This window comes from Paenibacillus bovis (assembly GCF_001421015.2).
GTDB classification, from domain to species: domain Bacteria; phylum Bacillota; class Bacilli; order Paenibacillales; family Paenibacillaceae; genus Saccharibacillus; species Saccharibacillus bovis.
In genome coordinates this window covers 5115001-5171265 of sequence record NZ_CP013023.1, presented here as the reverse complement: position 1 = coordinate 5171265, position 56265 = coordinate 5115001, and the positions used below count along the sequence as shown (strand labels likewise).

The 56265-nt window shown below is 46.4% G+C and carries 68 protein-coding genes and 2 other annotated features (1 of these 70 only partly in view); all 68 genes read left to right on the top strand.

Annotated features, from left to right (window positions below; translation table 11 throughout):
- Positions 1-946, top strand: partial view of a protein arginine kinase gene (locus AR543_RS22275; protein WP_060536454.1) — the 3' portion only. The gene continues 128 nt to the left of window position 1, outside the view; only the last 946 of its 1074 coding nucleotides appear in the window; the start codon falls outside the window, past its left edge; it ends in the stop codon at positions 944-946.
- A 19-nt stretch (positions 947-965) separates the two neighbouring features.
- Positions 966-3437, top strand: coding sequence for an ATP-dependent protease ATP-binding subunit ClpC (gene clpC / locus AR543_RS22270; protein ID WP_060536453.1), 2472 nt, complete (start codon positions 966-968; stop codon positions 3435-3437).
- 209 nt (positions 3438-3646) lie between these two features.
- Positions 3647-5017, top strand: a complete 1371-nt coding sequence (radA, locus tag AR543_RS22265; RefSeq protein ID WP_060536452.1) for a DNA repair protein RadA — start codon at positions 3647-3649, stop codon at positions 5015-5017.
- 12 nt (positions 5018-5029) lie between these two features.
- Positions 5030-6106 (top strand): DNA integrity scanning diadenylate cyclase DisA, encoded by a 1077-nt coding sequence (disA, locus tag AR543_RS22260; protein ID WP_060536451.1) that lies wholly within the window; start codon positions 5030-5032, stop codon positions 6104-6106.
- A 55-nt stretch (positions 6107-6161) separates the two neighbouring features.
- Positions 6162-6887 (top strand): CDP-diacylglycerol--serine O-phosphatidyltransferase, encoded by a 726-nt coding sequence (gene pssA / locus AR543_RS22255; protein WP_060536450.1) that lies wholly within the window; start codon positions 6162-6164, stop codon positions 6885-6887.
- A gap of 112 nt (positions 6888-6999) precedes the next feature.
- Positions 7000-8031, top strand: a complete 1032-nt coding sequence (locus tag AR543_RS22250) for a PIN/TRAM domain-containing protein (RefSeq protein WP_060536449.1) — start codon at positions 7000-7002, stop codon at positions 8029-8031.
- A 164-nt stretch (positions 8032-8195) separates the two neighbouring features.
- Positions 8196-8894: a 2-C-methyl-D-erythritol 4-phosphate cytidylyltransferase gene (ispD, locus tag AR543_RS22245; RefSeq protein ID WP_060536448.1), complete on the top strand. Its 699-nt coding sequence runs from the start codon at positions 8196-8198 to the stop codon at positions 8892-8894.
- Positions 8891-9367, top strand: a complete 477-nt coding sequence (gene ispF / locus AR543_RS22240) for a 2-C-methyl-D-erythritol 2,4-cyclodiphosphate synthase (protein WP_060536447.1) — start codon at positions 8891-8893, stop codon at positions 9365-9367. The genes ispD and ispF overlap by 4 nt, the downstream gene beginning before the upstream one ends.
- 25 nt (positions 9368-9392) lie before the next feature.
- Positions 9393-10856, top strand: a complete 1464-nt coding sequence (gene gltX / locus AR543_RS22235; RefSeq protein ID WP_060536446.1) for a glutamate--tRNA ligase — start codon at positions 9393-9395, stop codon at positions 10854-10856.
- A 150-nt stretch (positions 10857-11006) separates the two neighbouring features.
- Positions 11007-11324 (top strand) — a binding site (T-box leader).
- Positions 11325-11384: 60 nt separating this feature from the next.
- Positions 11385-12044: a serine O-acetyltransferase gene (cysE, locus tag AR543_RS22230; protein WP_060536445.1), complete on the top strand. Its 660-nt coding sequence runs from the start codon at positions 11385-11387 to the stop codon at positions 12042-12044.
- Between the two features lie 39 nt (positions 12045-12083).
- Positions 12084-13481, top strand: a complete 1398-nt coding sequence (cysS, locus tag AR543_RS22225; RefSeq protein WP_060536444.1) for a cysteine--tRNA ligase — start codon at positions 12084-12086, stop codon at positions 13479-13481.
- A 16-nt stretch (positions 13482-13497) separates the two neighbouring features.
- Positions 13498-13935 carry a Mini-ribonuclease 3 gene (locus AR543_RS22220; protein ID WP_060536443.1) on the top strand — a complete coding sequence of 146 codons (438 nt, stop codon included), beginning with the start codon at positions 13498-13500 and terminating at the stop codon, positions 13933-13935.
- A 106-nt stretch (positions 13936-14041) separates the two neighbouring features.
- Positions 14042-14788 carry a 23S rRNA (guanosine(2251)-2'-O)-methyltransferase RlmB gene (gene rlmB / locus AR543_RS22215; RefSeq protein ID WP_060536442.1) on the top strand — a complete coding sequence of 249 codons (747 nt, stop codon included), beginning with the start codon at positions 14042-14044 and terminating at the stop codon, positions 14786-14788.
- 5 nt (positions 14789-14793) lie between these two features.
- Complete coding sequence (locus AR543_RS22210; protein WP_060536441.1) at positions 14794-15318, top strand: NYN domain-containing protein; 525 nt, start codon at positions 14794-14796, stop codon at positions 15316-15318.
- A gap of 186 nt (positions 15319-15504) precedes the next feature.
- The gene (gene sigH / locus AR543_RS22205) at positions 15505-16149 is read left to right on the top strand and encodes an RNA polymerase sporulation sigma factor SigH (RefSeq protein WP_017815347.1); all 645 of its coding nucleotides are present in this window, start codon (positions 15505-15507) and stop codon (positions 16147-16149) included.
- A gap of 373 nt (positions 16150-16522) precedes the next feature.
- Positions 16523-16714, top strand: a complete 192-nt coding sequence (gene secE, locus AR543_RS22200) for a preprotein translocase subunit SecE (RefSeq protein WP_046213630.1) — start codon at positions 16523-16525, stop codon at positions 16712-16714.
- A 22-nt stretch (positions 16715-16736) separates the two neighbouring features.
- Positions 16737-17270: a transcription termination/antitermination protein NusG gene (nusG, locus tag AR543_RS22195; RefSeq protein WP_017815349.1), complete on the top strand. Its 534-nt coding sequence runs from the start codon at positions 16737-16739 to the stop codon at positions 17268-17270.
- A 170-nt stretch (positions 17271-17440) separates the two neighbouring features.
- The gene (gene rplK, locus AR543_RS22190) at positions 17441-17866 is read left to right on the top strand and encodes a 50S ribosomal protein L11 (protein ID WP_026136396.1); all 426 of its coding nucleotides are present in this window, start codon (positions 17441-17443) and stop codon (positions 17864-17866) included.
- Between the two features lie 108 nt (positions 17867-17974).
- Positions 17975-18667 carry a 50S ribosomal protein L1 gene (gene rplA / locus AR543_RS22185; RefSeq protein ID WP_060536440.1) on the top strand — a complete coding sequence of 231 codons (693 nt, stop codon included), beginning with the start codon at positions 17975-17977 and terminating at the stop codon, positions 18665-18667.
- 76 nt (positions 18668-18743) lie between these two features.
- Positions 18744-18907 (top strand) — a sequence feature (ribosomal protein L10 leader region).
- 66 nt (positions 18908-18973) lie between these two features.
- The gene (gene rplJ, locus AR543_RS22180; RefSeq protein ID WP_017815352.1) at positions 18974-19477 is read left to right on the top strand and encodes a 50S ribosomal protein L10; all 504 of its coding nucleotides are present in this window, start codon (positions 18974-18976) and stop codon (positions 19475-19477) included.
- Positions 19478-19570: 93 nt separating this feature from the next.
- Positions 19571-19933, top strand: a complete 363-nt coding sequence (gene rplL / locus AR543_RS22175) for a 50S ribosomal protein L7/L12 (RefSeq protein ID WP_046213354.1) — start codon at positions 19571-19573, stop codon at positions 19931-19933.
- Positions 19934-20038: 105 nt separating this feature from the next.
- Positions 20039-20635: a class I SAM-dependent methyltransferase gene (locus AR543_RS22170; protein ID WP_060536439.1), complete on the top strand. Its 597-nt coding sequence runs from the start codon at positions 20039-20041 to the stop codon at positions 20633-20635.
- 422 nt (positions 20636-21057) lie between these two features.
- The gene (rpoB, locus tag AR543_RS22165) at positions 21058-24603 is read left to right on the top strand and encodes a DNA-directed RNA polymerase subunit beta (RefSeq protein ID WP_060536438.1); all 3546 of its coding nucleotides are present in this window, start codon (positions 21058-21060) and stop codon (positions 24601-24603) included.
- Between the two features lie 148 nt (positions 24604-24751).
- The gene (gene rpoC / locus AR543_RS22160) at positions 24752-28366 is read left to right on the top strand and encodes a DNA-directed RNA polymerase subunit beta' (RefSeq protein ID WP_060536437.1); all 3615 of its coding nucleotides are present in this window, start codon (positions 24752-24754) and stop codon (positions 28364-28366) included.
- 239 nt (positions 28367-28605) lie between these two features.
- Positions 28606-28854, top strand: coding sequence for a ribosomal L7Ae/L30e/S12e/Gadd45 family protein (locus AR543_RS22155; RefSeq protein WP_017815357.1), 249 nt, complete (start codon positions 28606-28608; stop codon positions 28852-28854).
- A 137-nt stretch (positions 28855-28991) separates the two neighbouring features.
- Positions 28992-29411: a 30S ribosomal protein S12 gene (rpsL, locus tag AR543_RS22150; protein WP_017815358.1), complete on the top strand. Its 420-nt coding sequence runs from the start codon at positions 28992-28994 to the stop codon at positions 29409-29411.
- Between the two features lie 49 nt (positions 29412-29460).
- The gene (gene rpsG / locus AR543_RS22145) at positions 29461-29931 is read left to right on the top strand and encodes a 30S ribosomal protein S7 (RefSeq protein ID WP_017815359.1); all 471 of its coding nucleotides are present in this window, start codon (positions 29461-29463) and stop codon (positions 29929-29931) included.
- 50 nt (positions 29932-29981) lie between these two features.
- On the top strand, positions 29982-32054 hold the full coding sequence (gene fusA, locus AR543_RS22140; protein WP_060536436.1) for an elongation factor G: 2073 nt from the start codon (positions 29982-29984) through the stop codon (positions 32052-32054).
- 112 nt (positions 32055-32166) lie between these two features.
- On the top strand, positions 32167-33357 hold the full coding sequence (gene tuf / locus AR543_RS22135) for an elongation factor Tu (RefSeq protein ID WP_046213348.1): 1191 nt from the start codon (positions 32167-32169) through the stop codon (positions 33355-33357).
- A 328-nt stretch (positions 33358-33685) separates the two neighbouring features.
- Positions 33686-33994, top strand: coding sequence for a 30S ribosomal protein S10 (gene rpsJ, locus AR543_RS22130; RefSeq protein WP_017692074.1), 309 nt, complete (start codon positions 33686-33688; stop codon positions 33992-33994).
- Positions 33995-34039: 45 nt separating this feature from the next.
- On the top strand, positions 34040-34663 hold the full coding sequence (rplC, locus tag AR543_RS22125) for a 50S ribosomal protein L3 (protein ID WP_060536435.1): 624 nt from the start codon (positions 34040-34042) through the stop codon (positions 34661-34663).
- A 25-nt stretch (positions 34664-34688) separates the two neighbouring features.
- A complete protein-coding gene (rplD, locus tag AR543_RS22120; RefSeq protein WP_060536434.1) occupies positions 34689-35312 on the top strand; it encodes a 50S ribosomal protein L4 in 624 nt (207 codons plus the stop codon).
- The gene (gene rplW, locus AR543_RS22115; RefSeq protein WP_017815364.1) at positions 35312-35605 is read left to right on the top strand and encodes a 50S ribosomal protein L23; all 294 of its coding nucleotides are present in this window, start codon (positions 35312-35314) and stop codon (positions 35603-35605) included. The genes rplD and rplW overlap by 1 nt, the downstream gene beginning before the upstream one ends.
- Positions 35606-35617: 12 nt before the next feature.
- Complete coding sequence (gene rplB / locus AR543_RS22110) at positions 35618-36448, top strand: 50S ribosomal protein L2 (protein WP_017815365.1); 831 nt, start codon at positions 35618-35620, stop codon at positions 36446-36448.
- Positions 36449-36510: 62 nt separating this feature from the next.
- The gene (gene rpsS, locus AR543_RS22105; protein WP_017815366.1) at positions 36511-36789 is read left to right on the top strand and encodes a 30S ribosomal protein S19; all 279 of its coding nucleotides are present in this window, start codon (positions 36511-36513) and stop codon (positions 36787-36789) included.
- 35 nt (positions 36790-36824) lie between these two features.
- Positions 36825-37172 (top strand): 50S ribosomal protein L22, encoded by a 348-nt coding sequence (gene rplV, locus AR543_RS22100; RefSeq protein WP_017815367.1) that lies wholly within the window; start codon positions 36825-36827, stop codon positions 37170-37172.
- A gap of 15 nt (positions 37173-37187) precedes the next feature.
- On the top strand, positions 37188-37853 hold the full coding sequence (gene rpsC / locus AR543_RS22095) for a 30S ribosomal protein S3 (protein ID WP_017815368.1): 666 nt from the start codon (positions 37188-37190) through the stop codon (positions 37851-37853).
- A gap of 2 nt (positions 37854-37855) precedes the next feature.
- A complete protein-coding gene (gene rplP / locus AR543_RS22090; RefSeq protein ID WP_017815369.1) occupies positions 37856-38290 on the top strand; it encodes a 50S ribosomal protein L16 in 435 nt (144 codons plus the stop codon).
- Positions 38280-38480 carry a 50S ribosomal protein L29 gene (gene rpmC, locus AR543_RS22085; RefSeq protein ID WP_017815370.1) on the top strand — a complete coding sequence of 67 codons (201 nt, stop codon included), beginning with the start codon at positions 38280-38282 and terminating at the stop codon, positions 38478-38480. The genes rplP and rpmC overlap by 11 nt, the downstream gene beginning before the upstream one ends.
- Positions 38481-38532: 52 nt before the next feature.
- Positions 38533-38796 carry a 30S ribosomal protein S17 gene (gene rpsQ, locus AR543_RS22080; RefSeq protein ID WP_017815371.1) on the top strand — a complete coding sequence of 88 codons (264 nt, stop codon included), beginning with the start codon at positions 38533-38535 and terminating at the stop codon, positions 38794-38796.
- A gap of 37 nt (positions 38797-38833) precedes the next feature.
- Positions 38834-39202: a 50S ribosomal protein L14 gene (rplN, locus tag AR543_RS22075; RefSeq protein ID WP_017815372.1), complete on the top strand. Its 369-nt coding sequence runs from the start codon at positions 38834-38836 to the stop codon at positions 39200-39202.
- 53 nt (positions 39203-39255) lie between these two features.
- Positions 39256-39612: a 50S ribosomal protein L24 gene (gene rplX / locus AR543_RS22070; protein WP_082472306.1), complete on the top strand. Its 357-nt coding sequence runs from the start codon at positions 39256-39258 to the stop codon at positions 39610-39612.
- Between the two features lie 33 nt (positions 39613-39645).
- A complete protein-coding gene (gene rplE / locus AR543_RS22065; RefSeq protein ID WP_017815374.1) occupies positions 39646-40188 on the top strand; it encodes a 50S ribosomal protein L5 in 543 nt (180 codons plus the stop codon).
- A 69-nt stretch (positions 40189-40257) separates the two neighbouring features.
- Positions 40258-40443 (top strand): type Z 30S ribosomal protein S14, encoded by a 186-nt coding sequence (locus tag AR543_RS22060; RefSeq protein ID WP_013312154.1) that lies wholly within the window; start codon positions 40258-40260, stop codon positions 40441-40443.
- 32 nt (positions 40444-40475) lie between these two features.
- Positions 40476-40874 (top strand): 30S ribosomal protein S8, encoded by a 399-nt coding sequence (gene rpsH / locus AR543_RS22055; protein WP_017815375.1) that lies wholly within the window; start codon positions 40476-40478, stop codon positions 40872-40874.
- Positions 40875-40905: 31 nt separating this feature from the next.
- Entirely contained in the window at positions 40906-41448 is a 543-nt protein-coding gene (gene rplF / locus AR543_RS22050; protein ID WP_017815376.1) for a 50S ribosomal protein L6, read from the top strand.
- 82 nt (positions 41449-41530) lie between these two features.
- A complete protein-coding gene (gene rplR, locus AR543_RS22045; protein ID WP_060536433.1) occupies positions 41531-41896 on the top strand; it encodes a 50S ribosomal protein L18 in 366 nt (121 codons plus the stop codon).
- Between the two features lie 27 nt (positions 41897-41923).
- On the top strand, positions 41924-42421 hold the full coding sequence (gene rpsE / locus AR543_RS22040; protein WP_017815378.1) for a 30S ribosomal protein S5: 498 nt from the start codon (positions 41924-41926) through the stop codon (positions 42419-42421).
- A 12-nt stretch (positions 42422-42433) separates the two neighbouring features.
- Entirely contained in the window at positions 42434-42619 is a 186-nt protein-coding gene (gene rpmD / locus AR543_RS22035) for a 50S ribosomal protein L30 (RefSeq protein WP_060536432.1), read from the top strand.
- Between the two features lie 46 nt (positions 42620-42665).
- Positions 42666-43106, top strand: a complete 441-nt coding sequence (rplO, locus tag AR543_RS22030) for a 50S ribosomal protein L15 (protein WP_017815380.1) — start codon at positions 42666-42668, stop codon at positions 43104-43106.
- The gene (gene secY, locus AR543_RS22025; protein ID WP_060536431.1) at positions 43106-44404 is read left to right on the top strand and encodes a preprotein translocase subunit SecY; all 1299 of its coding nucleotides are present in this window, start codon (positions 43106-43108) and stop codon (positions 44402-44404) included. Before rplO ends, secY begins: the two co-directional genes overlap by 1 nt.
- 92 nt (positions 44405-44496) lie before the next feature.
- A complete protein-coding gene (locus AR543_RS22020; RefSeq protein ID WP_060536430.1) occupies positions 44497-45141 on the top strand; it encodes an adenylate kinase in 645 nt (214 codons plus the stop codon).
- A gap of 5 nt (positions 45142-45146) precedes the next feature.
- Positions 45147-45899, top strand: coding sequence for a type I methionyl aminopeptidase (gene map, locus AR543_RS22015; protein ID WP_060536429.1), 753 nt, complete (start codon positions 45147-45149; stop codon positions 45897-45899).
- A 9-nt stretch (positions 45900-45908) separates the two neighbouring features.
- Positions 45909-46205, top strand: a complete 297-nt coding sequence (locus AR543_RS22010) for a KOW domain-containing RNA-binding protein (RefSeq protein ID WP_174703758.1) — start codon at positions 45909-45911, stop codon at positions 46203-46205.
- 13 nt (positions 46206-46218) lie between these two features.
- Positions 46219-46434 carry a translation initiation factor IF-1 gene (gene infA / locus AR543_RS22005; protein WP_017815385.1) on the top strand — a complete coding sequence of 72 codons (216 nt, stop codon included), beginning with the start codon at positions 46219-46221 and terminating at the stop codon, positions 46432-46434.
- A 116-nt stretch (positions 46435-46550) separates the two neighbouring features.
- Complete coding sequence (gene rpmJ / locus AR543_RS22000; RefSeq protein ID WP_003333770.1) at positions 46551-46664, top strand: 50S ribosomal protein L36; 114 nt, start codon at positions 46551-46553, stop codon at positions 46662-46664.
- A gap of 22 nt (positions 46665-46686) precedes the next feature.
- Positions 46687-47052, top strand: coding sequence for a 30S ribosomal protein S13 (rpsM, locus tag AR543_RS21995; protein ID WP_017815386.1), 366 nt, complete (start codon positions 46687-46689; stop codon positions 47050-47052).
- A gap of 16 nt (positions 47053-47068) precedes the next feature.
- A complete protein-coding gene (rpsK, locus tag AR543_RS21990) occupies positions 47069-47464 on the top strand; it encodes a 30S ribosomal protein S11 (protein WP_017815387.1) in 396 nt (131 codons plus the stop codon).
- Between the two features lie 133 nt (positions 47465-47597).
- The gene (locus tag AR543_RS21985; RefSeq protein ID WP_060536428.1) at positions 47598-48542 is read left to right on the top strand and encodes a DNA-directed RNA polymerase subunit alpha; all 945 of its coding nucleotides are present in this window, start codon (positions 47598-47600) and stop codon (positions 48540-48542) included.
- Positions 48543-48576: 34 nt separating this feature from the next.
- A complete protein-coding gene (gene rplQ, locus AR543_RS21980) occupies positions 48577-48942 on the top strand; it encodes a 50S ribosomal protein L17 (RefSeq protein WP_017815389.1) in 366 nt (121 codons plus the stop codon).
- Positions 48943-49091: 149 nt separating this feature from the next.
- Positions 49092-49880, top strand: coding sequence for a tRNA pseudouridine(38-40) synthase TruA (truA, locus tag AR543_RS21975; RefSeq protein WP_060536427.1), 789 nt, complete (start codon positions 49092-49094; stop codon positions 49878-49880).
- A 235-nt stretch (positions 49881-50115) separates the two neighbouring features.
- A complete protein-coding gene (gene rplM / locus AR543_RS21970; protein ID WP_060536426.1) occupies positions 50116-50553 on the top strand; it encodes a 50S ribosomal protein L13 in 438 nt (145 codons plus the stop codon).
- Between the two features lie 19 nt (positions 50554-50572).
- Positions 50573-50965 (top strand): 30S ribosomal protein S9, encoded by a 393-nt coding sequence (rpsI, locus tag AR543_RS21965; protein WP_017815392.1) that lies wholly within the window; start codon positions 50573-50575, stop codon positions 50963-50965.
- A gap of 559 nt (positions 50966-51524) precedes the next feature.
- Complete coding sequence (locus AR543_RS21960) at positions 51525-52217, top strand: phosphoadenylyl-sulfate reductase (protein WP_060536425.1); 693 nt, start codon at positions 51525-51527, stop codon at positions 52215-52217.
- A 245-nt stretch (positions 52218-52462) separates the two neighbouring features.
- Positions 52463-53632 carry a sulfate adenylyltransferase gene (gene sat / locus AR543_RS21955; protein WP_060536424.1) on the top strand — a complete coding sequence of 390 codons (1170 nt, stop codon included), beginning with the start codon at positions 52463-52465 and terminating at the stop codon, positions 53630-53632.
- Between the two features lie 207 nt (positions 53633-53839).
- Complete coding sequence (locus AR543_RS21950; RefSeq protein ID WP_060536423.1) at positions 53840-54952, top strand: Mrp/NBP35 family ATP-binding protein; 1113 nt, start codon at positions 53840-53842, stop codon at positions 54950-54952.
- Between the two features lie 139 nt (positions 54953-55091).
- Positions 55092-55709: a stage II sporulation protein M gene (locus AR543_RS21945; protein WP_060536422.1), complete on the top strand. Its 618-nt coding sequence runs from the start codon at positions 55092-55094 to the stop codon at positions 55707-55709.
- 160 nt (positions 55710-55869) lie between these two features.
- Positions 55870-56100, top strand: coding sequence for a hypothetical protein (locus AR543_RS21940; RefSeq protein ID WP_060536421.1), 231 nt, complete (start codon positions 55870-55872; stop codon positions 56098-56100).
- The last annotated feature ends 165 nt before the right edge of the window (positions 56101-56265 follow it).

Genomic DNA, 56265 nt, shown 5'->3' with positions numbered 1-56265 from the left:
CGTTGCTTCTGCCGAGCAGGCAGAACAAGTACAGGGACAGCTGATTGAAGCGCTGGAAAGTGAATCGGTGCAGAGCATAGGTACTTTTGAGCCGATCATTCTGAGTGAACTGGATGATGTGGATAAGGAAGTGCTGATGGAGAAGCATCTGATCAGTCCGAGCCTTATTAATGAATCCAGAGCGGGAGCGGTGCTGCTGGCCGAGGACGAGTCGGTAAGTATTATGCTAAATGAAGAAGATCATCTGCGGATTCAGTGTCTGTATCCGGGATTTCAGCTTCAGGAGGCTTGGGAGCGCGCATCGGGCATTGACGATGCTTTTGAAAAGGCCGTCAATTATGCGTTCGATGATCACCGCGGCTATATGACCAGCTGTCCTACCAATATGGGAACAGGATTGCGAGCTTCGGTAATGCTTCATCTGCCGGCGCTGGCTATCATGAACCAGGTGGGACGCATACTGTCGGCAGTCTCGCAGGTCGGACTGGCGGTACGGGGCCTGTATGGCGAAGGCAGCGAGGCGATCGGTAATATCTTTCAAATTTCCAACCAGATTACACTGGGACTGTCTGAGGAAGAAATTATCGATAATCTGCGTAGCGTGGTGCTGCAGATTATTGAATATGAGCAGCATGCCCGCAATCGTCTGCTAACCGAATCCCGTCTGCGGATCACAGATCGGATTATGCGTTCTTACGGAATCCTGTGTTATGCCACCATGATGGATTCCAAAGAAGCTTTTCAGCGTATCTCCGATGTCCGCCTTGGTGTGGATCTCGGACTGATCGACAAGACGACGGTTACGCAGATGAACGAGTTAATGATTATGACACAATCGGGTTTCCTTCAGAAAACCTTCGGTGTTAAAATGGGATCAGGAGAACGCGATATGTACCGGGCGCAGCTGATCCGCGATAAATTGGGTAATGTACACGTAGAAGACTAAACCGTGGAGGTGCTTGAATATGATGTTTGGTAGATTTACGGAGCGAGCTCAAAAAGTTCTGGCTTTGGCTCAGGAAGAAGCAGTTCGTCTCGGTCACAACAACATCGGTACAGAGCATATTTTGCTTGGATTGATTCGTGAAGGTGAAGGCATCGCAGCCAAAGCGCTGATCGGTCTGGGTCTTGGACTTGAGAAAATTCAGGATGAAGTGGAATCCCTGATTGGCAGAGGTCAGGAACAGCCTACAAATATTGCATATACTCCGCGTGCCAAAAAAGTGATTGAGCTGTCCATGGATGAAGCGCGCAAGCTTGGTCATACTTATGTAGGTACAGAGCACATTCTGCTCGGTCTGATCCGTGAAGGTGAAGGCGTAGCAGCCAGAGTGCTGAATAACCTGGGCATCAGCCTGAACAAGGCACGTCAGCAGGTACTGCAGCTGCTCGGCAGCAACGAAGCAGTATCCAGTCACCATGGTACTCCGGCTAACGTGAGTACGCCTACATTGGACAGTCTGGCACGCGATCTGACGGCTATTGCCAAAGATAGCAACCTGGACCCTGTAATCGGTCGTAGCAAAGAGATCGAACGTGTTATTCAGGTACTGAGCCGCCGTACCAAAAACAATCCGGTACTGATTGGTGAACCGGGTGTTGGTAAAACAGCGATTGCTGAAGGTCTGGCCCAGAAAATCATCAATAATGAAATTCCCGAGACACTCCGTGACAAGCGTGTAATGACGCTGGATATGGGTTCTGTCGTAGCCGGAACCAAATATCGCGGTGAGTTCGAGGATCGTCTAAAAAAAATCATGGACGAGATTCGCCAGGCAGGTAACATTGTACTGTTCATTGATGAGCTGCATACGTTGATTGGTGCGGGTGGAGCAGAAGGCGCGATTGATGCTTCCAATATCCTTAAACCGGCTCTGGCACGTGGTGAGCTGCAATGTATCGGTGCAACTACACTGGACGAGTATCGTAAATATATCGAAAAAGATGCGGCTCTGGAACGTCGTTTCCAACCGATCACCGTTGATCAGCCATCTCCGGATGAAGCGGTTCAGATCCTGATGGGTCTGCGTGATCGTTATGAAGCCCATCACCGCGTGAAAATTACAGATGAAGCGATCGAACAGGCTGTTAAATTGTCTGACCGTTATATTACTGATCGCTTCCTGCCAGACAAAGCGATTGACCTGATTGATGAAGCGGGTTCCAAAGTAAGGCTGAACTCTTACACGGTACCGCCTAATCTGAAGCAGCTCGAAAGCCGTCTGGAAGATATCCGCAAGGAAAAAGACGCGGCTGTACAAAGTCAGGAATTCGAAAAAGCAGCTGCTCTGCGTGATACCGAGCAAAAAATCCGTGAAGAGCTCGATACGACCAAGAACCAATGGAAAGAAAAACAGGGTCGTACCGATTCCGAAGTTACTCCGGAAGATATCGCAGATATCGTAGCCAACTGGACAGGTATCCCGGTAACCAAGCTCAAAGAAGAAGAAACGGATCGCTTGCTCAATATGGAAAGCCTGCTGCATGAGCGCGTTATCGGTCAGGATGAAGCTGTCGTTGCTGTCAGCCGTGCCATTCGCCGTGCCCGTGCCGGTCTGAAAGATCCGAAGCGTCCAATGGGCTCCTTTATCTTCCTCGGTCCTACCGGTGTTGGTAAAACCGAGCTGGCACGTGCATTGGCCGAGTCCATGTTTGGCGACGAAAATGCCATTATCCGGATCGATATGTCCGAGTATATGGAGAAACATTCGACGTCCCGTCTGGTCGGAGCGCCTCCAGGATATGTGGGTTATGAAGAAGGCGGTCAGCTGACCGAAAAAGTTCGCCGTAAACCATATTCGGTTGTCTTGCTGGATGAGATCGAGAAAGCTCACCCGGAAGTATTCAACATCCTGCTGCAGGTACTGGAAGATGGTCGTCTGACCGATTCCAAAGGTCGTGTAGTCGATTTCCGGAATACGCTGATCATCCTGACGTCCAACGTTGGTGCCGATGCGATCCGCCGAAACAGTACGCTGGGCTTTACAGCAGCTGTAGATTCGGGTGCAGAGTACAACAACATGAAGGGCAAAGTGACAGACGAGCTGAAACGTCACTTCCGTCCAGAGTTCCTGAACCGTATTGACGATGTGATCGTATTCCACTCGCTGGAAGAAAAACACATCGCCGAGATCGTAACCCTGATGTCCGAGGAACTGCGCAAGCGTCTGCGTGAGTACGCGGTAGACTTTACCCTTACTGCCAGCGCCAAAGCTTTCCTGGCCAAAGAAGGATTCGATCCTGCGTACGGTGCGCGTCCACTTCGTCGTGCGATCCAGAAACATATCGAGGATCGTCTGTCCGAAGAACTACTGACAGGTAGCGTCACCAAAGGGGATACCCTGTTGATCGACGAAAAAGACGGTGCGCTGACTGTAGAGAAGGTTGATCCTGCTACGCAGGCGGATAGCGTCTCTGCCAACGAAGCCAATCTGTAACCAAGGCGCTCTCCATTGCTGTAAGGAATGAAAGAGTACCAGTAGATATAATGCATAAATAAAGGTTGATTCCAAAGGCAAAATCGCCCGCGGAATCAACCTTTTTAATGTTATAATAGAATAGAATGTAAAATTCAAAACATTGCAATACAATAAAAAGATATGAGATGTTAACTGTTCGGTTAACGTATATATAGAAAGGGACGTCCATGGCAAAGGTGAAAACGAAGTTTTTCTGTACGGATTGTGGATATGAATCTCCCAAATGGTATGGCAAGTGTCCGGGATGCCAGGCCTGGAATACCATGGTGGAGGAGAAAGAGAGCACAGCGGTCAAAACACAGGGAATGAATTCTTCCTTGTTCCAGACCAAGCAAAAACCTCAGGCGATTACAGAGATCGAGGCAGGCAAGGAACCTCGTATCCAGACAGGGATTCAGGAGCTGAACCGCGTACTGGGTGGCGGCGTCGTACCTGGCTCGCTGGTACTGGTCGGTGGTGATCCGGGTATCGGTAAATCGACGTTGCTGCTGCAGACGTCGCATGCGCTGACACAGGCGGGACTGCGTGTATTGTATATTTCCGGAGAGGAATCTGTTCGGCAGACCAAACTGCGTGCAGAGCGTCTGGATGCGCTATCTGATGAGCTTTTTGTACTGTGTGAAAGCAATATGGATCTGATCGAGGAAGCAATTGACAATTTGAATCCCAATTTTTTGGTTATTGACTCTATACAGACGGTATATCAGCCGGAAGTAACCAGTGCACCGGGCAGTGTATCCCAGGTTCGCGAATGTACGTCACGATTTATGCGTGTCGCGAAAATTCGAGGCATCGCTACCGTGCTGGTCGGTCATGTAACCAAGGAAGGTGCAATCGCCGGTCCGCGGATGCTGGAGCATATGGTGGACTGCGTATTGTACTTTGAAGGGGAGCGCCATCATACGTACCGGATTCTGCGGGCAGTGAAGAACCGTTTTGGCTCGACAAACGAGATGGGGATTTTTGAAATGCATGAAGAAGGATTGACGGAAGTGTCCAATCCTTCGGAATTGTTCCTGTCCGAACGTGCTATGGGAGCAGCCGGTTCGACTGTTGTCGCCAGTATGGAGGGTACGCGTCCGATGCTGGTTGAACTGCAGGCGCTGGTAGCGGCCACACATTTTCCATCTCCGCGGCGAATGGGGACCGGTGTAGATAATAACCGTCTGTCTTTGATTATTGCCGTACTCGAAAAACGCATGGGCATGTTCCTGCAAAATCAGGATGCGTACCTGAATGTGGCAGGGGGCGTCAAACTGGATGAGCCGGCTGTCGATCTGGCAATCGCGGTCAGTCTGGCTTCCAGTTTCCGGGATGCACCTACCAAGCCGGATGATGTAATTTTTGGAGAAATCGGTCTGACCGGTGAGGTGCGCGCCGTGTCCAGAGCAGAGCAGCGGGTCAAGGAAGCGGCCAAGCTGGGATTCAAACGGGTCATTTTGCCAGAGAAAAGTCTCAAGGGGTGGAAGCATCCCAAGGATATTCAATTAATCGGTGTAAATACGGTAGCGGAAGCATTAAAGGCTGCGTTGGATTAGGGGGAACAGTAGATGAAGGAAATCAGTCAAGCAGAGAAAATCAATCGCCTGCTGAAAATGGTAGCGCCAGGTACGGCATTCCGGGATGGACTCGAAAACGTATTACGGGCCAAAACGGGTGGACTTATTGTGGTCGGCTCAACGCCCCAGTTAATGGAAGTGGTAGATGGCGGCTTTTCCATCGATTGCGAATTTTCTCCCAACTATTTGTATGAGTTGGCCAAAATGGATGGCGCTATTATTCTAAGTGGCGATCTGAAGCGGATTCTCTATGCGAATACGCAGCTGATCCCGGATTCTTCCATCTCCTCGATTGAGACGGGAATTCGTCACCGTACAGCAGAGCGGGTAGCCAAGCAGACCGGAGAGCTGGTTATTTCGATCTCGCAGCGCCGTAATATTATTACGCTCTACAAGGGCAATTTGCGTTATGCGCTCAAAGAGATCGGTGTAATCCTGACCAAAGCCAATCAGGCGATCCAGACCCTGGAACGCTATCAGGCGGTATTGAGTCAGGCGCTGACCAACCTGACTGCTTCGGAATTTGAACAGATGGTTACCATTTCCGAAGTCGCCGGCGTAATCCAGCGTGTAGAGATGGTGCTGCGCATCCAGACCGAGATTAGCCGCTATATTACGGAACTCGGTGCAGAAGGCCGACTCATTTCTATGCAGATGGAAGAAATGGTCGGCAATACGGAAGAGGAATTCCGGCTGCTGCTCAAAGACTATGGACGCGATTGCAGTGAAGACAAACTGAATGAAATTGTAAATAACCTTAAGCGGATTACCGATAATGAACTCATGGATATCACGCAGATTGTCAAAATGCTGGGTTACCCTGTAGCGATTGCCCAGTCGGAAGAAGTGGTGCATGCCCGCGGATATCGTGTACTGAACAAAATCCCGAGACTGCCGAATGTGATTATCCACAATTTGGTCGAGCGTTTTGAAGCCCTGCATCAGGTAATCGGGGCAAGTATCGAAGAGCTGGATGAAGTGGATGGCATTGGAGAAGTACGGGCAAGAACGATTCGTGCCGGTCTGGAGCGCATCCAGGAACAAGTATTTATTGACAGACAAATCTAAAAGCGTTAGAATCGTAAAGTTAATTGGTTAATATATCCATCTTTGAGGTGACAAAATGATAACAAAATCAATTCCAAACCTGTGTACGCTGTTTAACCTGGGACTTGGAATGGTGGCTATTTTACTGTCGTTGAATGATAACTATAGTCTGGCAGCGATCATGGTAATTGTAGCAATGTTAATGGACGGGCTGGATGGTCGTATGGCCAGAGCACTGAATGCCCAGAGTGAACTTGGCAAAGAGCTGGATTCGCTGTCTGATCTGGTATCGTTCGGTGTAGCACCTATTATTATCATGTACGGTATTGCCTTTCATGATATCAACCCGGTGCTCGCAGTCGTGGCTTCGCTAATTTTCCCGATGTGCGGCGCAATGCGTCTGGCACGTTTCAATGTAAAAGCAGGAGTACCCGGTTACTTCACCGGTCTGCCAATTCCGGCAGCAGGCGGCGTACTGGCAACTTTATCCTTATTTCATAACGAAGTCTCTACACCGTATATGGTGATCAGCACATTAATATTGTCTTACCTGATGGTAAGCCGTGTGAAATATCCCAACTTCAAAAAAGTAGGTGTTCCGCGCAAAGCATTATGGCTGGCTCCATTCGTTATTATCGTAGCGGTTGTGATTGCTATTATGTTCCCGGATCAAGTATCCAAACTGATTTTTGTGCCACTGGCACTGTATGCATTGTATGGTTTCCAACAAAATATACGCCAGCTGACCCGACGTCGTAAGCATCAGGACGAAGACAACTCTTCCAAAGAATCCCTTCGTTAAGATGATGGCATGATATGATGAATAAAGAAGCATTTATTTCTCTAGCGTAACAGAGAATAAATGCTTTTTTTTATGTCCAAATAGTCGGAATGAATACAAAGGAGACAGGTATATGCTGGAGCAATGGAGAGAATGGGGTAATGGACTGCTGCAGGGTGGACAGTTCACAGGGAAAATGGCAGTCGACGGAATTATGATGCTGATTATCGCTTTTCTGCTGATATGGTTTTGCCGCAATCTGATGATGCGTCTGCCACAGAGCCGCAGAAGCAAAGCAGAACCGCTATCGGTAATACAGCTGATCATTATCGCCGCAGGATTGTTGGCGGGATGGGTAGCAGGAGCGGTAGGTGCGCTTATCTTCTCTTGGTGGGGGCAAGGATATGAAATTATAAGATCACTGTTCATGCTGGCTTTTGGCTATGCAGGACTGCGGCTGAGTTATGAATATGCCATAGAAATGACAAGCTGGACAAATAGAAAAATGGATTCCGACTCTGCAGCCGTGGGATCTGTAGAACGATTGGTCGAACAGTCCCCCACTAATACCATCTCTCCCAAAATAATGGATACCAATATTATTATTGATGGAAGAATCGAGCATATTATCCAGGCAGGCTTTTTGGAAGGGCAGCTGCTGGTTCCGGACTTTGTACTGCATGAACTGCAGCTGCTGGCAGATGCTGCCGATCTGCTGCGTCGTGAGCGGGGAAAACGTGGGCTGGATATGTTGAATCGACTGCGTCAGCTGGAACAGCTGGACATTTTGTATACCAACCTTCCCGAAGCGATGAGTGCCGATGACAAGCTGGTTCAGCTGGCAAGAAACCACAATGCGGTACTGCTAACCAATGATACCAATTTGCAAAAAATTAGTGAGCTGCATCAAATACGTGTCTTGAATGTCAATCATCTCGCGTCCATGTTGAAACAGCAGCTTATTGCCGGACAGCTGCTTGTTGTCTCGGTTACCAAAGCTGGCAAGGAACAAGGTCAGGGAGTAGCTTATCTGGATGATGGGACTATGATTGTAGTCGAGCAGGGGCGCGAACATATGGGGCGGGCGATTGAAGTGATCGTAACCAGTGCCCTGCAGACTGCCAATGGCAAAATGGTATTTGCCAAACCCTATATATCTAATTAAGCGGATTATAATGCCCTGTTATCCTCGTTTGGCAGCAGGCTAAGATAACAGGGATAATCTAATAGGTTGTGCTGCAGATGCAGCGGGTATATTATTAAGGAATGGGATTTGAGACGTCCTGGAAAGATGCGGGATGGCGGACTGGAAAGATAAGGATGGGGATTATGGCGAATAAGGCGGGTGTAATCGTCGTAGCTGCAGGCAAAGGTTCACGCATGGGCACGACAGAGAGCAAGCAGTATCTGAAACTTCAGGATAAGCCGATCATCATACATACGCTGGAGGTTTTTGAACGTTCATCTATTGTGGGTGAGATCGTTATGGTTACGGGAGCAGAGGATGTTGAACGCTGCAGAGACTGGGTCAAACAATACGGTTTGACCAAAGTGGTTCATGTAGCAGCTGGCGGTCGTGATCGTCAGGAATCGGTTTTGAACGGTCTGCAGCATCTGACTACCGAATGGGTGATGGTGCATGACGGAGTCCGTCCTTTTGTGACCCAAGATCATATCCAGCAGTGTTATGATACGGCAGTAGAAGCCGGTGCATCTGTACTGGCTGTCCCGGTCAAGGATACGATCAAGCAGGTCAATCCAAACAGACAGATTATCGGAACGCCGGATCGCAGCAGTCTATGGGCGATCCAGACGCCGCAGACGTTTCGGCGCAGCGATCTGCTGGATGCTCATCAGCACGCCGAGCAACAGGACTTCCGCGGCACCGATGATGCCATGCTGGTAGAGCGTCTGGGAATAACGGTAGCTGTTGTAGAAGGCAGCTATACAAATATAAAGATCACTACACCGGATGATCTGGATTATGCTGCTTACTTACTGGAACGCAAAGGAGAGAGTCATATATGATTCGCATAGGTCAGGGATTTGATGTACACCAACTGGTAGAGGGAAGGCCGTGTATTATCGGCGGCGTAACGATTCCCTACGAAAAAGGACTGCTCGGTCATTCGGATGCGGATGTACTGCTGCATACGATCACTGATGCGATCCTGGGCGCACTCGCCATGGGAGATATCGGCAAGCATTTTCCCGATACCGATCCCGAATTCAAGGATGCAGACAGCCTCAAGCTAATGCTGCATATCTGGAAAATGATCCGTGAACGCGGCTATCGCCTGGGTAATGTAGATGCAACGATCATTGCCCAGAAGCCTAAAATGGCACCTTATATTCCGCAGATGGTAGAGGTTATTGCCAAAGCCCTGGATGCGGAGATTGACCAGGTTAATGTCAAGGCGACAACAACCGAACAGCTGGGCTTCACCGGTCGCGGTGAAGGGATCGCTGCACAGGCTGTTGTATGCCTGATCAAAGAGTAATCACGTTTAAGGAGGAAATACTATTATGTCTAATGAAGTTCGCGTACGATATGCACCAAGTCCTACAGGACATCTGCATATCGGTAATGCCCGTACCGCATTGTTTAATTATCTGTTTGCCCGCAGTCAGGGTGGCAAATTCGTGATCCGCATCGAGGATACCGATGTAAAGCGCAATGTAGCCGGTGGTGAAGAAAATCAGCTATCCTACCTGAAATGGCTGGGTATCGACTGGGATGAAAGTATCGATATTGGTGGTGAATACGGACCGTATCGCCAGACCGAGCGTCTGGATATCTACCGTGAACACTGGCAGGATCTGCTGGATCGCGGTCTGGCCTACAAATGCTACTGCACCGAGGAAGAGCTGGAGCAGGAACGTGAAGAGCAGATTGCCAAAGGCGAAACTCCGCGTTATTCCGGCAAGCATCGTGATCTGACACCTGAGCAGTGTGCTGCTTTTGAAGCGGAAGGCCGTGTGCCGAGCATCCGTTTCCGTGTACCGGAGAACAAAACCTATACATTCAATGATATTGTCAAAGGCGAGATCTCGTTTACTACCGAAGATACCGGTGACTTTGTTATTGTCAAAAAAGACGGTATTCCAACGTACAACTTCGCAGTTGTACTGGACGACTATCTTATGAAAATCTCCCATGTTCTGCGCGGGGAAGATCATGTCTCCAATACGCCTCGTCAGCTGATGATCTACGAAGCACTGGGCTGGGAGCCGCCGCAATTCGGTCATATGACGCTAATCGTTAACGAAAATCACAAAAAGCTCAGCAAACGCGACGAGTCGATTATCCAGTTTATCGAGCAGTATGATCAGCTGGGTTATCTGCCGGAAGCGCTGTTCAACTTTATCGTGCTGCTGGGCTGGTCACCGGAAGGAGAAGAAGAAATTTTCTCCCGTGAAGAACTGATCAAGATCTTCGATGCCAAGCGTCTATCCAAGAGCCCGGCGGTATTCGATACCAACAAGCTGGCGCATTTGAACAACATGTATATCAAAAAAGCCGATACCGACCGTATCGCAGCAATGGCGATTCCTCATCTGCAAAAAGCAGGACGCCTGCCGGCAGAACTGAGCGAAGAACAGCAGCAGTGGGCACATGATCTGGTTGCCCTGTATCAGGAGCAAATGGTATCGGCTTCCGATATTGTGGAGTTGTCCGAAATGTTCTTCCGTACCCATGTAGAGCTTGGCCAGGAAGAACAGCAAATCCTGGGTGAAGAGCATGTCAAAACGGTTCTGGAAGCATTGCTGAACAAAATCCGTTCTTCCGAAGAATTCAGTCCTTCTCATGCAGCTGCAATGATCAAAGAAGTTCAAAAAGAAACCGGATATAAAGGAAAACAGCTGTTTATGCCGATCCGTGTAGCACTGACAGGCGAAATGCATGGACGCGATCTTAACCATACGGTATATCTGCTTGGTCGTGATCGTGTGATTGAACGTTTGGCTTCCCAGATCAAAGGGTCCTGATTTCCAATTGGCATAAAGCAGCCGTTTGAAATAAGCAGGCAAGATCGTAAATTGCTGCCGGCTGCATAATTCATATTGTTTAATCAGGTAGAGTCCGTTATAATGATCACCTGACAGCTAATTTAAAACTTAAATGGTTAACATATTGATATAACAGCATTGAGCAGGAAAAGTAAGCCTGAATATGAAGTCCCAGAGAGGATGACCCTATGAGCAATTACATTCATGGGTAGCTGGAAATCATCCACTTCAGACAGGCTGAACATGCACCTGTGAGCTGCAAAGTCGAACCTTTTCCGTTGTCTTTCCTTCATTTTGAACGAAAGCACGTGAACAGCAGTAGATTTTGCCGTCTGGTCTTACGTTACAGACTGCACAAGTTGGACAGCCTTTCTTGACCTGTTAAAAGGATAAGAAGCAATAAGGCTGCCCAAGCAGAGTGGAACCGCGTAAGAAGACGCCTCTGCAGCCCTAATCGGCTGTGGGGGCGTTTTTTAATGAGGCGCAAGCCAAAGAGGGGAAGAAGTCATGCTGAAAAATATGAGGTCCGATATTCGCGCTGTGTTCGATAATGATCCGGCAGCGCGCAGCTGGTTTGAAGTCATATTCACCTATTCGGGATTGCATGCGATCTGGGCTCACCGTCTGGCCCACTGGTTTTACTGTAAACGATGGTTTACTATCGCGCGCGTCATTTCCCAGGCAAGCCGCTTTATGACAGGTATAGAGATTCATCCTGGAGCCACAATCGGCAACCGTCTGTTTATCGATCACGGCATGGGGGTCGTGATTGGCGAGACCTGCGAGATTGGAGACGATGTGGTCATTTATCAGGGGGTCACACTTGGAGGGACAGGCAAGGAAAAAGGCAAGCGTCATCCGACAATTGGCAATAACGTTGTGATTGGCTCGGGTGCCAAAGTGCTTGGTTCCTTTACAGTGGGCTCCAATTCCAATATCGGTTCCAACTCGGTCGTGCTGCGGGAAGTGCCGCCCAACAGTACAGTAGTAGGCATCCCCGGTAAAATTGTTATTCAGGATGGCAAAAAGGCCGATCGGCTCAGTCACCAGATGCCCGATCCGGTAGCCGCCCGACTCGCTGAGCTGCAGCTGGAGATCGAGCAGCTCAAAAAGCAGCTGGAGCTGGAAAATGGAATCAAGCCGAATAGCAGCAGACATTCTTCGTAATTATTGCAATATACATGGATACAGAGAAGGGATGAGAATATGTCACTACAAATCTATAACACAATGACTCGCATGAAAGAACAGTTTGTCAGTCTGACACCGGGTGAAGTGAAAATGTATGTGTGCGGACCTACCGTATACGACTATATCCATATTGGTAATGCCCGTCCGATGATCTTTTTTGATGTGGTACGCAGCTACTTGGAGAATCAGCAGTATAAAGTCGATTATGTTGTCAATTTCACTGATGTGGATGACAAGCTGATTCGCAAAGCGGAAGAACTGGATACAACCGTTATTGAAGTAGCAGAGCGTTTTATCGCAGCTTATTTTGAAGATCTGGAAGGTCTCGGCATTCGCCGTGCGACGATTCATCCACGAGTAACCGAGAATATGGATATCATTGTCCAGTTTATCGATAAGCTGGTCGAACTCGGTTATGCTTATCCAAAAGAAGGCGATGTTTACTTCCGTACCCGCAAATTTGCTTCCTATGGCAAGCTGTCTCACCAGAAGCTGGATGAGCTGCAGTTTGGTATCCGGATCGAAGTCGACAAGCGCAAAGAAAATCCGGAAGACTTTGTACTCTGGAAAGCTGCCAAACCGGGTGAGATTTTCTGGGAAAGTCCATGGGGACAAGGACGTCCAGGCTGGCATATCGAATGCTCTGCCATGGCACGCCACTATCTGGGAGATACGCTGGATATTCACGGCGGTGGACAGGATCTGCAGTTCCCGCACCATGAGTGCGAATGCGCGCAATCGGAATCGGTAACCGGCAAGCCATTGTCCAACTATTGGATGCATAACGGCTTTATCCGTATCGACGATGAGAAAATGTCCAAGTCTCTCGGTAACGGGATTCTGGTCAAGGATCTGCGTAAAAATCACAAGCCGGCAGCTATTCGTTATCTGATGCTGTCGACACACTACCGCAATCCGCTTAACTATACAGACGATACGATGACACAGGCCGAGAACAGTATTGAACGTATTGCCAATGCTGTCAGCAATGTAAAACACCGTCTGTCCGCATCCGATACTTCTTCTCCGGCAGATACAGAGCTGGTTGGCCGTATAGAAGCGATCCGCAGTCTGTTCCACGAGAAAATGCAGGATGATTTCAATACACCGGATGCGATCACTGCGGTTTTCGAATGGGTGAATGAAGCGAACCTGCTGCTTCAGCGTGAAGTGGTACAACAAGCTTCCCTGCAAGCTCTATTGCAAGTATTTGACGAAATGAACGAAGTACTGCGTCTGTACTGGGAAGAAGAGCAGCTTCTGGATGAAGAAGTCGAGCAGCTGATCGCAGAACGTATCGAAGCGCGCAGTAGTAAAAACTGGGCAAGAGCTGATGAAATCCGCGATCTGCTGTCTGCACAGGGTATTATGCTGGAAGACACGCCTCAGGGCATGAGATGGCGTCGTAAATGAACAGGAGGAGATACCAATGAACCCTCCAGAACATAATGATATGCACGGCTGGTTTCCATTTGCTCCATCCAAGCCGGCAGAGCAGCTACCGCCGCTGGCTCTTGCCTATATGGGTGATGCCATTCACGAAGTGGCAGTAAGACAGTATCTAATTTCCGGAAAAAACTTGCGTCCCAACCATCTGCACCGTCTGTCGACCGGATTCGTATCGGCAGGCGCGCAGGCACGGATGCTTCAGCATCTGGAGCCTTTGCTGACAGAGACCGAAGCGAATGTTATACGGCAGGGGCGCAATGCCAAATCCGGTACCGTACCCAAAAATGCCAGTGTGATCGATTATCGGTATGCAACGGCATGGGAATGTCTGCTCGGATACCTGTATTACAAAGGAGAGCAGGCACGTATTGAAGAGCTGATTACCCAGGGGATTCAGCATCTGGAGCAAAAGTCGTAGACGGCTCCACGTATTATTTAGACAGGCACCGTATGCCGCAGAAGCATTTCCTTTTAAAAAGGGTAATGGATAATCAGGCATAACGTAGTCCACAGGAGGAAACACCATGGAAGAAGAATATATTGCTGGCAAGCATTCGGTGACCGAAGCGCTTCGTGCCGGCAGAAGTATCAACAAAATCTGGATTGCTGAAGGTTCCCAAAAAAATCTGGTGCAGTCGATCATGGACGAAGCCAAACAGCGCGGAGTCATTGTCCAGTATGTGGACAAGCGCAAGCTGGACAGCTTTGTACCGGGTGTACAGCATCAGGGAGTCATTGCCCAGGCGGCTCCATACGAATACGCAGAGGTAGAAGATATTCTCGCAGCTGCGCAGTCCAAGGGAGAAGCACCATTTATTCTGCTGCTGGATGAAATCGAAGATCCGCATAACCTCGGTTCGATCCTTCGTACAGCAGATTGCACTGGTGTACACGGCGTCGTTATTCCAAAACGCCGTTCGGCAGGAATCACAGCGACCGTCTCCAAAACATCCGCAGGTGCTGTAGAATATGTACCGGTAGCACGGGTTAGTAATCTGGGACAGACCATCGATCGCCTCAAGGAACAGGGCGTATGGGTAGTCGGAACCGATGTGGATACGGACAGTAATCTGTATCAGACGGATATTTTCAACGGGCCGGTAGCTGTCGTTATCGGTAATGAAGGCAAAGGCATGGGCCGCTTGATCCGGGAGAAGTGCGATGTACTGGTTCAGCTGCCGATGAAAGGGCAGATTAACTCGCTTAATGCTTCAGTAGCTGCAGGAGTGGTCATGTACGAAGTACTGCGCCGCCGGCAGTCACTCGGTTAGAAGGTATGACGGATCTGCGGGATGTTCTTCTGGTGGATGGTTACAATATGATCGGTTCCTGGCCCGAGCTGGTAGAATTATCGGAGATCGGGCTGAATGAAGCACGCAACCGTCTGCTGGAACGTCTGGCTAATTATCAGGCGTACTCGGGACGGCGAGTCATTGCCGTTTTTGATGCCTACCGGGTTCCGGGACTTGGCAAATCCTACGAACAGGGCAAGGTCGAGATGTACTTTACCAAAGAAAAGGAGACTGCCGATGAAGCGATTGAACGCTTTGTCGGTGAGTTGTCCCACCGCCGCCGCCAAATCTATGTGGCTACCAGTGATCTGGCTGAGCAGCATGTCGTTTTTGGTCAGGGAGCACTTCGGGTATCTGCCCGTGAGCTGCTAATCGAGGTGCAAATCAGCGAAAGAGAGATTGCACAGCGCATACGCGAACAGCGGGAGTACGGTTCACGCAATACACTGGATGGCAAACTGAATCCGCAGCAGCGGTATTTATTCGAGAAATGGCGCAGGGGAGAGTGAGTTGTCACTGTAATGACAGCTTACTTGCGAACCTGCGTTCTCTTTTATGAAAAAAAGCCGGGAAATGCTGTAACAACGGCGTTATAGGCGACAAATACGGTTGACGATGTGAGGTTACATAATATATACTTGGGCTATATTTTATAGGGTAACGGAGACCTTGCGTTGCAACCGGAGGGATTGTTTGTGAGTGTCGACCTCAAAGATATCATGGTGTCACCATACGATTACCAGAGCGATGAAGATCTTGTAGAAGCCGTCCGGCAAGGCGATTCCGAAGCCTTGGAGTACTTGATTACCAAGTACAAAAATTTTGTACGTGCAAAAGCCCGGTCTTATTTTCTTATCGGCGCAGATCGTGAAGATATCGTGCAGGAAGGCATGATCGGCCTGTACAAATCGATTCGTGATTTCAAAAACGACAAGATGTCTTCGTTCAAGGTGTTTGCCGAACTGTGTATTACCCGTCAGATCATTACTGCGATCAAGACGGCTACACGGCAAAAGCATATTCCGCTGAACTCGTATGTATCCCTGGACAAACCGATCTATGACGAAGATTCCGACCGTACACTGCTTGATGTCATTTGTGGCTCACAGGTATCCGATCCGGAAGAACTGGTTATCAACAAAGAGGAATTCACCGGTCTCGAGGACAAAATGTCCGAGATTCTGAGTGATCTGGAGCGTAAAGTTCTGATGCTGTATCTTGATGGACGTTCTTATCAGGAGATCGCTGTTGATCTCTGCAGACATGTCAAATCGATTGATAACGCGCTTCAGCGTGTCAAACGCAAGCTTGAGCGATACCTCGAAGTACGTGATAACTAGACTCCTGGCAACCAAGTGAAGACTCTGCATATAGAGTCTTTTTTATTTTGTATGGCACTGTCGTTCACCCTGTAATGTGGCAACAACCAATAGCAAAAAAATCATTCGATCCGGTCTGGAAAAGAAGCTGAAAAGAATTGTTATTTTTTTGAAAAACAAACACGAATATTCGTTGACACGCTCAGAGGGCTGTGATAAAGTGTTTCAGGTAGGCCTGAAATCGCCTGTTCTTAGGTGTGTCAATCTTTATGGCGACGAAGGCAGCTATATGAGCAAGTGTAACCACCCTGACCGCATGGGGATGAAGAATGGAACAGGCTTTTGCTCTGCCCCTTTTCTTCGTTTAACCAGATCGTCTTTTGGAGGTGTAGTCGTGGCACGAAGCTTTAAGTCTATGTTTTCCTTTTTCTCCGAAAGCTGGGCTGAACTTAAAAAGGTTCGCTGGCCTAATCGTAAAGAGCTGACCAACTATACTCTTATCGTTATCGGTACGATATTGTTTGTCGCCGTTTATTTTTGGGTTCTAGACATCGGCATTTCCGCTGTGATCGAAGCGATAATTTAAGAAGGGTTCCAGGTGGCTTGATATGGAAAAAAGATGGTACGTAGTTCATACTTATTCAGGGTATGAAAACAAGGTCAAGGCCAATTTGGAAAAACGCGTTGAGTCCATGGGCATGGAAGACAAGATTTTCCGCGTTCTTGTTCCTATGGAAGAAGAACTGGTAAACAAAGACGGCAAGAAAAAAACCGTTATGCGTAAAGTTTACCCGGGATATGTTCTTGTTGAAATGATCCAGACTGATGATTCCTGGTATGTAGTACGCAACACGCCTGGTGTAACCGGCTTTGTCGGTTCGACAGGTTCAGGCTCCAAGCCGACTGCGCTGCTGCCGGAAGAAGTGGAACAGATTCTCAAACACATGGGTATGGAAGAGCCGAAGGAGCATATCGACTTCGAGGTCAAAGAATCCGTACGCATCAAAGTTGGACCGTTTGCGAATTTTGTGGGCTCCGTGGAAGAAATCTTGGTAGACAAGAGCAAGCTCAGAGTGCATGTTAACATGTTCGGACGGGAAACCCCGCTTGAGCTGGATTATACTCAAGTGGAAAAGATATAGCAGGTTTCTAGGATGACACGGGGATTTAAAATGAGCAATCATTTTGAATGCCAAACGGTGCTTCCGGTTTTACCGCATAGGCTTGAGGCAGATGTTTTGAGTCGTATGCGTCGTTTTACGTGGGAGGGCAGCGATGTCCGTCTACCACTATTCGCAAGGAGGTGTTTTACATGGCTAAAAAGGTAATCAAAATGGTAAAACTGCAAATCCCAGCTGGTAAAGCGAATCCGGCTCCTCCAGTAGGTCCGGCATTGGGTCAAGCAGGTGTCAACATCATGGCATTCTGTAAAGAGTTCAACGCTCGCACAGCAGATCAAGCAGGTTTGATCATTCCGGTTGAGATCACAGTGTTTGAAGATCGTTCTTTCACTTTCATCACAAAAACTCCACCGGCTGCAGTTCTTCTGAAAGTTGCTGCTAAGATCGAAAAAGGATCTGGCGAACCGAACAAGAAGAAAGTTGCAGTTGTTAAACGTTCCGCAGTTCGTGAAATTGCAGAACAAAAAATGCCTGACCTGAACGCAGCTTCTATCGAAGCAGCAATGCTGATGGTTGAAGGTACAGCACGTAGCATGGGTATCACAATCGAAGACTAATTTGTATTAGTTTTTACTGGTGTCCGCCAGGATCCAGTCTATGCGGAAACATTGCTTTCCGCATATGTGGGAGGAATATCCGTTAATACCACAAAGGAGGAATAACAAATGGCTAAACATGGTAAAAAATATTTGGAAGCTGTTAAAGTAATTGACAGCGAAGCAACTTACGAGCCAGCTGAAGCAGTTGCTTTGGTTAAAAAAGCAGCTACTGCAAAATTCGACGAAACTGTTGAAGCAGCAGTACGTCTGGGTGTAGACCCTCGTAAACAAGATCAGGCTGTTCGTGGCGTAGTAGTACTGCCGCACGGTACTGGTAAAACTCAACGTGTTCTCGTATTCGCAAAAGGCGAAAAAGCAAAAGAAGCGGAAGCTGCTGGTGCTGACTTCGTTGGCGATCAGGACATGATCAACAAAATCCAACAAGGATGGTTCGAATTTGATGTCTGCGTAGCTACGCCGGACATGATGAGCGAAGTTGGTAAACTGGGACGTCTGCTCGGTGGTAAAGGTCTGATGCCTAACCCTAAAGCAGGTACAGTTACATTCGACGTTACCAAAGCTGTTCAAGAAATCAAAGCTGGTAAAATCGAATACCGTCTGGACAAAGCAGGACAAATTCACGCTCCTATCGGTAAAGTATCTTTCTCTGAAGAGCAATTGAACGAGAACCTGCAAGCTTTGGTTGAAGCGCTGAACCGTGCTAAACCAGCTGCAGCAAAAGGTATCTACCTGAAAAACATTGCGGTATCTTCCACAATGGGACCAAGCGCACGCGTAAACGCAGCATCTTACAGATAATTAATGGTTGACAACAACCTTTATATTTGATAATCTGTGAAAGTTGTAATTATGCTTGAACTTTGTACTTGCAATTACACTTGAATATGTTTAACCGTAGACAGTAGGTGCCCGTAAAGGCTTAATTTCCTACCGAGGTGTTATGATAGAATATCGGATACTCAGCGCGCAGCTTGCTGCGCCTGGTGAATCCGCTCCGTCAAGCCTTCGTCATTCTGCGGGGGCTTTTTTAATGCCCGTAGGAACTTTTCTTCCGAATCGCAAGAAGATGAAGAAAAGCAAGAATACGATCAGGAGGTGTCCAATTTGGCAAACGCAAAAGTAATCCAGGCAAAACAGGAAGCGGTAGAAGTGGTTGCAGCGAAATTGCGCGAGAGCGTAACTACAGTTGTTGCTGACTATCGTGGTCTGAACGTAGCTCAAGTTACAGAACTGCGCAAGCAACTGCGTGAAGCTGGTATCGAGTTCCAAGTATTGAAAAATACACTGGTTCGTCGTGCCACTGAGTCTGCTGACCTGACTGAACTGAACGAAGTACTGAGCGGTCCTACCGCTATTGCTTTCAGTAAAGACGATGCAGTAGCACCGGCTAAAATTCTGAACGATTTCGCTAAAACGAATGACGCTCTGGAATTGAAAGGCGGCGTTGTTGAAGGACGCGTAGTAAGCGCAGAAGAAATCAAAGCACTGGCAGCTCTGCCATCCCGCGAAGGTCTCTTGTCCATGCTGCTTAGCGTACTTCAAGCTCCAGTTCGCAACTTTGCACTGGCAGTTAAAGCAGTATCCGAGAAAGAAGAGCAAAGCGCGTAAGCAATTTGCACCCTGTTCCTCACACGCCTTAACGGCGTAAAAATGGCTGTAATCAGCCAAACCAAAATACAACCAATTATGGAGGGTTTATAAATGAGTCAAGAGCAAATCCTTGAAGCCATCAAAGGCATGACTGTACTGGAACTGAATGATCTGGTAAAAGCAATCGAAGAAGAATTCGGTGTAACTGCAGCAGCTCCAGTAGCAGCAGCAGCAGCAGGCGGCGCAGCTGCAGAAGCTGAGCAAACTGAGTTTGACGTAGTACTGACTTCCGCTGGTGCTTCCAAAATCAACGTAATCAAAGCTGTTCGTGAAGTAACTGGTCTGGGTCTGAAAGAAGCTAAAGAAGTAGTAGACAACGCTCCTAAAGCAATCAAAGAAGGCGTTGCTAAAGAAGAAGCTGAATCCATCAAAGCAAAACTGGAAGAAGCAGGCGCATCTGTAGAATTGAAATAAGAGAGTTTCTCTTCTTTCTTACAAACCCCTTGAATCCGTTCAAGGGGTTTGTTTTATAAAAAAAGCAGTATAACAGGTGAAATCAAGAAAGGGTGAAGGAATGATATGGGAGATCATTATTATTCCAGCCAGCCTGGTGCAGCGCATGAACGCCGTATTATTGAAGCGGAATTGCGGGGCAAGGCTTTCAAATTTATAAGTGATGCCGGAGTCTTTTCCAAAACAGGAGTAGACTATGGCAGCAGAGTGCTCATTGATGCCCTTACACTAAGTGAAGATTCCAACGTGCTGGATGTAGGCTGCGGTTATGGGCCTATTGGTCTGTCTGCTGCATGTCTGGCAGCTAAAGGACATGTAACGATGCTGGATGTTAATGCACGTGCGGTTCAACTGGCCAAAGAAAATGCCGCTCTCAATCATATTGAGAATGTAACGATTCTGGAAAGTGATTTGTTTGCAGCTGTTCAGGGACAGAAGTTCGACGTTGTGCTAACCAACCCGCCGATCCGTGCAGGCAAGGCAACTGTACATGCCATTTTTGAAGAAGCTGCAGCTCATTTGAAGGATGGAGGCTCACTATGGGTCGTTATCCAGAAAAAGCAGGGTGCTCCTTCAGCCAAAGCCAAAATGGAAGAGTTGTTCACCAGTGTGGAGGAAGTTACCAAGGATAAAGGATATCGCATCTTCCAGGCAATCAAATAAAAAAGGCCTATTCATCGGCTAGGATGAACAGACCTTGACACAAACCGGAAACGTAAAAACAGTGAATACGCCTGTTGACTTAAATAGGCTAACGTGTTATTATTACAAAATGTCAGTATTAAGATGCCCTTTTTGGCTTTAGTTTTCTGTAGAATTACGAAAATTATGTACCATAAGGGTGTTTAATCTTGTCCTTAAACGTATAATAATCGGTATTTCAGTTAATTTCAACTGAAATATAAGTCTGAGCTGCTGGGTCACATCCGTTGATAGCTGATGGTGCTCTTTTTTCGAGAAGATTCGATAAGAGCTTTTCTCTATTTGTGGGTGTGCACTTCTATGTATGGACCTATTATACGTGATCCAAACAGCAGTTCGCAATGAAATTTTTAAGTGAGTAGACATTAAGGGGTGAGTATAAGTTGGCAGGACATCTTGTTCAATATGGTCGACGCACTCGGCGAAGTTATGCACGAATTAACGAAGTTCTTGAAGTACCTAACCTGATCGAAATCCAACAAAAATCTTATCAGTGGTTTTTGGATGAAGGATTGCGTGAAATGTTCCAGGATATCTCGCCAATTCAAGATTTTACAGGCAATCTGGTGCTCGAGTTCATCGACTACAGCCTTGGTGAGCCGAAATACACAGTAGACGATGCGAAAGAGCGTGACGTTACGTATTCAGCTCCGCTGCGGGTAAAAGTCCGTCTCATTAACAAGGAAACGGGTGAAGTCAAAGAGCAGGAAGTATTCATGGGTGATTTCCCGCTGATGACGGAAACCGGCACCTTTATCATTAACGGTGCAGAACGGGTTATTGTCAGCCAGTTGGTTCGCTCTCCCAGCGTCTATTTCAGCACTAAAGTCGATAAAAATGGTAAAACATCATATACTGCTACCGTTATTCCTAACCGTGGCGCATGGTTGGAACTGGAGATGGATGCAAAAGATATCGTCTATGTACGTATCGACCGCACTCGTAAGATCCCGGTAACCGTACTGCTGCGTGCACTTGGATTCGGCAGCGACGCTGAAATTCTGGACCTGCTTGGCAATGACGAATATATCCGTAATACATTAGATAAAGATAACACCGACTCTACCGAGAAAGCGCTGATCGAGATCTACGAGCGTCTTCGTCCGGGCGAGCCACCAACACTTGATAACGCCAAAAGCTTGCTCGTAGCGCGTTTCTTCGATCCAAAACGCTATGATCTTGCAAATGTAGGTCGTTACAAAATCAACAAAAAGCTTCATATCAAAAATCGTCTCTTTAACCAGCGCCTCGCTGAGACGCTGATTGATACCAATACAGGTGAGATTGTAGCAGAAGCCGGACAGGTAGTAGATCGTCGTCTCCTTGATGAGATCATGCCTTACCTTGAAGGTGACTTGAACTTCAAAACTTACCATGTAGCTGGCGGCGTACTCGATGCCAATGATATTCCGATGCAGACAATCAACGTCTTCTCTCCACTGGAAGATGGCAAAGTAGTATCGGTAATTGCCAACGGCACAATCGATAAATCCGTTAAGAACATTACACCGGCTGATATTATCGCATCGATCAGTTACTTCCTGAACCTGCTTCAGGGTATTGGCGATACGGATGATATTGACCATCTGGGTAACCGTCGTCTGCGTTCCGTAGGCGAGCTGCTGCAAAATCAGTTCCGTATTGGTCTGTCCCGTATGGAACGTGTAGTACGCGAGAGAATGTCCATTCAGGATGCTAACGTGATTACTCCACAGGCACTTATTAACATACGTCCTGTGATTGCATCCATCAAGGAGTTCTTTGGTAGCTCCCAGCTGTCCCAGTTTATGGATCAGACTAACCCGCTTGGCGAACTGACGCACAAACGTCGTCTGTCTGCCCTCGGACCCGGCGGTCTGACACGTGAGCGCGCAGGCTTTGAAGTCCGTGACGTACATCCGAGTCACTATGGCCGTATGTGTCCTATCGAGACTCCAGAGGGACCAAACATCGGTTTGATCAACTCCCTGTCCACGTTCGCACGTATCAATGAGTATGGCTTCATCGAAGCACCATACCGTCGTGTAGATCCTAACGCTAATCGGGTAACCGATCAGATTGATTACCTGACAGCGGATGAAGAAGATAACTATGTAGTCGCACAGGCGAATGCGGTCCTGAACGAAGACGGTACTTTTGCAGAGGAAATGGTAATCAGCCGTTACAACAAACAGGCTGACAATATCCTTCCTATGCCGAGAGAACGCGTTGACTATATGGACGTATCTCCAAAACAGGTTGTATCTGTTGCGACGGCATTGATTCCGTTCCTGGAAAACGATGACTCCAACCGTGCTCTGATGGGTTCCAACATGCAGCGTCAGGCGGTACCTTTGCTTATTCCGAAGGCACCACTGGTCGGTACAGGTATGGAACACAAAGCAGCCAAGGATTCCGGCGTATGTATTGTAACCAAATACGACGGTATCATCGAACGCTCTACAGCGAGCGAGATTACACTGCGCCGTATCGAAAACGTAGACGGCAAAGAAGTTAAAGGTGATCTCGTTAAGTATAAATTACACAAATTTATGAGATCTAACCAAGGTACTGCCATCAACCAGCGTCCAATTGTCAAAACAGGCGACGTTGTGAAAAAAGGCGATATCCTGGCAGATGGTCCATCCACAGAGATGGGCGAGATCGCTCTGGGACGTAACGTAGTCGTAGCATTTATGACCTGGGAAGGTTATAACTACGAGGATGCGATCCTGCTGAGCGAGAAACTCGTAAAAGAAGATGTGTACACTTCTATTCATATTGAAGAATATGAATCCGAAGCTCGTGATACGAAGCTCGGTCCGGAAGAAATCACACGCGATATTCCTAACGTGGGTGAAGATGCACTGAAAAATCTCGACGAGCGTGGTATTATCCGCATCGGTGCCGAGATTGCTGCTGGCGATATTCTTGTTGGTAAAGTAACACCTAAAGGTGTAACCGAACTGACAGCGGAAGAGCGCCTGTTGCACGCGATCTTTGGTGAAAAAGCACGTGAAGTTCGCGACACCAGCCTTCGTGTACCACACGGTACAGATGGTATTGTCGTAGACGTTAAAGTGTTCACCAGAGAAAACGGCGACGAGTTGCCACCGGGTGTAAATCATCTGGTACGTGTATACATCGCGCAAAAACGTAAAATCTCCGAAGGCGATAAAATGGCGGGACGTCACGGTAACAAAGGTGTCGTTGCACGTATTCTGCCGGAAGAAGATATGCCGTTTATGCCAGATGGTACACCGGTACAGGTAGTACTGAATCCACTGGGCGTACCTTCCCGTATGAACATCGGTCAGATTCTTGAAGTCCATATCGGTATGGCAGCGATGAAGCTTGGTATTCACGTCGCTACACCGGTCTTTGACGGAGCGAACGAGTACGATGTATTCGATACAATGGAAGAAGCTGGCATGCAACGTAACGGTAAGACAATCCTTTACGATGGAAGAACCGGTGACGAGTTCGAGCGTGAAGTTACAGTCGGCGTTATGCACATGATCAAACTGGCGCACATGGTCGATGATAAAATCCATGCTCGTTCCACAGGTCCTTACTCTCTCGTTACACAACAGCCGCTGGGTGGTAAAGCTCAGTTCGGTGGTCAGCGTTTCGGGGAGATGGAAGTATGGGCGCTTGAAGCTTATGGCGCCGCGTATACCCTGCAAGAGATCCTTACTGTCAAATCCGATGATGTCGTTGGTCGTGTGAAAACGTACGAATCCATCGTGAAAGGCGAAAACGTTCCTGAACCGGGCGTTCCTGAATCTTTCAAAGTATTGATCAAGGAGCTGCAAAGCTTGGGTATGGACGTTAAGATTCTCAATGAAGATGAAAATGAAATTGAGATGAGAGAGCTGGATGACGAGGAAGAGAACACCAATGATAAACTGAGCCTCAACCTTGAAGGTTCAGAAGTCGGCGTAGATTAATATCACTTATTCATGATTCCCAACATTGTCTGATGAAGGTAGACCGGAGTGTTTCCGGTCTATCCTCATTCATCAGACGGTGCGTTGGGATTTGTGCGGAATACAGAGCTTTACAATAAATAGGATTTGGCCTTAGGAGGGGTGTCTCTTGATAGACGTTAACAATTTCGAATTTATGAAAATTGGGCTTGCTTCCCCAGACAAAATTCGTTCTTGGTCCCGCGGAGAAGTTAAAAAACCGGAGACAATCAACTACCGTACGCTTAAACCAGAGAAAGACGGTCTGTTCTGTGAACGCATTTTCGGACCAACCAAAGACTGGGAATGTCATTGCGGTAAATATAAGCGCGTACGTTACAAAGGTGTAGTCTGTGACCGTTGTGGCGTTGAAGTAACACGTGCCAAAGTACGTCGTGAACGTATGGGACATATTGAGCTGGCAGCTCCTGTATCCCACATTTGGTATTTCAAAGGTATCCCGAGCCGTATGGGTCTTGCACTCGATATGTCTCCACGATCCCTGGAAGAAGTTATCTACTTCGCATCTTATGTTGTTACCGATCCAGGCGAGACACCATTGGAGAAGAAACAACTTCTCTCTGAAAAAGAATACCGCAGCTACCGTGAAAAGTATGGCTACGGATTCCATGCAGGTATGGGTGCAGAAGCGATCAAGCGACTGCTTCAAGACCTGGATCTGGACAAAGAACTGGAATTCCTGCGTGAAGAGCTGCGTACCGCTCAAGGCCAACGTCGTAACCGTGCGATCAAACGTCTTGAAGTTATCGAAGCATTCCGCAATTCCGGCAACTCTCCGGATTGGATGATCATGGATGTTCTGCCGGTAATTCCGCCAGAAATTCGTCCGATGGTTCAGCTGGATGGTGGACGTTTTGCAACATCCGACCTGAATGACCTGTACCGTCGTGTAATCAACCGGAATAACCGTCTGAAGCGCCTGCTGGATCTGGGTGCTCCTGATATTATCGTACAGAACGAGAAACGTATGCTGCAGGAAGCTGTAGATGCCTTGATCGATAACGGCCGTCGCGGACGTCCGGTAACCGGTCCTGGTAACCGTCCTCTGAAATCCCTCAGCCATATGCTGAAAGGTAAACAAGGTCGTTTCCGTCAGAACTTGCTCGGTAAACGTGTCGATTACTCTGGTCGTTCCGTTATCGTCGTAGGTCCTTACCTGAAAATGTACCAGTGCGGTCTTCCAAAAGAAATGGCGCTGGAACTGTTCAAGCCATTCGTAATGAAAGAGCTGGTTAACAAAGGCCTGGCTCATAACATTAAGAGTGCAAAACGCAAAGTTGAACGTGTAAGTCCGGAAGTATGGGATGTACTGGAAGAAGTAATCAAAGAACACCCGGTTCTTCTGAACCGTGCACCAACGCTGCACAGACTCGGTATCCAGGCATTTGAACCGATTCTGGTTGAAGGCCGCGCAATCCGTCTGCATCCGCTCGTATGTACAGCATATAACGCTGACTTTGACGGTGACCAAATGGCGGTTCACGTACCGTTGTCTGCAGAAGCACAAGCGGAAGCACGCTTGCTGATGCTGGCATCCGGTAACATCTTGAACCCTAAAGACGGCAAGCCGGTTGTTACACCTTCCCAGGATATGGTCCTCGGCTCCTACTATCTCACCATGGATAATATGGAAGCCAAAGGTTCCGGCATGATCCTGCGTACAGTCAATGAAGCCGTATCCGCTTATCAGCGTGGCACAGCTTCCCTGCATGCACGTGTAGCGATTCCTGCCAAAGCACTGGGTAAAACCAGCTTTACGGAAAAACAACAATCCGGTATGTTGATCACAACTGTCGGACGGATTATCTTTAACGAGATTTTCCCTGAGTCTTTCCCTTATATCAATGAACCGACTCGTGCCAACCTGTATCAGGGTATCCCGGATCACTACTTTATCTATGAAAAAGGTACAAACGTACTCGAATTCATGAAGGCCGTTCCGCAAACCGGTGCGATCGGTAAAGAATATCTTGGTACTATCATTGCACGTTGTTTCGAAGTCTACCATACAACACTGACTTCCGTAATTCTGGATAAAATCAAGCAACTGGGCTTCACGTATTCCACTCGTGCGGGTATTACCGTTGGTGTGGCAGACGTTGTGGTTCCACCGGAGAAAACAGCACTGCTGGCTGAATCCGATAAAAAAGTTGCCGTTATCACGAATCAGTACCGTCGTGGTCTGATCACAAACGAAGAGCGTTATGACCGTGTTATCGAGATCTGGTCCCGTACGAAGGACGAGCTGACCGACATCCTGATGAAATCGATGGATCGTTACAACTCCATCATGCTGATGGTTGATTCCAAGGCGCGGGGTAACAAATCCCAGATTACTCAGCTGGGCGGTATGCGTGGTCTGATGGCCAACCCATCCGGTCGTATCATCGAGCTCCCAATCAAATCGAACTTCCGTGAAGGTCTGACAGTCCTTGAGTACTTCCTGTCTACTCACGGAGCGCGTAAAGGTCTGGCGGATACAGCACTTCGTACCGCTGACTCCGGTTATCTGACTCGTCGTCTCGTTGACGTAGCCCAGGACGTAATCGTACGTGAAGATGATTGCGGAACAGACAAAGGATTTATCGTTAGCCGTATCCAGGATGGTAAAGAAGTTATCGAAGACCTGTACGATCGTCTGGAAGGACGCTACTGCTTCGAGACTGTTCGTCATCCGGAGACTGGCGAGATCCTCGCTAGCCGCAATGAACTGATTGATTCTGACAAGGCTGAAGCTATCGTGGCTGCTGGCGTCAACAAAGTACAGATTCGTTCCGTACTGAGCTGCCGTACAAGACACGGGGTATGTAAGAAATGTTACGGTCGTAACCTGGCGACTGGTAAACACGTTGAGATCGGTGAAGCGGTTGGTATTATCGCTGCCCAGTCCATCGGTGAGCCAGGAACCCAGTTGACAATGCGTACGTTCCATACCGGTGGTGTAGCCGGAGATGATATCACTCAAGGTTTGCCGCGTATCCAGGAGCTGTTTGAAGCCCGTAACCCTAAAGGTCAGGCGACAATCAGTGAAATCGATGGCGTAGTCAAAGAAATCCGTGAAGCCAAAGACCGTCGCGAAATCGAAGTCGAAGGTGAAGCAGAAACTAAAGTCTACTCCGTTACCTACGGTTCCCGCCTGCGTGTAAGAGAAGGCATGGAGATCGAAGCAGGGGACGAGCTGACAGACGGTTCCATCGATCCAAAAGAAATGCTGCGTATCAAAGGTATCCGCGGCGTTCAGAACTACATCCTGCAGGAAGTACAACGCGTATACCGTAACCAGGGTGTAGAAATTAACGATAAGCACGTTGAAGTTATGATCAGACAGATGCTGCGCAAAATCCGTATTGTGGATAACGGCGAAACTACGCTGCTGCCAGGCTCATTTGTGGATATCTACGAATATGAAGATGCCAACAAAGTGGCCATTATGGGAGACCGTGAACCAGCTGTTGCCAAACCGGTATTGCTCGGTATTACCAAAGCATCCCTGGAAACTGATTCCTTCCTGTCTGCTGCATCTTTCCAAGAGACCACTCGTGTCCTGACCGATGCTGCAATCAAAGGTAAAGTCGACAAATTGCTGGGTCTGAAAGAGAACGTTATTATCGGTAAGCTGATCCCTGCAGGTACGGGTATGAACCGTTACCGCAGTGTTCAGTTCGAAGAACCGGAAGCAGTAGAAGGAAACGAAGAGAATCTGGAAACTGTAACTGTAGAATAGTTGTAAATGTCAGTAAACGATTGACTGCGATAGCAGTGAATTGATATGATACACAGTAGGGTTAACGCCGGGAGAGTTTTCTTTCCCGGTGCAACCACTGCTTTATCCATATAATTGTCCACATAATTCTTTATAGAACATTCAACTTATCTATTGACACTAACCGTATGATAATGCTAATATAGCAAAGGTGCGTGAATAGAGCGCTGATCCCTGATCTTTTGGAGGGAATCGTTAAGATGACTAATGATAAAGGATTACAGGATGCCCGTATCAAGATCGGCACCAAGCAGACAATGCGAATGGTCGAAACGGGGCAAGCTGATGAAGTCTATGTTGCGCAGGATGCAGAGCAGCATCTCATTTCAAAGATCGTGCAATTGTGTTCCAAGCACTCTGTCAGAATCACTTATGTAGATACGATGAAGGAACTGGGCAAAGCATGTGGAATCGAAGTGGGAAGTGCGATGGCTGTTGTCCTTAAATAATGCAATAAGGAACGTTTTTGCTAGTCAGAACGGCAGGCAAAAACTTTTCATTTGTTCTTTTATGAACCGCCTGGGTCTGTGGGCTTAACAAACGGTTTACAAAAGAACTGAAAATATGGGAAGGGGGTGGCAATACAATGCCAACTATCAATCAATTGGTCCGTAAAGGACGTCAAGCGAAAATCGAGAAATCGAAATCTCCTGCACTGCAAAAAGGGTTTAACGCTCTGAAACGTCAAGAGACAAACCTGAGTGCTCCACAAAAACGTGGTGTATGTACTCGTGTAGGTACGATGACTCCGAAAAAACCGAACTCCGCGCTTCGTAAGTATGCTCGTGTACGTTTAACTAACCGTATCGAGGTTACTGCTTACATTCCAGGTATCGGTCATAACCTTCAAGAGCACAGCGTAGTACTCGTACGCGGTGGCCGGGTTAAAGACTTACCAGGGGTTCGTTATCATATCGTTCGTGGCGCGCTGGATACAGCAGGCGTTAACAACCGTATGCAAGGTCGTTCCAAATATGGTACAAAACGTCCTAAAGAGAAAAAGTAATTCGATAGTGCAGAAATCTGCACTGCACATTTAAGAAAGGGGGATAAACATGCCAAGAAAAGGTCCAGTTACCAAAAGAGACGTGTTGCCAGATCCGGTTTATAACAGCAAGCTTGTTACTCGCCTGATCAACCGCATCATGATCGACGGAAAACGTGGAGTTGCTCAAAGCATTCTTTATAACGCGTTCAACCTGATCCAAGAACGTACAGGAAATGATCCTATGGAAGTATTCGAGGCGGCAATCAAAAACATTATGCCGGTTCTCGAAGTTAAAGCTCGCCGTGTCGGTGGTGCTAACTATCAAGTACCTATCGAAGTTAAGCCGGAGAGACGTACTTCCCTTGGTCTGCGTTGGCTCGTAAACTACTCCCGCAACCGCGGCGAGAAGACTATGGAAGAGCGTTTAGCAGCAGAAATCATCGATGCATCCAATAACACTGGCGCATCCGTGAAAAAACGTGAAGATACACACAAAATGGCTGAAGCGAACAAAGCGTTTGCTCACTACCGCTGGTAGGATTCAAGCCAATTTTCAAAAATTCCTATTTTTGAAGGGAGCACCTATTCATGGCAAGAGAGTTCTCCTTGAAAAATACACGTAATATTGGTATCATGGCACACATTGATGCCGGTAAAACAACCACTACAGAACGTATCTTGTTCTACACAGGACGTACGCACAAAATCGGTGAAGTTCACGAAGGCGCTGCGACAATGGACTGGATGGAGCAAGAACAAGAGCGCGGTATTACGATTACATCCGCGGCTACGACTGCTCAGTGGAAGGGCCACCGCGTTAATATCATTGATACTCCAGGTCACGTTGACTTCACTGTTGAAGTTGAACGTTCCCTGCGTGTATTGGACGGGGCCGTAGGCGTATTTAGTGCGAAAGAGGGCGTTGAGCCACAATCCGAGACTGTTTGGAGACAAGCAGACCGTTATGGTGTACCTCGTATCGCTTATGTCAATAAAATGGATATTATCGGTGCTGATTACCTGAACGTAGTTAAAGATATGCGCGATCGTCTGCAAGCGAACGCAGTAGCGATTCAATTGCCGATCGGTGCAGAAAATGACTTCGTAGGTATCATCGATATTATTGAAATGAAAGCTATCCAGTACAAAGATGATCTGGGTAAAGATCCGGTAGATATCGAGATCCCAGCCGATCTGAAAGATACTGTTGATGAGCTTCGTATGGAACTGGTAGAGAAAGTATCAGAACTGGACGAAGATCTGATGATGAAATACCTCGAAGGAGAAGAGCTGACGGTTGATGAAATCAAAGCTGCTCTGCGTAAAGGTGTTTGTGATGTTAAGATCTTCCCTGTAATCTGTGGTTCCTCTTACCGCAACAAAGGTGTTCAGCCGATGTTGGATGCAGTTATCGATTACCTGCCATCGCCACTGGATGTACCGGCGATCAACGGTCAACTCGAAGACGGTACAGAAGAAATTCGTCATTCTTCGGATGAAGAACCATTCTCTGCACTGGCATTCAAAATCATGACTGACCCTTATGTTGGTAAACTGACATTCTTCCGTGTATACTCTGGTGTACTGCAATCCGGTTCTTACGTTCTGAATGCCACTAAAGGCAAACGCGAACGTATCGGTCGTATCCTGCAGATGCACGCTAACAGCCGTGAAGAAATCAGCGTAGTATACGCTGGTGACATCGCTGCAGCTGTTGGTTTGAAAGATACAGGAACTGGTGATACACTGTGTGATGAGAAGAATCCGGTTATCCTGGAGTCCATGAACTTCCCTGATCCGGTTATCGAGATCGCAGTTGAGCCAAAAACCAAAGCAGACCAAGATAAAATGGCAACTGCTCTGGGTAAATTGACGGAAGAAGATCCTACTCTGCGCGCTTCTACTAACGAAGAAACAGGTCAAACGATCCTGGCAGGTATGGGTGAGCTTCACCTTGATATCATTATCGACCGTATGCGTCGTGAATTTAAGGTTGAAACTAACGTAGGTCAACCACAGGTTGCTTATCGTGAAACATTCCGTCAACCAGCTCGCGTCGAAGGTAAATTCGTACGTCAATCCGGTGGTCGTGGTCAATACGGTCACGTATGGGTTGAATTCGAACCTCTCGAAGCAGGTACTGGTAACCAATTCGAAAGCAAAATCGTCGGTGGTTCCGTACCAAGAGAATACGTTGGTCCTGCACTTCAAGGTATCGAGGAGCAAATGAAGAACGGTGTTCTTGCAGGCTTCCCGGTTGTAGACGTAAAAGCTACAGTTGTAGACGGATCTTATCATGATGTCGATTCCAACGAGATGGCATTTAAAATTGCCGGTTCGATGGCATTGAAATCCGCAAAAGACAAGTGTAAACCTGTCCTGCTGGAGCCTATCATGAAAGTTGAAGTTACAGTACCAGAAGAGTACATGGGTGACGTAATGGGTATGCTGAACTCCCGTCGCGGCCGTATCGAAGGTATGGATTCCCGCAGCGGTACTCAAATTATCCGTGCAAAAGTACCTCTGTCCGAAATGTTTGGATATTCCACAACACTTCGTTCCGGTACACAAGGACGCGGCGTGTTCTCCATGGAACTTTCTCATTATGAAGAAGTACCTAAGAGCATTGCTGAAGCAGTTAGTGCAAAAGCTAACGGCTAAGTCTAAACTCTGTTTTCACCTATGGAGTAGGCAGAAAGCGGTCTAACCGCTTTCTGATCCATACCCCATACCAAAAATAAACAACACTACCTTCAAGGAGGAACTGTTTAAAATGGCAAAGGCTAAATTTGAACGTAATAAACCGCACGTTAACATCGGTACTATCGGTCACGTCGATCATGGTAAAACAACTCTGACTGCTGCAATCACAACTGTACTGTCCAAAACTTACGGTGGTGCTGCTGTAGCATTCGATCAAATCGATAAAGCTCCAGAAGAGCGCGAGCGCGGTATCACTATCTCTACTGCACACGTTGAGTACGAAACTCCTAACCGTCACTATGCACACGTTGACTGCCCAGGTCACGCTGACTATGTTAAAAACATGATCACTGGTGCTGCACAAATGGACGGAGCGATCCTGGTTGTATCCGCAGCTGATGGCCCTATGCCACAGACTCGTGAGCACATCCTGCTGTCCCGCCAAGTAGGCGTACCTTACATCGTAGTATTCCTGAACAAATGTGACATGGTAGAAGACGAAGAGCTTCTGGAACTGGTAGAAATGGAAGTTCGCGATCTGCTGAGCGAATACGATTTCCCAGGCGACGATACTCCAATCACTCGTGGTTCTGCTCGTGAAGCACTGGCTAACCCTGATGGCGACTGGGCTAAGAAAATCGTTGAAATGTTCGAAACAATCGATACTTACATCCCAACTCCAGAGCGCGACACTGATCGTCCGTTCCTGATGCCTGTCGAGGACGTATTCTCTATCACTGGTCGTGGTACAGTTGCAACTGGCCGTATCGAGCGTGGTACTGTTAAAGTCGGCGACGAGATCGAAATCGTTGGTATCCAAGAAGAAACTAAGAAATCCGTTGTTACGGGCGTAGAAATGTTCCGTAAACTGATGGATTCCGCTCAAGCTGGTGACAACATTGGCGCCCTGCTGCGTGGTGTTGATCGTACTCAAATCGAGCGTGGACAAGTACTGTCCAAACCAGGTTCTGTTAACCCGCATACTGAGTTTTCCGCTCAAGTATACGTTCTGACAAAAGAAGAAGGTGGCCGTCACAAGCCTTTCTTCACTGGTTACCGTCCACAGTTCTACTTCCGTACAACTGACGTAACTGGCGTTATCTCCCTGCCAGAAGGTACTGAAATGGTTATGCCTGGTGATAACATCACTGTTAGCGTATCCCTGATCAACCCAATCGCGATTGAAGAAGGTACTCGCTTTGCGATCCGTGAAGGCGGACGTACAGTAGGCGCTGGCGCGGTTGCTACAATCTCCAAATAATTAATCTTTCCACGTGATCTTCAGGATCTGGAAGATTTAAATAAGCAACAATGTATTGTAACGAAGCAACATTGTATCCTAATCGAAAGTTATGATAAGGCCTGCTTCCTTTGCAAAAAGGTGCAGGTCTTATTTTATTATGGAAAAGTTTTAAAAAAGACTTGCGCATCAACCAGCTTATCATATATAATAACTAATGTTGTGCTGAGACGTTGCGATGATGTGAGAGGTTACTGACACACCCGGCTCCTTTGCCATGAGCGGTGAGTTGGAAAATTTTCACGGAGTATGTCCGATAATAAATTGGGCGATAAAAGGAGGGACTAAAATGGCAAAGCAAAAGATTCGTATTCGCTTGAAAGCTTACGATCACAGAATTCTTGATCAATCCGCAGAGAAAATCGTTGAAACGGCTAAACGTTCCGGCGCAGGAGTATCCGGACCGATCCCGCTTCCGACTGAGAAACAAATCATCACTATTCTCCGTGCGGTGCATAAATACAAAGATTCTCGTGAACAATTCGAACAACGTACACATAAACGTTTGATCGACATTGTTAACCCAACTCCACAAACTGTGGATGCTCTGATGCGTCTGGACTTACCGTCTGGCGTAGATATCGAAATTAAACTGTAATCCACATAGATGTGGTAATACGCAAAAGCGAAAAGAGGTGTCAACATGAAAGGTATCTTAGGAAGAAAACTTGGTATGACTCAAGTCTTTACCGCGGAAGGTAACGTTATTCCCGTAACGGTAATCGAAGCTGGACCATGTGTGGTTCTGCAGAAGAAAGACCTGGAAAATGACGGATACGAAGCGGTACAAATCGGTTTTGCTGATAAAAAAGCAAGCAGATCCAACAAACCGGAAGCAGGACATGCTACTAAAGCAAACACTGTGCCTAAGCGCTACGTTCGCGAAATTCGCGGTGTTGACCTCGCAAATGTCGAGGTTGGCCAGGAACTCAAAGCAGATTTGTTTGCTGAAGGTGAGTTCGTTGACGTAACGGGTATTTCCAAAGGTAAAGGTTTTGCCGGCGTTATCAAACGTTGGGGACAAAGCCGCGGACCAATGTCTCACGGTTCCCGTTATCATCGCAGACCAGGTTCGATGGGTTCTATCCAAGCGAACCGTGTACCGAAAGGTAAACGTCTGCCAGGTCACATGGGTCATGATACAGTAACGATCCAACACCTCGAAGTTATCCGCGTGGATGCTGAGCGTAACGTAATTCTCGTTAAAGGCTCTATCCCAGGCCCTAAAAATAGCTTCGTTAAAGTTAAAGAAACGGTGAAAAAATAATTAAAAAAGAAAGGAGGAACATGAAATGCCCAAAGTAGCACTTTATAGTATCGATGGCAGCCAGGTTGGCGAAATCGAATTGAGCGATTCCGTATTCGGTATCGAACCTAATACTAGCGTGCTCCACGATGCAGTTGTTATGCAACGCGCTTCTCTTCGTCAAGGTACTCACAAAGTAAAAGGACGCTCTGAAGTTCGCGGTGGTGGACGCAAACCATGGAAACAGAAAGGAACTGGACGTGCTCGTCAAGGTTCTATCCGTTCTCCACAATGGAAAGGCGGCGGCGTAGTATTTGGACCAACTCCACGTAGCTATGCTTTCAAACTGCCTAAAAAAGTTCGTCGTCTGGCGATCAAATCTGCTTTGTCTTCCAAAGTAGTAGCTAATGAAATTATCGTTCTGGATACACTGACTCTGAACAGTCCAAAAACTAAAGAGTTTGCAGCAATCCTGAACAACCTGAAAGTAGACCGTAAAGCATTGATCGTAGCTTCCGAGTACGACAATAACGTAGCTCTTTCTGCTCGTAACATCCCAGGTGTTAAATTCGTTGCAGCTGACGGTGTGAATGTTCTAGACGTGCTTGTGCACGATAAACTGATTCTGACGAAGGAAGCAGTTCAGAAGGTAGAGGAGGTGTTCGCGTAATGAAGGATCCACGCGATATAATCAAGCGTCCGGTAATTACTGAGCGTACTGCTGACTACATGAGCGAACTGAAATATGCTTTCGAAGTTGACATTCGTTCGAATAAAACGGAAATCAAAAAGGCAATTGAAGAAATCTTCAAAGTGAAAGTGTCCAAAGTTAACACTCTTCGCATGCCAGCTAAACCAAAACGTTATGGCCGTTACAGTGGTTATACTTCCGAATGGAAGAAAGCAATCGTAACATTGGCTCCAGAAAGCAAGCCGCTTGAGTTTTTTGAATCTGTAGAGTAAGGAGGACAACCCGTGCCTATTAAAAAGTACAAACCGACATCCCCGGCTCGTCGTAATATGAGTGTTTCGACATTCGAAGAGATTACAACGAATCAACCGGAGAAAACGTTGCTGGCTCCGCTTTTCAAAAAAGCAGGCCGTAACAACCAAGGTAAAATTACTGTTCGTCACCACGGCGGCGGACACAAACGTAAATACCGTATCATCGACTTCAAGCGTAACAAAGATGGAATACCAGGTCGCGTTGCTACAATCGAGTACGATCCAAACCGTACTTCCAACATCGCGCTGCTGCATTACGCTGATGGCGAAAAACGTTACATCATCGCTCCAAAAGGACTGAAAGTTGGAGATCAAGTATTCTCCGGTCCGGAATCCGATATCAAAATCGGTAACTCCCTGCCATTGGAAAACATTCCTGTAGGTACAGTTATCCACAATATCGAATTGAAACCAGGTAAAGGTGGTCAGCTCGTTCGCGCAGCTGGTACGGAAGCCCAATTGCTTGGTAAAGAAGAAAAATACGTATCTATCCGCCTGTCTTCCGGTGAAGTACGTCGCGTACTTAAAGTATGCCGCGCTACAATCGGTTCTGTAGGTAACGAAGATCACGAATTGATCAAAATCGGTAAAGCTGGTCGTAACCGCTGGTTGGGCAAACGTCCACAAGTTCGAGGCGTAGTTATGAACCCTAACGATCACCCACACGGTGGTGGTGAAGGTAAAGCTCCTATCGGTCGTAAATCTCCAATGTCACCTTGGGGTAAACCAACTCTGGGTTACAAAACTCGTAAAAAAGGTAAAGCTTCCGATCAATACATCATTCGCCGCCGCACGAAGTAAGATTTGTGCTTGAATGCTTGTAAAGTATGAAGTGACGAAAAGATGAAGGGAGGATTCAACCTATGAGCCGTAGTCTTAAAAAAGGTCCTTTCGTGGATGGATACTTGCTGAAAAAAGTGGAAGTTCTGGATGCTGACAACAAAAAAACAGTGATCAAAACTTGGTCCCGTCGCTCCACAATTTTCCCACAATTCATCGGACACACTTTCGCTGTCTATGATGGACGCAAACATGTACCTGTATACGTAACGGAAGATATGGTCGGACACAAGCTTGGTGAGTTCGCACCAACTCGTACGTACAAAGGTCACACTGATGATGACAGAAAAACAAGACGTTAATATAGTGTTGTAAAAGTAAGAGAGGAGGTCACGCAATGCAAGCGAAAGCACATGCAAAGTTTGTACGCATCGCTCCGCGCAAAGTTCAACTGGTTGTTGACCTGATCCGCGGAAAGCAGGTTGGTGAGGCGATCGCAATTCTGCGTCACACACCAAAATCTGCATCTCCGGTAGTTGAGAAGCTTCTTAACTCCGCAATCGCCAATGCTGAATTCATCAGCACTGAGAAAAACGAATCTCTGGACGTGAACAACCTGTTCATTTCTGAAGCTTTCGTTAACCAAGGTCCTACTTTGAAACGGTTCCGCCCTCGTGCAATGGGACGTGCAAGTAAGATCAACAAACGCACCAGCCACATTTCTTTGGTGGTAACTGAAAAATAAAAGGAGGGAAAACGTGTGGGCCAAAAGGTAAATCCCATCGGATTGCGTGTAGGTATTATCCGTGACTGGGAATCTAAATGGTATGCTGGTAAAGACTTCGGCGATCTTCTTCTGGAAGACGTTCGTATCCGTGAATACCTGAAGACGAAACTGAAGGAGTCCGCTGTCTCCCGAATCGAAATCGAGAGAGCGGCTAATCGCGTGAACGTTACAATTAACACTGCGAAACCTGGTATGGTTATCGGACGCGGTGGTTCCGAGGTTGAAGTACTTCGTAATGAAGTGACTAAAATCGCGGGCGGTAAAAAAGTTCACATTAACATTTCCGAAATCAAAAATCAGGAACTGGATGCTATCCTCGTTGCTGAAAGCATTGCACAACAACTGGAACGTCGCGTTTCTTTCCGTCGTGCTCTGAAACAATCGATCCAAAGAACTATGCGCTCTGGCGCTAAAGGAATCAAAACAGCCGTTAGCGGACGTCTTGGCGGTGCTGAAATCGCCCGTTCTGAAGGTTACAGCGAAGGAACTGTTCCACTGCATACACTTCGTGCTGATATCGATTACGGTACAGCTGAAGCTCATACAACTTACGGCCGTATCGGCGTAAAAGTATGGATCTATCGTGGCGAGGTTCTTCCTACGGCTAAGAAACAAGCTGCTCAGGAAGGAGGCAACTAATCATGTTGGTACCTAAACGTGTAAAACACCGTAAACAGCATCGTCCAGGAATGGCTGGTCGCGCTAAAGGCGGTACTGAACTGAACTTCGGCGAATTCGGCCTGCAAGCTACTGAGCCTGCATGGATCACGAACCGTCAAATCGAAGCTGCCCGTATTGCTATGACTCGTTATATCAAACGTGGTGGTAAAGTATGGATCAAAATTTTCCCGGATAAACCTATTACTCAAAAGCCTCTCGAGGTTCGTATGGGTAGCGGTAAAGGTAACGTAGAAAAATGGGTTGCCATCGTTAAACCAGGAAAAATTATGTTTGAACTTGCTGGCGTATCTGAAGAGATTGCACGTGAAGCAATGCGTCTGGCTTCTCATAAATTGCCGGTAAAAACTAAGTTTGTGAAACGTGAAGAATTGGGTGGTGAAGCAAATGAAGGCTAATGAATTGCGCAACCTTACCACTGCTGAAATCGAGCAAAAGATTGCTGGTTTTAAAGAGGAACTCTTTAACCTGCGCTTTCAACTTGCTACCGGTCAATTGGATAACCCTACTCGTATTAGCGCAGTCCGTAAGCAAATTGCACGTGCTAAAACAGTAGTTCGTGAAAGAGAACTCGGAATTACTTCATAATCCAATATTTGACGAGCTTGTGATTGCCGTCAGCTGAGGGAGGAGGCCCACTATGAGCGAACGTAATGCCCGTAAAGTACAGGTAGGCAAAGTTGTCAGCGACAAAATGGATAAAACTATTGTTGTAGCTGTAGAAACTTACAAAAAGCACGATCTGTATCACAAACGCATTAAGTACACTAAGAAATTCAAAGCTCATGATGAAAACAACACTGCGAAAATCGGTGACGTTGTTAAAATCATGGAAACTCGTCCACTGTCCAAAGATAAAAACTGGAGACTGGTGGAAGTTGTAGAAGAAGCAATCATCATTTGATGATTTGATATAAGTTGCCTGGAAGGAGGAACTAGAAATGATTCAACCATTTACACGTTTGGCTGTAGCCGATAACTCCGGCGCAAAAGAACTGATGTGTATTCGCGTATTGGGTGGTACTGGACGTCGTACAGCTGCTATCGGCGATACAATCGTTTGTTCTGTAAAACAAGCAACACCAGGCGGCGTTGTCAAAAAAGGTGATGTAGTTAAAGCAGTAGTTGTTCGTACGAAGAGCTCTGTACGTCGTAAAGACGGTTCTTACATCGCATTTGATGAAAATGCAGCAGTGGTAATCAAAGACGATAAAGGCCCTCGTGGTACTCGTATCTTTGGACCAGTTGCTCGTGAACTGCGTGACCGCGATTACATGAAAATCGTTTCCCTGGCTCCGGAAGTCATCTAAACGATACCGATATAAGGCCCTGTGCCTGAGTGAGTTATAGGAGGTGTACAGAAATGGCGAAAGTGAAAAAAGTGTTGGAGTCTCACAACAACAAGCTGCACGTGAAAAAAGATGATACGGTTATCGTAATCAGCGGTAAAGACAAAGGTAAAAAAGGTCGCGTAATCGCTGCGTATCCTCGTGAAAATCGCGTACTGGTTGAAGGCGTGAATATGATCACCAAGCATCAAAAACCAACTCAGCTGAACCCGCAAGGTGGACGCGTTGAGAAAGAAGCACCTATCCACGTTTCGAACGTAATGCACGTTGATCCTAAGGACGGAAAAAAAGTAACCCGCGTTGGTTACAAAACACTGGATAACGGCAAAAAAGTTCGTGTGGCTAAGCGCTCCGGAGATACAATCGATTAATACTAATTGTTAAGGAAAGGAGGACCTTCCACAATGGCTTCAAGAATGAAAGAGATGTACCTGAACGAAATCGTACCTTCCCTGACTACGAAATTCAACTACACGACTGTTATGCAAGTCCCTAAAGTTGAAAAAATCGTTATCAACATGGGTGTGGGCGAAGCGGTATCGAACTCCAAAGTATTGGATTCTGCTGTAAGCGATCTGCAACTGATCTCTGGTCAAAAACCAGTTATCACTCGTGCTAAAAAATCCATCGCTGGATTTAAATTGCGTGAAAACATGCCAATCGGTGTTAAAGTAACACTGCGCGGCGATCGTATGTACTACTTCCTGGACAAACTGGTTAACATTACACTGCCTCGCGTACGTGACTTCCGCGGTGTATCTTCCAAAGCGTTCGATGGTCGTGGTAACTACACACTGGGTCTGAAAGAGCAACTGATCTTCCCAGAGATCGAGTACGATAAAGTTGATAAAGTACGTGGTATGGATATCGTTATCGTTACTACAGCTAAAACGGACGAAGAGTCCCGTGAACTGCTGACCCAATTGGGAATGCCTTTCGTAAAATAATTGTGAAATGTACGGGGTTCGAATATAAGCCCCTTTTTCTCCGAAAATCTTTAGGAGGTGTCAGGCGAAGTGGCTAAAACTTCAATGAAAGTTAAACAACAACGTACACCGAAGTTCAAAGTGCGTGCTTACACTCGTTGCGAACGTTGTGGTCGTCCACATTCCGTTTTGCAAAAGTTTAAAATTTGCCGTATTTGCTTCCGTGAATTGGCATACAAAGGCCAGATTCCTGGCGTGAAAAAAGCAAGCTGGTAAACCATTGATTAACAGGAAGGAGGTTCACACACATGTCTATGTCAGATCCAATTGCTGATATGCTTACTCGTATTCGTAACGCCAACACTGTGCGTCACGAAACGGTAGAAGTTCCAGCTTCTAAAATGAAGAAGCAAATTGCTGATATCCTGAAACGTGAAGGTTTCATTCGTGATGCTGAAATGGTTGAGGATAACAAACAAGGAATTATCCGTATTTTCCTGAAATACGGTCAAAATAACGAACGTGTAATTACTGGCCTGAAACGTATCAGTAAACCAGGACTTCGCGTTTACACGAAGAGCAATGAAATCCCTCGCGTATTGGGTGGACTCGGAATCGCGATTATCTCTACTTCTAACGGAGTGGTAACCGATAAAGAGGCTCGTCAATCCAAAAGCGGCGGCGAAGTTATTTGCTACGTTTGGTAATTAACGTCATAAAATAAGGAGGTGCAACGCAATGTCCCGTATTGGTCGTAAACCAATTGAAGTACCTAGTGGTGTAGAAATCACTATGGATAACACTACTCTTACGGTAAAAGGTCCGAAAGGAACCCTGTCCCGTGAGCTTCACAAAGACATGAAAGTAAACGTTGAAGGTAACGTGATCACGATTGAGCGTCCTTCTGACAATAAACTTCACCGTTCCCTGCACGGAACAACTCGCAGTGTTGTGAGTAACATGGTGAGCGGAGTAACTACTGGTTTCTCCAAAGCTCTGGAACTGGTTGGTGTCGGATACCGCGCAAGCAAATCTGGCGACAAAATCGTTCTGAACGTAGGTTACTCTCACCCGGTAGAAATTACTCCGGAAGCAGGCATCGAGTTCGATGTACCTACTAACACTCGTATCGTAGTTAACGGTATCGATAAAGAGCGCGTAGGTGCTTACGCAGCTAAAATCCGCTCCGTACGTGAACCAGAACCTTACAAAGGTAAAGGTATCAAGTATGAAGGCGAACGTATTCTTCGTAAAGAAGGTAAAGCTGGTAAGAAAAAATAAGCTAGGGGATAATGGCTCATTACCCCAAGCAAGCTAGCTTGAAGCTGGCTCAGGTAAAATGAAGGGAGTGAAATATACAGTCATGATTACTAAAGCTGATAAAAATAAAGCTCGTCTGAAAAGACATCTGCGTGTTCGTAAGAACATCACTGGTACTGCTCAGCGTCCTCGTCTGAACATTTTCCGTTCTTCCAAACACATCTATGCTCAACTAATCGACGACGTGGCTGGTGTAACTTTGGTATCTGCATCCACTAAGGATAAAGATCTGAAAGACATCAAAAACGGCGGTAGTGTTGAAGCTGCTACTCAAGTAGGACAGCTGATCGCAAAACGTGCAGTTGAACAAGGACACGAGTCTGTTGTATTTGACCGCGGAGGCTATTTGTATCACGGACGGATTCAAGCCCTGGCAGATGCAGCTCGTGAAGCGGGTCTTAAATTCTAATACATTGTAAAAAAGGAGGTAAACGACTTGCGTATTGATCCAAATACTTTAGAACTTACTGAAAGAGTAGTTCATATTAATCGTGTAGCTAAAGTAGTTAAGGGCGGACGTCGTTTTAGCTTTAGCGCGCTGGTAGTAGTAGGCGACGGTAAAGGCTGGGTTGGTGCTGGTCTCGGTAAAGCCGGTGAAGTACCTGATGCGATTCGTAAAGGTATCGAAGATGCTAAGAAAAACCTGGTACACGTTCCACTCGTAGGAACTACAATTCCTCACCTCGTAAACGGTAAATTCGGAGCAGGCCGCGTAATGCTGAAGCCAGCATCTGAAGGTACTGGAGTAATCGCTGGTGGTCCAGTTCGTGCTGTTCTGGAACTTGCTGGTGTAGGTGACATCTTGACAAAATCCCTGGGTTCTTCGAACTCCATGAATATGGTTAATGCTACGCTGGAAGGCTTGTCTCGCCTGAAACGTGCTGAAGATGTAGCTAAACTGCGTGGAAAAACAATCGAAGAGCTGCTCGGTTAAGGAGGGAATCACATGGCTAAATTGGAAATTACCCTCGTCCGTAGCGTGATCGGTCGTCCAGAAAACCAACGCGTCACTGTAAAAACTTTGGGACTGCGTAAACTGAACCATTCGGTCATCCAAGAAGACAATGCTGCTATTCGCGGCATGGTTAACCAAGTAAAACACTTGGTATCTGTAAAAGAAATTCAAGGCTAATTGATCGAAAGATTAGCCTATTATCAATAAGGAGGTGCAACGAACGATGAAATTGCATGAACTTTCTCCAGCACCTGGTTCCCGCAAAGAACGCAAACGTGTCGGTCGCGGAACTAGTAGTGGTACTGGTAAAACATCGGGTCGTGGTCACAAAGGACAAAATTCACGCTCTGGCGGCGGTGTTCGTCCAGGATTTGAAGGCGGTCAAAACCCATTGTATCGTCGTTTACCGAAACGTGGATTTGTTAACCCAACCCGTAAAGAGTACGCACTGGTTAATGTAGCTGAACTGAACAGTCTGGCTGCTGATACTGAGGTTACTCCGGAATTCTTGATGGAGCAAGGCATTGTAAAAAGTGCGAAAAGCGGAATCAAGATCCTGGGCAACGGTGAACTGTCTGTAAAACTGACTGTAAAAGCGAATAAGTTCTCTCAATCTGCGGTAGAGAAGATCGAGGCTGCCGGCGGTAAAACCGAGGTGATCTAATGTTCAAGACCCTGACGAATATATGGCGGGTGGAGGATCTTAGAAATCGGATACTATTTACCCTGCTGGTACTGATTGTCTACCGTATCGGTTCATTTGTACCAGTACCTGGAGTAAACACGGAAGTTTTCACTGCCACAAATAACCAGGGGCAAGAATTATTCGGTCTTTTAAATACCTTCTCCGGAGGAGCATTGTCTCGATTCTCGATCTTTGCCCTCGGGATTATGCCGTATATCACAGCGTCCATCATCGTACAGTTACTGTCGATGGATGTCATTCCGAAATTTGCGGAATGGGCAAAACAAGGGGAACACGGTAAAAAGAAGCTAGCACAGATTACTCGCTACGGAACAGTTATTCTGGGTCTTATTCAGGCCTTTGGTACATCGATCGGCTTTAACCGTTTATACAATACAGAAATGATTCCAGGTGCTACTATCTGGAGTTATGTTCTGATTGCACTTGTATTGACGGCCGGTACATCTTTCCTGATGTGGCTCGGCGAGCAGATCACTGAAAAAGGAATTGGTAACGGGATCTCGATTATCATTTTCGCGGGGATCGTGGCAGCAATTCCACAGCACATTCGCGATATGGTTCAATCGGATTTCTTGGCACCAGGTCAGACGTTCATGAACGTTGTGAAACTGGTTGTCGTTGTTATTGTCGTGATTTTGATTGTTATCGGTGTTATCTTTATCCAGCAAGGGATTCGGAAAATTCCGGTGCAATATGCAAAACGCGTTGTAGGTAACAAAATGTATGGCGGTCAGAATACACATATTCCACTGAAAATCAATTCGGCTGGTGTTATCCCTGTAATCTTCGCTGTATCCCTGCTTCAATTCCCGATCATTATAGCAAGCTTTTGGTCTACTCATGGCTGGGCACAATGGATTACCAAGAATCTTTGGTATGATCAGCCGCTCGGTATGGTGCTGTATGTTATAATGATTATTGGATTTACTTTCTTCTATACATTTGTGCAAATGAATCCTACACAAATGGCAGATAATATGAAGAAGAACGGCGGTTATATTCCAGGCGTTCGTCCAGGCAAGCCTACGGCTACTTACTTGACTCGTGTCATGACTCGTTTGACCATGACCGGTTCTCTGTTCCTGGCGCTCATCTCGGTATTACCGGTATTCCTGGGAGCAATCTCCGGTCTGCCTAAATCCGTTCAGATCGGTGGTACTTCACTGCTCATCGTTATCGGGGTCGCACTGGATACGATGAAAACGATCGAAAGTCAGCTTATCAAACGCCATTATAAGGGTTTTATCAATAAATAGACGGCAGGTTCCGGCTGAATGGGGTGTCCCATTCATATCCGGCACCTTTCGTGCTGTTCTTGCAAGAGTAGTTTTAGGGGGAGTGACGAAGCGTGAACATTATATTCATGGGACCTCCGGGAGCAGGTAAAGGAACACAAGCCGCTGTGATTGTGAAAGAACTGGGCATTCCTCATATTTCTACAGGCGATGCATTTCGTCTGGCGATCAAACAGGAAACTCCAATCGGAGTAAAAGCCAAAGAATTCATCGATCAGGGTTTGCTGGTACCGGATGATGTAACCAATGGAATCGTGGAAGAGCGGCTCGCTCAACCTGACTGTGAAAAAGGTTTTTTGCTTGACGGTTATCCTAGAACTTTGGCTCAGGCTGAAGCACTGGATAAAATGCTGGCGGCAATGGACCGTAAGCTGGACCACGTAATCAATCTAAAAGTAGACCGGGATAAGCTGCTCGTTCGTATTACCGGACGACGCATCTGCAGAACCTGTGGTGCTACTTACCACATCGTATTCAATCCGCCGAAGCAAGAAGGCGTATGTGATATCGATGGCGGGGAACTCTATCAAAGAGCTGATGATAACGAAGAGAGTGTAGCAACCCGCCTTGACGAGTATGGCAACAAGACGGCGCCTTTGCTCGCTTACTACGGCGATCGCAACCTTTTGAGAGATATTGATGGCGAACAAGGCATTGACGTAGTATCACAGGATATTGTGTCATTGCTGAGAGGTTAAGCGGAATGATCATTTGCAAATCCGAAACAGAACTTGGCTTTATGCGAGAAGCAGGGCGAATCGTAGCGGAAACACACGCTTTGATCAAACAGTCTATCGAGCCAGGGATTACAACGGAAGAGCTCGATCAACTTGCGAACCGTTATATTCGCAGCCAGAATGCCTTGCCATCGTTCAAAGGATACAATGGTTTTCCTGCCAGTATTTGTGCTTCGGTGAATGAGCAGCTTGTTCATGGATTCCCAAGCAAACGCAAACTGCAAGAAGGCGACATCGTTACTTTTGATATTGGAGCTCAGTATCAGGGGTATCATGGTGATTCGGCGTGGACCTATCCGGTAGGACAAATTTCTGACGAAGCGAAGCGTCTTTTGGAAGTTACAGAAGGGGCTTTATTTGCCGGACTTGACCTGGTAAAACCGGATGTGCGTCTGTTTACAATATCGCATGCGATACAGCGTTTTATTGAAGATGCCGGGATGTCTGTCGTACGAGAGTATGTCGGTCACGGGATTGGAACCAAATTGCACGAAGATCCGAAGATTCCGAATTACGGAATCCATGATCGGGGTCCAAGACTGAAGCCGGGAATGGTGCTAGCCATTGAACCCATGGTGAATGTTGGTGGACGGCAAGTGAAAACGTTGGAAGACAAATGGACAGTAGTTACGGTTGATGGCTCACTGTGTGCCCATTTTGAACATACAGTTGCGGTTACACCGGACGGTATGGAAATTTTCACAAAACTTAACGCGTAGGTGATTGTTTTGAAACCAGGGACATCCCCGCAGGTCGGTCAAGTTGTGAGAGTTTCAAAAGGTAAGGGAGCTGGCCAACCTGCTGTAATCATTGCAATATCGGATGAGAAATTCGTGTATATCGCCGACGGAAACAAACGAAAGTTTGATCAGCCGAAGAAGAAGAATCTGCTTCATCTGGAGCTGATGCCGGTGGTAAGCAGCGAAGTCGTAGACAGTTTGCAAGAAAGCGGACGGGTCACAAACGGAAAGTTGCGTCATGCAGTTGCCAAGTTTGTTGAATCTGCCGAAAAAAATACGGTTTAAGGAGGAACTCATTGTGGCTAAAGAGGATGTTATTGAGGTAGAAGGCGTGGTTCTTGAACCATTGCCGAATGCAACGTTCAAAGTTGAGCTGGAAAATGGTCATCAGATTCTTGCTCATGTTTCCGGTAAGCTGCGGATGCACTTTATCCGTATTCTGACTGGAGATAAGGTGGTAGTTCAACTTTCACCTTATGATTTGACAAAAGGTCGTATAACTTATCGTAAATAAAACACAAATGCATAAATCTATGGTATAATAGATACTTATGTGATATAAATTTGTGGTGCAGATAATATGCTGACGAAATAAGTTTTACGGTAGTAAAACTTGAGGAGGTAATTAACATGAAGGTAAGACCTTCTGTAAAGCCCATCTGCGAAAAATGCAAAGTCATTCGCCGCAAAGGGAATGTAATGGTAATTTGTGAAAACCCTAAGCACAAACAAAAGCAAGGTTAATTAATCGAGGAGGTGTAGCGTAATGGCACGTATAGCTGGTGTAGATTTACCACGTGATAAGCGCGTTGAGATCGCCTTGACATATATTTTCGGAATCGGTAAAACGACTTCCCAGAAAATTCTGAGTGGTACAGGTATTGACTTTAACACTCGTGTCCGCGATCTAACTGAAGATGAAGTAGGAAAACTGCGTGAAGCAATTGAAAGTACAAAGGTAGAAGGTGATCTTCGTCGTGAGATCTCTCTGAATATCAAACGTCTGATCGAAATCGGATGCTACCGTGGTGTTCGTCACCGTCGTGGTCTGCCGGTTCGTGGACAACGTACTAAAACAAATGCTCGTACACGTAAGGGTCCTCGTCGTACAGTAGCGAACAAGAAGAAGTAAGGGAGGTTAATGAGCAATGGCTAAAGCTAAAAAAGTCGTACGTACTAAGCGTCGCGACCGTAAAAATATCGAATCTGGCGTGGCACACATTCGTTCCACGTTTAACAATACGATCGTTACTATTACGGATCCTCATGGTAATGCCATTTCCTGGGCTAGCTCCGGCGGTCTTGGATTTAGAGGTTCCCGTAAGTCCACTCCATTCGCAGCACAACTGGCAGCTGAAACAGCAGCTAAAGCAGCTATGGAACACGGCATGAAAGCTGTTGAAGTTATGGTTAAAGGTCCAGGTGCTGGACGTGAAGCAGCAATTCGTTCCCTGCAAGCAGCTGGTCTGGAAGTTAACCTGATCAAGGATGTAACTCCAATCCCGCATAACGGATGCCGTCCACCAAAACGTCGTCGCGTATAATCGAAGCATGTCTCTTCAATGTGGTCATATTCCCGGAGATGCATTTATGCTTGCCGGGGACTACTGCATGTCTATTGAATAAAGTTTTAGCGACAGTTTCACCGAAGCGACGTTTTGAAGGAGGGATATTGCAGTGATAGAAATCGAAAAGCCGAAAATTGAGACCGTAGATGTAAATGATGAAGGAACCTATGGCAAGTTCATCGTAGAACCTCTCGAACGTGGTTACGGCACAACACTTGGTAATTCACTTCGCCGGATCTTGCTGTCTTCTCTTCCGGGAGCAGCGGTAACATCCGTACAAATCGATGGTGTATTGCACGAGTTCTCAACGGTTCAAGGAGTAATGGAAGACGTTACGGAAATTATTTTGAACCTCAAGGCCCTTTCTCTGAAAATCCACTCTGATGAAGAAAAATTGTTAGAGATTGATGCAGAAGGAGATGGAGTGGTCACTGCAGGCGATATCCGTGCTGACAGTGACGTGGAAATCCTTAACCCGGATCTTCATATTGCCACTCTGGCTCCAGGTTCTAGACTCCACATGCGCATTTTTGCAAATCGTGGACGCGGTTATGTATCGGCAGATAAAAACAAACGTTCTGATCAGCCTATCGGCGTGATTCCGATCGATTCTATTTATACTCCGATTTCCCGTGTTAACTACGGTATCGAAAATACCCGTGTTGGCCAAGTTACGAACTATGACAAACTGACTATTGAAATCTGGACAGATGGAAGCATTCGTCCGGAAGAGGCAGTAAGTCTGGGTGCCAAAATTCTGACCGAGCATCTGATGCTGTTCGTTGGTCTGACCGACGAAGCCAAAGATGCAGAAATTATGGTCGAAAAAGAAGAGGACAAAAAAGAGAAAGTGCTCGAGATGACTATCGAAGAGCTCGACCTCTCTGTACGTTCTTACAACTGCTTGAAACGTGCCGGCATCAATACGGTACAAGAACTGACTACCAAATCCGAAGACGATATGATGAAAGTCCGCAACCTTGGACGCAAATCTCTTGAAGAAGTTCAAGAGAAGCTTCAGGAATTGGGCCTTGGTCTACGTGAGGAAGAATAGTCACTTAATTATTTAAAGAAGGAGGGAATACAATATGGCATATCAAAAATTGGGTCGCAACTCCAGCGCTCGTAAAGCACTGTTCCGTGATATGGTAACTGACCTGTTCTTATATGAGCGTATTCAAACGACAGAAGCAAAAGCAAAAGAACTTCGTTCTATCGCTGAAAAGCTGATCACCCTGTCCAAGCGTGGAGATCTGCATGCTCGTCGTCAAGTAGCTGCTTATGTACGTCGCGAATCTCTCGATGGTGGACAAGATGCAATTCAAAAATTGTTCTCTGAACTGGCAACTCGTTATGCAGAGCGTCCAGGTGGATACACTCGTATCCTGAAACTGGGACCTCGTCGTGGCGACGCTGCACCTATGGTTTACCTTGAGCTGGTAGACCGCGCGTAACATGCAGATAAAGAAGGGTGGACAGGGTCATAAGATTCTGACAAAGCCCTTTTTTTCTCTGTCTGGATAAGTTACTGGTATCAAGATAAAGGAGGGAGCTCCACTAGGGGCTCCCTTACTTTGTATGTGTATATAAAGGTGTGAGATACATGCGTAATCTATGTATGACCGTAAACTATGATGGAAGTCGTTATAATGGCTTTCAAACACAGCCGGACGGGAATACCGTGCAGGATCATTTGGAGAAAGCAATAGCTACTCTTGTTGGCGAGAAGCCGAAGATTCATGGCTCAGGGCGTACAGATGCTGGAGTGCATGCAGTCGGCCAGGTATTTAACTTTATGACAGACTCCCCCATACCAGCAGATCGCTGGCCTCTGGCCCTGAATGGCCGTCTGCCCAGGGATATTGTTGTGACCGGGGCTCAGAATGTTCCGCTGGAGTTTCATTCCAGGCGCTCTGCGAAGCGCAAGACGTACCGGTATACGATTAATGCCAATCAGTATGCGGATGTGTTTTTGCGTCATATGCAGCTGCATCACCCGGCCAGGTTAAATGTTCAGGCGATGGAAGAAGCTTTTCACCACTTTGTAGGAACCTATGACTTTACTTCTTTTGCTTCCCGTTATTCCCAAAAGCAGAACCATGTTCGTACGGTGCTGGAGACGAGACTGGAGATTGATTATTCTCAGACACGTCCTCATACAAGAGACCAGGGTATCCTGCATTTTTATATTACGGGTAATGGTTTTTTACAGCATATGGTGCGGATTATTATGGGGACACTTATTCAGGTCGGAGAAGGCAAGCATAAGCCGGATGCCATACCTGGGATGATTGCAGCATGTGATCGTAGTGCTGCAGGACCTACAGCCGTTAGTAAGGCGTTGACCATGTGGGGAGTACACTATGACGACATTAATTTTCAAGATAAATGATCCAATAAAAAAAGTCTTGAAAAAGGTTAAATAGTGCTTGCTTAACGCTGATTCATCCTGTAAAATAAAAGTTGTGTTTTCTTAGAGCTATCCCACAGCCCCCTGAGAAAATTACATTACCATTGATATAACCATTAACTATTACAAATGTAACATTGTGTATTAAAAACACAAACAAAGAACGATCATATATGAAAATGAAAATTTTCAAAAGCAGACTAAGGAGGAACTTCTCATGCGCACGACCTATATTGCGAAGCCAAGTGAAGTAGAACGCAATTGGCACATTATTGATGCTGAAGGTAAAACACTTGGCCGTCTGGCAAGTGAAGCCGCAGCACTGATCCGCGGTAAACATAAACCATCTTTCACTCCTCACGTGGATGGCGGAGATTTCGTTATCGTAATCAACGCTGAAAAAATTCACCTGACTGGTAAAAAGCTGCAAGACAAAAAATACTATCGTCATTCCATGCACCCAGGTGGTCTGAAAGTGATGAATGCTCAAGAACTGCTCGCTAACAAACCTGAGCGTGTAATCGAAGCTGCTGTACACGGTATGCTTCCAAAAACTCGTCAAGGTAACGCAATGAAGTTGCGTCTGAAAGCATACGCTGGCGCAGAACATCCACATGCAGCACAAAAACCAGAAGTTTACGAACTTCGCGGATAATTAAAAGGAGGACAGTTTCATGGCACAAGTACAATACTATGGGACAGGTCGTCGTAAACATTCGGTAGCACGTGTTCGCCTTGTACCGGGTGAAGGACGCATTGTCATCAACAAACGCGACATCAATGAATATTTCGGTTTGGAAACACTCAAACTGATCGTTAAACAACCACTGAACCTGACTGAAACACTGGGCAGCTACGATGTAATCGTACTGGCTCATGGCGGCGGTATCTCTGGTCAAGCAGGAGCAATTCGTCACGGTATCTCCCGTGCATTGCTGAAAGCTGATCCAGAACTTCGCGGTTCCCTGAAAAAAGCTGGATTCCTGACTCGTGACCCACGTATGAAAGAACGTAAAAAATACGGTCTTAAAGCGGCTCGTCGCGCACCTCAGTTCTCCAAACGTTAATTTTCATTCAAAAGCCTTTTCTCTCTTGCAGAGGAAAGGCTTTTTTATGCGTAGATTCTATCCATCTTATCCCCAGCTATTCATGGAAGCTATCAGAAACATCTGTATACAACCTGTGGAAAAAGAAGCAGATCCTTATCGTTAACCAAATTCACTGTGGGATATGTGTACAAGCCTGTGAATAGTGGAATAATAAATAAACAAAAATTCTGGAAACATAAAATTATCCACAGACTATTTTTAAAAGCTTAATATACTTTAGAACGTACAACTGCTGGTAATACCAATCCGATCGCCTATTCAATATTTTTTGAGAAAGATTCCAGGATTCTATTGAAGATACAGACAGAAGCCCCTATAATATACATATAATTCTTAGTAGTTTAGTTGGTTTAATTTCGGTTTCTTATATTTGGAAAAAGTATAGAGAGCATTATTTTAATTTAGCTACTAATGTGTTATTCAAGTCCGATTCATCAATCAGTAAGATTAGATGATTAAATGCACATGAGTACTTTTTTCCAAATTGAAAAAAACTAATTTAGATGGGGGAACCAATATGAATCTTTTGGAAAAGGAAGAATTGGCTAGAGTCAAAGCAGAAGAGTTGGAGCATGCTTCGGCAGAACAAGTTATACGCTGGGCAGTAGACAACTTTGAGAGTCTTACTTTTGCGTGCAGCTTTGGAGCAGAAGACGTAGTGATTGTAGATATGCTGCAGACGATCAGTCCCTCTACAGATATTTTCTATCTTGATACCGATTTTCATTTCCAGGAAACGTATGAGACACGTGATCGCATAGTAGAGCGTTATGGTATTAATTTTGTCAAAGTAGCTCCAAAGCTGACGCCTGAAGAACAAGCAGCTGCTCATGGAGAATCTCTTTGGACCGTGGATCCGAATGCCTGCTGCAATATTCGCAAAGTAGAGCCGCTAACCCGCATCCTTTCCCAATATGATTCATGGATTACAGGTATTCGCCGGGATCAGGCTCCTACACGGGCTAATGCCAAAAAGGTCGAATATGATTACAAATTCGGATTAATGAAGTTTAATCCGATTGCAGATTGGACGTCAGAAGATGTATGGCAGTATATTCGTGATAATGACATTATTTATAATCCTCTACATGACCGTCATTACCCTAGTATTGGTTGCGAACAGTGCACCCGTCAGGTAATGCCTGGTGAAGATCCAAGAGCAGGGCGTTGGTCCGGCTCCGAGAAGACAGAATGCGGTCTTCATAAATAATCCTTCAATAACGGTCCTAATAAGTATCTATACTCGACTGACTTTTGGCCGCTGTTCATAAGTATACGATATACTCTGTTTGATCCACTTATATCAGAGCAGCGGATTACACATACATTATACAGTTTTTACTATAATGACCTCGGGTACTGCTTGGTAGCAGTTGTGCTTGCTTGGGATACTTGGGATACATGCATCCTTTACTAACCGGGCAGTACTCATCACATAATAAGGGAGAGAACCGGATGACGACGATTCTACCACATGGTGGCAAGCTGATTAACCGACTTGTAGAAGGCCAGGAAAAAGAGCAGCTTTTGGAACAGGCGAAACAATGGAAGCAGATTCCTATCAACACCTGGACACTATCGGATCTGGATTTGATAGCAGTAGGTGCCTTTTCCCCTTTAGAAGGATTTATGGAGGAACAGGATTACCGCTCGGTGTTGCAAGATATGAGACTCGCAAATGGGTTGGTCTGGAGTATACCGATCACTCTTGCTTTGGATGAAGCGATCACTTCTGAACTAACTATCGGAGAGAAAGTCGCCCTGGTTGGAGAAGCCGATCAAGTTATTTACGGCATACTGGAAGTCCGCAGCATTTATCAGATAGATCAGAATGAAGAAGCCTTACAAGTATTCCGCACGAATGATCCGGAACATCCAGGGGTCGCCAAGCTGTTTGGCAGATCTTCTACCTATGTAGGTGGCCCTGTACAAGTATTACAGCGTCCTGCACCAGAGAAGTTTGGTGAATTCTATTATGATCCAGCCCAGACGCGCCAGATTTTTGCCGATAAAGGCTGGAAAACGGTAGTGGGCTTTCAGACTCGTAATCCTGTACATCGTGCTCACGAGTATATCCAAAAAAGTGCTATGGAGATTGTAGATGCTTTATTCCTGAATCCTCTGGTCGGTGAGACCAAGTCGGATGATGTACCGGCAGATGTACGTATGCGCAGTTATCTGGTATTGCTGGAAAACTATTACCCTGAGGATCGGGCATTTTTGGGAGTATTTCCGGCAGCGATGCGTTATGCAGGGCCGAGAGAGGCTATCTTCCATGCTATGGTTCGTAAAAACTATGGTTGCACCCACTTTATTGTAGGACGAGACCATGCAGGTGTCGGTGATTATTATGGTACCTATGAAGCTCAGGAGATTTTCTCCAACTTTACAGCAGAAGAACTGGATATTACCCCGCTCTTTTTTGAACACAGCTTCTTCTGTACCAAATGCGGTAATATGGCATCCAGCAAAACGTGTCCGCATCCCAAAGAGCAGCATTTAACATTGTCAGGTACCAAGGTGAGAGCATTGCTTCGAGAAGGTCAATGTCCACCACCTGAATTTACGCGTCCGGAAGTTGCCGAGATTTTGATTGAAGGTATGGCTGAACGCATTACGCAGTAAGAGGAGATACTATTTATCCCAAGCTCTGATAACCTGTAACTATGCAGGGAATTGGAGCTTTTTGGTCTGTTCTCCCGAACTTCGGATAACGCAAAGAGAAGATGAATGATTCGCTAAGCAACCGTATACAATGCTATAATGGCAATGATTATGGGTACGCTGTATATAGAGGTATATCAAATTAATCTGATAAGGAGTGCGCTATTCATGCTATCAAGAGAATATGTACTTGAACTATTAAGCAAAGTCAAAGACCCAGAGTATGATTTTCCACTCCTGGACATGCAGCTGATACGTGATGTAATGGTCAAGGAAACCCGTATTTCATTGACCGTAGTCAGTATCGAACTGGGACAGGAATATAAAGATACCGTAGAGCAGGCGGTACGTCAGGCTCTTCAGATTGTACAACCTATTGATATTCATATTCGCTTTAGAGAGCCTTCCGACCTTGAAATGGAAGCTGTGAGACGACTATTGTCACCCGAGGAAGCTTCTTCTCCTACCGATAAAGAGATAGAGGAAAAGGGCCATGCTGCAGGACTGGAGAATCTGTCTATCATTAGCGAAAATTCCGGTGTACGTTTTATTGCGGTAGCAAGCGGCAAAGGTGGAGTCGGCAAATCTACCGTAACAGTCAATCTGGCGGCTGCTCTGGCTCAACTGGGCAAAAAAGTAGGAGTGATCGATGCTGATATTTACGGCTTCAGTGTACCTGATATGATGGGAATCGAAGAGGGACCTACAGTAGAGGAAGGCCGTATTCAGCCAGTAGAGCGTTTTGGTGTAAAAGTAATGTCCATGGGCTTCTTTATCCGTGAAAACAACCCTGTTATCTGGCGCGGGCCGATGCTGGGGAAAATGCTGCGCCAATTTTTCGCAGATGTAGATTGGGGAGAGCTGGATTATATGTTGCTTGATCTGCCACCCGGTACAGGAGACGTTGCACTAGATGTACATCAGATGCTTCCGCAAAGCAAAGAGATACTGGTGACAACACCACATGCAACAGCTGCTTATGTTGCTGCAAGAGCAGGCGCTATGGCATTGCAAACCAATCATGAGATTTTGGGAGTGGTCGAGAATATGGCCTACTACCAGACACGCGACGGACAAAAAGACTATGTGTTTGGCAGAGGCGGGGGCGGTATGCTCGCAGAAAATCTGCATACGGAACTTCTTGCTCAGATTCCACTGGGTGCGCCTGATAATTTACCGACCGATCCGGATTTTTCACCTTCTGTATACAATAACGAAAGTGAGATCGGCCAGCTGTATGAGGATCTCGCTAACCGTGTTATTCAGAAATATGAGCAATGATGCTGTTTGAATAACCATGTAATACTGTTAATGAATAGTAAGACATATAGAGAGACAGGGATAAAGGAATCCATCCTACCTACCCTGTCTCTCTATATGTATAAACTCAATCAGGTATATACCGGGGAAAGGAGCAATCATGTTCTCAATACGTACTTTCTGGAATGATCTTCGCATCAATAAAACGATGCTTTTGGTATCTCTTGTTTTATTTGTAATAGGTATTATCGCAGGTATATGGCTGGCAGCGCCTCTGGGGCAATACCTGGAAAGTCAGCTCGAACAACTGCGAGGCGTTACTGAGAAGCTACAACAAAGTAATAACGTGGAGCTTAGCTACTTTATATTCATTTTCTTCAACAATGTAATCAAAAGTATACTGATCATCTACCTGGGAGTATTCCTGGGGATCATTCCCGTTATCTTTCTGGTCATGAACGGAATGATGATCGGATTTCTGGTGTATTCCCGCAGTATGGAGGGAGTAGATGTGTTTACTCTTGTAGTAAAAGGTTTGCTACCACACGGCATCATAGAAATTCCGGCGATTCTGATTGCAGCAGCTTATGGCCTGAAGTTTGGAAAGCTCATGCTGGATAGTATTACTACCTGGGATAGCGCTGCACGCTATAGGCTGAAAACAGAACGCCGGCAATTTATAAGATCCACTATTACCGCATCATTCTGGATTGTAATTATGCTGATTGTAGCGGCAGGTATCGAAAGTACAATTACGTATTGGCTGGTACGCAGTTAGAAACCGCAGCTTTTTAAGTAAATGTAGTTACAAGCATACGGAATTAGGTTAAATCATCACTATCCAGACCGCTATGGTGTAACTGACAATGATCGAATAATCAGATAGCCAGCAGCACAGGTTAATATATAAAGTGAAGGGTTACTAGGGAGGATTTCGTATGCTTGGAATGTTATTAAACGAAAACGAATGCAAGGAAATGGCTTATGTCCTTAGAAAAGAATTGGACGAGATGCTATTTGATTTGAGTGATCAGCGACTAAATAACGATATCCGCCAGGCAATCGATAAACGCTATAAAACCATCTTCAAAATGTATGCGCGATTTGCTCCGCAAAAAGAACTGGCCAAATATGTTCGTAGTGCAAGATATCCTCAAGCAGAAAATTAAAAAGCACTCTTGACGATAAACAATTAGGTATGATAAATTGGATTTCGCACCAATTGAATACGATGTGTATTCAGGAGAGGATGCATTTTGGACTCTCCTTTTAAACATCAAATATTGTATTCAAAAAAAGTGTTGACGAAAATAAACTCACATGATATATTATAA

What these genes read in the sequence shown, in the direction of transcription:
- clpC (WP_060536453.1), top strand. Translation starts at nt 966, where the DNA reads ATGATGTTTGGTAGATTTACGGAGCGAGCTCAAAAAGTTCTGGCTTTG.
- radA (WP_060536452.1), top strand. Translation starts at nt 3,647, where the DNA reads ATGGCAAAGGTGAAAACGAAGTTTTTCTGTACGGATTGTGGATATGAA.
- disA (WP_060536451.1), top strand. Translation starts at nt 5,030, where the DNA reads ATGAAGGAAATCAGTCAAGCAGAGAAAATCAATCGCCTGCTGAAAATG.
- pssA (WP_060536450.1), top strand. Translation starts at nt 6,162, where the DNA reads ATGATAACAAAATCAATTCCAAACCTGTGTACGCTGTTTAACCTGGGA.
- AR543_RS22250 (WP_060536449.1), top strand. Translation starts at nt 7,000, where the DNA reads ATGCTGGAGCAATGGAGAGAATGGGGTAATGGACTGCTGCAGGGTGGA.
- ispD (WP_060536448.1), top strand. Translation starts at nt 8,196, where the DNA reads ATGGCGAATAAGGCGGGTGTAATCGTCGTAGCTGCAGGCAAAGGTTCA.
- ispF (WP_060536447.1), top strand. Translation starts at nt 8,891, where the DNA reads ATGATTCGCATAGGTCAGGGATTTGATGTACACCAACTGGTAGAGGGA.
- gltX (WP_060536446.1), top strand. Translation starts at nt 9,393, where the DNA reads ATGTCTAATGAAGTTCGCGTACGATATGCACCAAGTCCTACAGGACAT.
- cysE (WP_060536445.1), top strand. Translation starts at nt 11,385, where the DNA reads ATGCTGAAAAATATGAGGTCCGATATTCGCGCTGTGTTCGATAATGAT.
- cysS (WP_060536444.1), top strand. Translation starts at nt 12,084, where the DNA reads ATGTCACTACAAATCTATAACACAATGACTCGCATGAAAGAACAGTTT.
- AR543_RS22220 (WP_060536443.1), top strand. Translation starts at nt 13,498, where the DNA reads ATGAACCCTCCAGAACATAATGATATGCACGGCTGGTTTCCATTTGCT.
- rlmB (WP_060536442.1), top strand. Translation starts at nt 14,042, where the DNA reads ATGGAAGAAGAATATATTGCTGGCAAGCATTCGGTGACCGAAGCGCTT.
- AR543_RS22210 (WP_060536441.1), top strand. Translation starts at nt 14,794, where the DNA reads ATGACGGATCTGCGGGATGTTCTTCTGGTGGATGGTTACAATATGATC.
- nusG (WP_017815349.1), top strand. Translation starts at nt 16,737, where the DNA reads ATGGAAAAAAGATGGTACGTAGTTCATACTTATTCAGGGTATGAAAAC.
- rplK (WP_026136396.1), top strand. Translation starts at nt 17,441, where the DNA reads ATGGCTAAAAAGGTAATCAAAATGGTAAAACTGCAAATCCCAGCTGGT.
- rplA (WP_060536440.1), top strand. Translation starts at nt 17,975, where the DNA reads ATGGCTAAACATGGTAAAAAATATTTGGAAGCTGTTAAAGTAATTGAC.
- rplL (WP_046213354.1), top strand. Translation starts at nt 19,571, where the DNA reads ATGAGTCAAGAGCAAATCCTTGAAGCCATCAAAGGCATGACTGTACTG.
- AR543_RS22170 (WP_060536439.1), top strand. Translation starts at nt 20,039, where the DNA reads ATGGGAGATCATTATTATTCCAGCCAGCCTGGTGCAGCGCATGAACGC.
- AR543_RS22155 (WP_017815357.1), top strand. Translation starts at nt 28,606, where the DNA reads ATGACTAATGATAAAGGATTACAGGATGCCCGTATCAAGATCGGCACC.
- rpsL (WP_017815358.1), top strand. Translation starts at nt 28,992, where the DNA reads ATGCCAACTATCAATCAATTGGTCCGTAAAGGACGTCAAGCGAAAATC.
- rpsG (WP_017815359.1), top strand. Translation starts at nt 29,461, where the DNA reads ATGCCAAGAAAAGGTCCAGTTACCAAAAGAGACGTGTTGCCAGATCCG.
- fusA (WP_060536436.1), top strand. Translation starts at nt 29,982, where the DNA reads ATGGCAAGAGAGTTCTCCTTGAAAAATACACGTAATATTGGTATCATG.
- tuf (WP_046213348.1), top strand. Translation starts at nt 32,167, where the DNA reads ATGGCAAAGGCTAAATTTGAACGTAATAAACCGCACGTTAACATCGGT.
- rpsJ (WP_017692074.1), top strand. Translation starts at nt 33,686, where the DNA reads ATGGCAAAGCAAAAGATTCGTATTCGCTTGAAAGCTTACGATCACAGA.
- rplC (WP_060536435.1), top strand. Translation starts at nt 34,040, where the DNA reads ATGAAAGGTATCTTAGGAAGAAAACTTGGTATGACTCAAGTCTTTACC.
- rplD (WP_060536434.1), top strand. Translation starts at nt 34,689, where the DNA reads ATGCCCAAAGTAGCACTTTATAGTATCGATGGCAGCCAGGTTGGCGAA.
- rplW (WP_017815364.1), top strand. Translation starts at nt 35,312, where the DNA reads ATGAAGGATCCACGCGATATAATCAAGCGTCCGGTAATTACTGAGCGT.
- rpsS (WP_017815366.1), top strand. Translation starts at nt 36,511, where the DNA reads ATGAGCCGTAGTCTTAAAAAAGGTCCTTTCGTGGATGGATACTTGCTG.
- rplV (WP_017815367.1), top strand. Translation starts at nt 36,825, where the DNA reads ATGCAAGCGAAAGCACATGCAAAGTTTGTACGCATCGCTCCGCGCAAA.
- rplP (WP_017815369.1), top strand. Translation starts at nt 37,856, where the DNA reads ATGTTGGTACCTAAACGTGTAAAACACCGTAAACAGCATCGTCCAGGA.
- rpmC (WP_017815370.1), top strand. Translation starts at nt 38,280, where the DNA reads ATGAAGGCTAATGAATTGCGCAACCTTACCACTGCTGAAATCGAGCAA.
- rpsQ (WP_017815371.1), top strand. Translation starts at nt 38,533, where the DNA reads ATGAGCGAACGTAATGCCCGTAAAGTACAGGTAGGCAAAGTTGTCAGC.
- rplN (WP_017815372.1), top strand. Translation starts at nt 38,834, where the DNA reads ATGATTCAACCATTTACACGTTTGGCTGTAGCCGATAACTCCGGCGCA.
- rplX (WP_082472306.1), top strand. Translation starts at nt 39,256, where the DNA reads ATGGCGAAAGTGAAAAAAGTGTTGGAGTCTCACAACAACAAGCTGCAC.
- rplE (WP_017815374.1), top strand. Translation starts at nt 39,646, where the DNA reads ATGGCTTCAAGAATGAAAGAGATGTACCTGAACGAAATCGTACCTTCC.
- rpsH (WP_017815375.1), top strand. Translation starts at nt 40,476, where the DNA reads ATGTCTATGTCAGATCCAATTGCTGATATGCTTACTCGTATTCGTAAC.
- rplF (WP_017815376.1), top strand. Translation starts at nt 40,906, where the DNA reads ATGTCCCGTATTGGTCGTAAACCAATTGAAGTACCTAGTGGTGTAGAA.
- rplR (WP_060536433.1), top strand. Translation starts at nt 41,531, where the DNA reads ATGATTACTAAAGCTGATAAAAATAAAGCTCGTCTGAAAAGACATCTG.
- rpmD (WP_060536432.1), top strand. Translation starts at nt 42,434, where the DNA reads ATGGCTAAATTGGAAATTACCCTCGTCCGTAGCGTGATCGGTCGTCCA.
- rplO (WP_017815380.1), top strand. Translation starts at nt 42,666, where the DNA reads ATGAAATTGCATGAACTTTCTCCAGCACCTGGTTCCCGCAAAGAACGC.
- secY (WP_060536431.1), top strand. Translation starts at nt 43,106, where the DNA reads ATGTTCAAGACCCTGACGAATATATGGCGGGTGGAGGATCTTAGAAAT.
- map (WP_060536429.1), top strand. Translation starts at nt 45,147, where the DNA reads ATGATCATTTGCAAATCCGAAACAGAACTTGGCTTTATGCGAGAAGCA.
- rpmJ (WP_003333770.1), top strand. Translation starts at nt 46,551, where the DNA reads ATGAAGGTAAGACCTTCTGTAAAGCCCATCTGCGAAAAATGCAAAGTC.
- rpsM (WP_017815386.1), top strand. Translation starts at nt 46,687, where the DNA reads ATGGCACGTATAGCTGGTGTAGATTTACCACGTGATAAGCGCGTTGAG.
- rpsK (WP_017815387.1), top strand. Translation starts at nt 47,069, where the DNA reads ATGGCTAAAGCTAAAAAAGTCGTACGTACTAAGCGTCGCGACCGTAAA.
- rplQ (WP_017815389.1), top strand. Translation starts at nt 48,577, where the DNA reads ATGGCATATCAAAAATTGGGTCGCAACTCCAGCGCTCGTAAAGCACTG.
- truA (WP_060536427.1), top strand. Translation starts at nt 49,092, where the DNA reads ATGCGTAATCTATGTATGACCGTAAACTATGATGGAAGTCGTTATAAT.
- rplM (WP_060536426.1), top strand. Translation starts at nt 50,116, where the DNA reads ATGCGCACGACCTATATTGCGAAGCCAAGTGAAGTAGAACGCAATTGG.
- rpsI (WP_017815392.1), top strand. Translation starts at nt 50,573, where the DNA reads ATGGCACAAGTACAATACTATGGGACAGGTCGTCGTAAACATTCGGTA.
- AR543_RS21960 (WP_060536425.1), top strand. Translation starts at nt 51,525, where the DNA reads ATGAATCTTTTGGAAAAGGAAGAATTGGCTAGAGTCAAAGCAGAAGAG.
- sat (WP_060536424.1), top strand. Translation starts at nt 52,463, where the DNA reads ATGACGACGATTCTACCACATGGTGGCAAGCTGATTAACCGACTTGTA.
- AR543_RS21950 (WP_060536423.1), top strand. Translation starts at nt 53,840, where the DNA reads ATGCTATCAAGAGAATATGTACTTGAACTATTAAGCAAAGTCAAAGAC.
- AR543_RS21945 (WP_060536422.1), top strand. Translation starts at nt 55,092, where the DNA reads ATGTTCTCAATACGTACTTTCTGGAATGATCTTCGCATCAATAAAACG.
- AR543_RS21940 (WP_060536421.1), top strand. Translation starts at nt 55,870, where the DNA reads ATGCTTGGAATGTTATTAAACGAAAACGAATGCAAGGAAATGGCTTAT.